Here is a 44,063-nt window from a genome sequence, read left to right as displayed (position 1 = left end):
CAGCAGTCGTCATCCGAAGCCTCCGCGTGGGGACAGACAGGTTCAGATCTCCGCTCATCTCGCCAGGCGCGTGCCCACCTCATTCAGGTTCGGCGAGCCTGTGGTTTACCGCCACTCGGGCGACGGTCTCCGGCCTCCTGCCCTCCGACTGCTATCGCATGCAGGCAACGTCGCAAACGGGGCGCGACGTGCGGATGGTACGAGCCCTGCTCCTGGCTGTCTCTCGGCGCCTGGTCAGTCAGCGCCCACGTCGTGCACGGACACTCGGATGGTGCCGATGGTGCTGTCGGCCGCGTCCGGAATGAACATCCCCGCCTTGGCGCCGGTCCGCAGGTATTCCACTGCGGGCTGGCTGAGCAGTTCGCCGGGAACGGCAGCCGGGATCCCCGGTGGGTAGGGCGTGAGAATTCCGGCGCAGACCCTGCCGACCGCCCGCTCTGCGGGAATCTGCTCGATCGCGCCGAAGAAAGCGTCGCGCGGAAGAGTCTCCTGCCGGAGGCGGAGGGCGTCGGGGGCGGAATACGGATGTCGGAGGCAGGTGGAAGCTCGTCGGCGTGGGCGACCAGGTCACGCGGGCCATGAAGGAGTCGCGCGGTCGTCGTCCCGTCGTCGGCATGGGTGAGCTGGGCGTTGATGCGCCGGTGATCGGAGGTGTGCAGGTTGATGCGGTGGTACCGACGCATCCAGTCGGCGGCGTCGTATCCGCTGAACCCGACCCCGCGCAGATCGATGAAGATCTGGAGGGGGTCCATCTCGAAGGCGCGCCCCGGCCCGCAGAAATCGTCGCGGTCGTTGACGTGCAGGCCCTCGATGTTCTCGATGTCCGCCCGAACACGGCAAGCCCTCGAAAGGGGGGCCTTGTCAAGCAGCTCGCGGCCGTGCTCCACCATCTGGCGGCGCCATCCGTCGAGGGCCGCGTAGATAAGCACCGAGGGGCTGGTGGTGCCCAGCAGGTCGGCTCGCGAGGCAAGGGTCTGCGCGGTGACCAGGTCCCCTTGCAAGTGAAAAACCGACCCCTGCTCAAGTCCGGAACCCATCTTGTGGACCGACGTCACGCACACGTCGGCGCCCGCATCCATGGCCCAGGTCGGCAAGTCGGAGTGGAAGGGCAGGTGGGCTCCCCGTGCTTCGTCCACGATCAGCGGCACGCCCCGCTCGTGGCACAGCGTCGCGATGGCTCTGATGTCGGCGCAGGTGCCGTACGGCGTAGGACTGCTGACCAGTGCCCCCCGCGCATCCGGATGTTCCTCGAACGCCGACCGGTAGGCCTCGGGGGCCGGCGGGTGAGCGAGGCGGAGATCGGAGTCCCGCTGAGGATCAGGGCCCCGGGGAGAGTCGTGTTGGTCCGGTTTGATCAGGTGACGCCGGATCGACACAGGAATCGGAGCAAGCACGGCCCCTTGTGATCATGGAGTTCTCGACGCTTCATGATCTGCAAGGTTGCCGTGCTCGTTGCTCCATCATCTCCCACGTCCGTCGTGCCGGATGCCGCGCCCCCGTCCGTCTCCTCGCCACCGGCGGCGGTGTTGCCGGGCCTGCTCGAGGCACTCGCCCAGGTGCCCGATCCGCGCAACCCGCGCGGCGTCCGCTACCGGCTGTCCACGCTGCTCGCGGTGGGGATGTGCGCGATGTCCAGCGCCGGTCACAATTCCCTGACTGCGATTGCCGAGTGGGTCCAGCGCTGCGACCAGGCGGTACTTGCCCGCCTGGGCTGCCCATCCGACCCGTTCACCGGCCGTTTCAAGGCACCGGGTGAGCGGACCTTGCGGGACGCTCTCGGCAAGGTGGACGCCGCCGCGCTCACCCGGGCCGGCTTCGCCCGCCTGGCGGCCCTGGCACCAGCATCCTCCGGCGAGCAGGCCCCGAACGGCGTCCGGGCGGGAGCAGCGGCGCGCGCACCGTGCCGCCCGCCGCGCGGAGGGCACGGCCAGGCCACCGCGCCGCCGGGCGTTCGCGGTGGACGGCAAGTGCCTGCGCGGAGCGGTCCGTGCCGACGGAAGCCGCGTGTTCGTCATGACGGCAGTACGCCACGACGACACCCTCACCGCCGCGCTGCGCGAGATCGGCGCCAAGACCAACGAGATCCTCGAATTCGCCCCGCTGCTCGACCAGATAGACGCCGCAGACCTCACTTACGCCGTGATCACCCTGGACGCGCTGCACGCCCAGAAGGACCATGCCCGCTACCTCGTCGAGCAACGCAACGCCCACTACCTACTGTCCGTGAAGAACAACCAGCCCACGCTAGCGATCCAGTTGAGGACGCTGCCATGGAAGGAGGTTCCCGTCCTGGACCGCGCCCGCGCCCGCGGACACGGCCGCGAAGAGGTCCGCGAGGTCAAGGTCGTCACCGTCGACGGGCTGGTGTTCCCCCACGCCCGTCAGGTCGTGCGCATCCACCGCAAGCGCCGCCGTATCGGCGCCAGGAAGTGGCAGGCCGAGACGGTCTACGCCATCACCGACCTGGCCGCCCATCAGGCCGACGCGGCCGAGATCGCGGCCTGGGCACGCGGCCACTGGATCATCGAGAACACCGTCCACTGGACCAAGGACGTCACGTTCGCCGAAGACGCCAGCCAGGTCCGCCGCCACCACGCCCCCGCCGTCATGACTACCCTGCGCGACCTGGCACGCGCCTCTCCACCGGGCCGGCTGGACCAACATCGCCAGCGGCAGACGCGCCCACACTCAACCCGGAACTGCCCTCGTCCTCCACGGAATTCACTGATCAAACCTACTCTCGCGGAGCCCTGGGGTCATACCCTCCGGATATGACATCTGGTGAAGTGCATCTGCTGAAAAAAACGGGATGAACCTTCGTAAAGGCCGAATTACTGCATCCGCGGCCGCACGCTTCAGCGGTGTGCGACGGAACTCAATCAGGGTGGTTCTGGCCCTCCCGGGGGCGCATCGTCATCCGTTCGAGGCCGGGACCGTGGCAGATATGGTGCGGAGAGTCACCGTGCTGGGCGAGGTCATGTCGCCCACGTCGGTTGTGGACACGTGGATCTACACGTCACAGGCGCACCGTCTGCCGAGTCTTCGGCTGTCGGATGCCGAACGGTGGATCGCGGACTGGGGGGTGCTGCCACGAGCGCCCCTGCTCTCCCGGGATGCCGCACCGGGAAACCTGCTCACCCAGCACGCGGAGCGCTATGCACTCTTCGATTCGGAGGACCCGGGCGAGGCGGTAAAGGAGATTGCGCAGAACCTTCCGGAGGGCGACACCCCGACCCTCGTCCTGTTCTTCTTCTGGGGACTCCACTCGGAAGGCCCGGCCTTGGCCGATCAACTCGACGCGGCGTCCGGCCAGAATGTGTTCTGGCAGTTCCTCGGTGACCCCGGTCTTAGTACATCTGTGCTCGACCATCTCGATGCTCTGCGGGCCGAGGCTCCACACATCAGGAACGTGAGCCTCTACCGAGGATGGGATTCGATCGAGGAAACTCCCGAGTATCTCTTCTATCGCGGTGTGCTGAAGCCGTTCACCCGTTGGCGAAAGGAGCGTGCCACAGGGGAGAGTTGAGTGGATGTCGAGCAGGGCCCGGGTGGCGGGGGCCAGGTCGCGCAGCGGGCTCGGGGCGCCAGCTCTCGCCCTACATGGTCAAACCGGGCGAACGTGACTCTCCCCGGGGCCCTGCACTGAGGATCGACCCAGACCGGACGGACACCCGCGAGAATCAAGCTCGAGATCACCGATTTATGAGCGTCGCGTCCGATCACCAGCTTTTCGTGCGGCCCGGCAACGGAAAGCATGGCGGCCTTCACCGACAGCGAACTGCCACAGGTGGAGAAGAACGTCTGCTCGGCACCCACAGCGTCGGCCATCAGCTCTTCAGCCCGCTCCAGGATTCCCTGAGACGTGGTCCTGTCGTCCAGACCGGACACCGCGAGCATGTCGGCGCTGAAGAGAGCATCACCCAGTACCGCCCGCACCCTCGGGTCGGCCCCCCGGCCCGGCTTATGGCCAGGAGGTGTGAAAGGCAGTTGCTGCTGTGCCTGGTACGCCATCAGAGCGTCGAGTACAGGAGCTGTCGAATGGTCCATGCTGTGCGGCTTTCCGGTGAAGGGGGAAGGAAACACTTCGAGCGAAAGTCCGCAGGCGGGCCTGCCAGCTGCCGTATGCCGCCCAGACAAGTCTCGGCTCCCCCGTCGTCAGAGGCGTCCGCGGGGAACTCATTCCATCGGCGCCGCGCCGATGATGAGCGCGTACTGCGCTTTCAAAGCGGGCGTGGAGTCCTTCTCCCACTCCCTGCGCGCCGAACTCGCCCCCCGCGGGGGCGGTGTGGGAATCGCGTACCTGTACTGGATCGACACCGACATGATCCGCGAAGCCGACCAGCACCCCGCGCTGCGGGAGCTTCGGGCCCACATGCCTCCGCCTGCCCGGGTCATCGCGGTCGAGCAGCGGGCACCTTCGGTGTACGTGCCCGGGTGGCTCCGGAGCGTCCAGGCGGTGCGCGCCGGTCTCCCTGGGCTGGTCTCGCTGCCGGCACGCCGGGAACTGACGCGCTCGCAATTCTCGGCAACGGGGCTGCTCGGGGCGGGCGGGCGCGCCGCGGAGGCAGCCGGTCGAACGCGGGCCTGACGCCCAGGCCTCGCCCCGCGCGGTTCGCCTACGACACGCCAGGCACGTGCAGGCGGGAACCACTCCTGCCGCGCAACGCGGCACGCGCGGCGTTGGCACCGGGGGCTCCGGGGTGTGCGGAGGCGGAGCCGAGGTAAAGGCCCTTCACCGGTGACCTCTCTCAGCCCCTGGCTGCTCGCGTCGCGAAATCGGCACCCGATGGCGGCGCATCACCCCGGGCTGCCAGGCCCTACTGGTCCTGGCCCACCTGCGTTGCGGCGACACCTACGCCCAGCTCGCCGCCGGGTTCGGCATCGGGATCGCTACGGTCTTCCGCTACATCCCCGAGGCGATAGAGGTCCTGTCCGCCGCTCGCGCCAAGCTTGACGGAGGTCATGCGGACCGCGAGTCGGCTGGCCTTCGTGATCCTGGACGGAACACTCCTGCCGGTCAACCGGATTGCCGCCGACACCCCCTACTACTCTGGCAATCAAAAACGTCACAGCATGAACGTCCAGGTCCTGACCGACCCCTTCGGGCGGCTGCTGTGGGTCTCGCCCGCGTTTCCAGGCTCCACACACGACCTCACCGCCGCTCGTACTCACGGCATCGGCCAGGCACTCGCCGATGCGGGGCTCAAGTGCTGGGCGGACAAGGCGTACCAAGGAGCCGGCGGAACCCATTCGAGTCCCGTTCCGGGGCTGCCGCATGAAGACATGGAAGCGCCGCCGCAACACCACTCACGCCATGGCCAATCTCAAGGGCTGGCGCCTCCTGAGGAAGCTCTGCTGCAGCACCAACCGAATCACCGGCATTGTGAAGGCCAGCCTTGTCCTTCACCACACATTAACGTGAAGTTGGAAAAGGCCCATTGTATTCCGCCGACAGGTAAGGCCGGACAGTAGATTACAGGAACTGGGCCGCGAGGACGGCAGCCGCGGCCCAACCATGTGTCACCCCACGGGTCCCGCGGGAGCCTGAATCGAATCGCCAACTCCTGCGACAGGGATACACACCCCAATGCGCTCGCCCAGGGGCCGCGCCCGCTCGTACATCACCGCGAAGATAATTTGCCGCCATGTAGATGTGTGAGGTCTCGGATGCAGGGAACGCGAACTTCCGAGAGCGCGTCACCGCATATTCCGGAGACGCCAGCCGTCTCACAGTTTCGACTGTTGAGCAGCGAAGTATCTCGATGAGGGAGCAATTTATGAGCGACAAGATCTGGGGCTACCAGCCGACCGCGGGCCACACAGCGGGCACTGACCTGATCGGCTACAAGGTCGAGGCCACCGACGGAAGCATCGGCAAGGTCGACAAGCACTCGGACGACGTCAACTCCTCTTATCTCGTGGTCGATACCGGAGTCTGGATCTTCGGCAAGCACGTCCTGGTGCCGGCCGGAACCGTTCGCACCGTCGACCAGGCCGAGCGCAAGATCTTCCTCGACCTCACCAAGGACCAGATCAAGGGCTCCCCTGAGTTCGACAAGGACAAGCACGTCGGTGACGCCGGATACCACGAGCAGGTCGGCGGCTACTACGACAGTCACCGCCGCCCCTGACCCACGGCACTCGCCACGAGCAAGGGCCGACCAGTAGTTCATGGTCGGCCCTTGCTCGCGCCCACCGACGATGGCGCCGGTCGGTCAGGATGAGAGACCGACGTGTCCCCCCATGATCTACACGCGGCTGCCCGGGCCGGCCTCGGGGCAACGCGTCGGTAGTACCAGGTAGCGGCTTTACCTGAGGAGGCAGCGATTGCAGCGGATGCCCGACATCGCGCCATGTACGGGCGATGTCACTCGTCCCCAGTGCAGTTCCGCTCATATTGTCGTTCGTCGCCATGAGTTCCTCGCACATGTAGTTCTGCGAGAGGGCGGACCGGACCCTCGGGGGCGTCGGCCTTCAGACGCTGCCGCACGCAATCACGACGGCCGCGCATCCAGGTCTCGCAGCTCGTCATTCCGGAGCAGTGGCCCACAGGCAGCTTCGACCTGGTGGTGCTCGAAAGTCGCGGCGCGTCTCGTGGTCATCCCGGGTGTCCTGGCGCTTCACAGTTCCCGCAGGGCCGGCAGCAGCTTCTGCTCCACCCACTCCAGATACGGTTCCTGGTGGCGCCCGCCGATCTGGATGAGGGCGACCTCGGTGAACCCGGCATCGCCGTAGGGTCGAACCGCCTCGACGACTGCTTCGACGTCTTCACCGCAGGAGATGGACTCTGCAACATCCTCAGGCCGTACGAACTGTGTGGCGCCTGCGAACGCTGTCGGGCCTGGCAGTTCCGAGTTGACGGGCCGGCCTCCGCCGAACCAGCGGAACTGGTCGTGGGCGCGGGCGATCGCCGCGGCGCGGTTGGTGTCGTAGCAGATGGGCAACTGACCGACCTTGGGTTTGCCCCCACCACCATGGCGCTCGAACGTGGAGACCAGCTCCTGCTTGGGTTCGGTCGCGATCAGCAGGTCTGCGTGGTGTCCGGCGACCTCCCAGGACCGGTCGTTCTCGACGTCGAAGCGAGTGCCGTGGTGGTTCAGCCGCTCCCCCGACAGCAGCGCCCGCCCACAACATGTTCGTTGAGGTTGTCCCCAGAGCTGAGTCCGAGGCGGAACCGTCCCTGGGATGGAAGTTGCATCGTGGCGGCCTTCTGTGCGACGACTGCCGGGTGATACCGCCTGGTAGGACAGGTCACCTACGTCATCATCGGGATGCGATCGGTGGCCTGCGCGGCAGCCCCGAGCACGCTCCAGGCGTACGACCCGATCTGCACCGTGTCGCGCTTCTCCTCAGTGGGCGGGCGGCGTTCAGGGGTGTCAGAAGCAGAGGCGAAGTTCTCTTGAAGGCCGTCCTCCTGCGCCTTACTCCGTGGTCCGGTACTCCTTGGTCTGGAGCCGGAGATCGACTTCCTTCTCCTGATCCCCCGACGCCGTGCCGTGCTCCTCCACAACGAACGCGGTGCCAAGGGCCTCGCAGCTCTGGTCCACAGCGAGATAGCCGCCCTGCAAAGTGGCGGTGACTGGGGCAGTCAGCGTCGTCGGCTCAGTTCGCGCCCGCTGCTGCGTCGGCTCGATTTCGGCTGTCCACACGACAGGCTGATCACCTGGCTGTTCCTGAGGCACCGGGTCGGGCCCGCCGGTGGGGAACGCCGTCCGCAGGGCCCGGAGGACGCCGGCAGCGTCCTCCTTCGACGATCCTGAGAGGGTTACGGTGACCATCGCGGCCACGCTCCTTTCTACCGAGTTGTAGCGGTGAGGGATGCTCTACGCCGAAGCGGGTGAAACGATCGCGCAGGCTTGAGCCGACTGCTGGGCGCGTGCGCGTCGCTGAGCTCTCACCAGCCTTGACTCCTGACATCCGTCACGTACGTCTGTGGCAGCTTGACCTTCCCCGGCTCTCACGTCGCGCGGAACATCAGGCCGACGGCCGGTCGGGCCTGCAACGCCCCAGTGTGGAGTCGTACTGGGTCTGTGGTCCCGACAGCTGGCAACGGGCAGCTGTCAGGGCCGCATCGACATCCAGTGTCTCCGTCGACAGACACAGCGCGTACACCAGATCGTCCATGCCCTTACGCGCCTCCGCGCCTCCACCTCCGCCATGCAGGACATTCAGCGCCTCGTATTCCCTGACCAGACCCCACAACACCACGGGATGCGCTAGCAGCACGACGGTTCTCCTCAGCTCACGGGACACACTTCTACGTGCATCGGCTGCCCGACAATCAGCCCCGCATACGCTTCCGCATGAGCGCCCGCAGCGACATGCCAGTCCTGGCATCACGGCGGATCGCCGCGTACAGATCGACCTTGGACTTCGGCAACACCAGGCCCCCTCGTCGTGCAGAGCACAACCAGGGTCCCGAATCAAGCGTCGGGGCGTTCTCGAACTCAGGTTCTGGCCCAACTTCTGTGGTCTGCCTACTCACTGTGATCGTTGGCCTTGCTGATAGGTCTCGCGAGATCGTCTAGAAACTGCCGGTGCCGATCGCGTTCGGCCTGATGGTTCTGACTGTGCGCGAGGTACTACTCAGGCTGGAAGAGCTGCTCTTCCTGGCGGATCCGGGGATCAGGGTGGAGTCGGTGGAGGACGATGGCGAGGTAATCCGAGTCGGTGCCAGATGCCGGATGGCCGGGGCTCAGTGCCCAGGCTGCGGAAGCTGGTCGAGGCGGGTGCACGGCTCTTACCTGCGGTTTCCCGCTGACCTCCCCGTGGCAGGACGGCGGGTGGTTCTGCGGCTTCGTGTCCGGCGCTTCACGTGCGAAGACATCTCCTGCGGACGGCAAACGTTCGTCGAGCAGGTTGCCGGCCTGACCCGGCGGTACAGCCAGCGGACGGAACGAATGCGGTCGGTGCTGGCCGAGGTCGGCCTCGCCCTGGCCGGTCGCGCCGGTGCCCGGCTGGCCGATGTCTTCGGGGCGAGGGTCAGCCGGAACACGGTCCTGCGGCTGGTCAGCGCTCTCCCGGAGCCTCAGCCACAGGTCCCGCGTGTGGTCGGCGTCGACGAGTACGCGATGCGAAAGGGCCGTGTCTACGGGACCGTGCTGGTCGACGTCGAGGCCCGCAGGCCGGTTGACCTACTGCCGGATCGCGAGGCAGGCACTGTCTCGGCCTGGCTGGCCGATCACCCGGGGATCGAGGTCGTCTGCCGCGACCGCGCCCCGTACTTCGCCGAGGGTGCCAGGATCGGGGCACCCACCGCGGTCCAGGTCGCCGACCGATTCCACCTCTGGCGCAACCTCGGCGAAGCGGCCGAGCGGTGCGTCTCCCGCCACCGCCAGTGCCTCCGTGCGACCTCCGCCGAGTCGGCGCCGGAGAAGACTCCGGCTCCGGAACAGGCCGAGAGCGGGTCGCCATGGCCCACCGGGCACCGGTTCGCCGACCGCACCCGCGCCAAGCACGCCACCATCCACGCGCTGCTGACCGCCGGCCACAGCCGACGCTCGATCCAGCGACAGCTCGGCATGACCTACCGCACCGTCCAACGGCTGGCCGACGCCGCCAGGCCGGAAGACCTGTTCCAAGGACAGTGGCAGAACCGCAGGACCAAGCTCGACGACTTCAAGCCCTACCTGAACGAGCGATGGGCCGAGGGCTGCACGAACGCCTGGACCCTCTGGGAAGAGATCAAGACGCACGGCTACACCGGCGGCTACGGAGCAGTCCGCGCCCACCTCCAGCCGTTCCGCACATCCCCGACCGCACCTGCAGCCCGTCCGCCGTCCCCACGCACGGTCACCGGCTGGATCCTGACTCACCCTGACACCCTGCCGGAGAGCGAGCGCCTGAAGCTCAAATCCGTCCTCACCGGCTGCCCCGAACTCGATGCCCTCACCGGGCACGTCCGCGCGTTCGGGAAGATGCTCACCCAGCTCCAGGGCGACCAGCTCCCGCAATGGATCAAGGCGGTCCGCGCCGACGACCTGCCCAGCCTCCACACCTTCGTCAACGGCCTCGAACGCGATCTCGCAGCTGTCACCGCCGGCCTGACACTGCCGTGGAGCTCCGGCATCGTTGAAGGCCACGTCAACCGGATCAAAATGATCAAACGCCAGATGTACGGCCGGGCGGGCTTCAGCCTGCTGCGGAAGCGAGTCCTCCTTGCCTGACTGCAGCTCTGTCATTCGACGAGCGGGTCCACTCAGTTGATCGCAAACGGCACGGGATCCAGGCTCAGCTTGCTCCGGCATGAGTCGACGGCCCGCGTGACCCAGGCGGTCACTGCGTCGCGATCTGCCGAAATCGCGTGAAGCTCACGCGCCTTCTCCTGGGCATCGACCTCCCACGGGACCAGGGCGTCCTCTCGAAGGACTCGTTCGAAGTAGTCGCGGGCCGTGTCCGGATCCCCAACCAGGGCGGCTGCGATCCCAGAGTCGAAGCTGTCCCAGAGAAATCCCCGACGCACCGGCCTGGACGTCAGGTATCGAGCGGCATCCGGCAGACCCGCAAACTTCTCCCTCAGCGCGGTCACGTTCGCAGCCGCCTGCCGACTGAGTTCAAGCGCCAGCGACGTGAACTGGTCCTCGTTGCGAAAAAGCTCGGGGCCGACCTGGACTGCATCCACGTGGAAGGCCAGGTGGTCCACGTCGTGCCACAGCCACATCGCACCGACGCACAGACCACTGCCGGCAATCCGCGACGGAGTGAACTCCACAACCCCGAGCCACCACCCGTGATCATCAATCCATAGCCGCGACCGCCCGCGGCGGGCCAGGCCGAGCGGCTTCAAGGACTCCCGCGCCGCCGAGGTGATGATCCGGAGCACCGGACTGCGATCTGCCATGACGGCATTATCAGCTGTCCCACCGACACACCATCGGTGGTGGCGGCACATCACCCGCTCAGAGTTGTTCAACAACACTGAGTGTCACTGCTCCACAGAAGTTGGACCAGAACCGAAACTCAGTGACATCACTCTTCAGTGGAAGAGACTTTCCCGTGGCTGAACTACAGGCGTTCTCGTGACTCGCCAACAAAGCCAGCGGCGAGACCGGTGACAGCACCGAAAAGTTCGCCCGCACCGCATGGCACCCGGGCCCGGGAGGGGCGCCGGTGCTGGACGAGGCGCCCGCCTGGTTCGTCGGCCGCGTCGAGAACCGGCTCGCCGGCGGCGACCACGTCGGGTACCTGCTCGCCCCGGACGCTGCACAGCACCCCGCGGGCAACGGCCTCAGTCTGCTGTCCTTGGCCGACGGGCGCGGCATCACGCCGGGCCATCCAGTGAACTGACTGGAATCGGCCGGCCCCCGGGGCGGCATCCTGCGAGTCAGACGTTCGCTCTCGGAACGCTCTCGTTCCAGGTCCGCGAGAACACCCTGCGGCCACCTTCGTAGCCGTCCAGCGTGGCATCGACGTGGAACTCGTTCTCGTCCGACGTCAGGATGGTGCGAGTCTCCACTCGGACGTCCCATGCGGGGCGCCTGAACCGCATAGTCCAGGCGGACTCGCCGCTCACCGATCCGAAGTCGTCCGCGATGGAGGTGTACTTCTCGACGGCTCGCAAGCCGACCTCGATCCCGTTGTCCTCGTACCGCTGAAGTCCGCGGTCCTTGACGATGTCGAGCGAGGAGTGGTAGTCGACCAGGTTCCTCGAGACGGTCCAGGCCTGTTCGGACTCCGTCAGCTGGGTCACGTCCGCCGGAGTGCAGCCTTCGGGCTCACCAAAGGGCGTCGATGACGCATCGTGCGGGGTGTCGGTGGGCCGGATCGGCAGAGTGAGTGAACTGCCCGTCTCGTGGACGCTCAGGAGGGCGGGTGCGGGTGCCGGCCAGACCAGCGGCCAGTACGAAGTGGAGAGCGAGAGCCGGATGCGATGCCCGGCCGGGAAGACCTGCGCGACTCCGTTGAGGGGGATACGGAGGCGGTATTTCTTTCCCGGCTCCAGTGGTTCGGGTCGGTCGTCGCCTGCTCGGTGTGCGAGGTTGAGGACACCGTAGGTCACCCTGGTCGCCCGGCCATCGGCCGCCACATCGGACAGCCGGACGGTGATCTGTGCTGTGTCCTTGGATGAGGACACCAGGAGTTCGACTGCGGGCGCGCCGAGGATCTCCACGCGTTCCGTCAGCGGCTGGGTATCGAAAACGAGTGAGCCGCCGTCCTCCTCGCGTTGGTCGTACGGCAAATCCGGTGGGGCGTTGTACGAAGCCCACTTTCCCGCGAACTGCCCGACCGAAAGAGGTGATTGCACCGTGTGGACACAGCCTGCGGATTCACCTTCCTCACCTGAGGAAGGCGCCTCATCGACGCGCACGATGGCGCGGTCGCGCAGTGGGTGCGGCACCTGCTGGACGTGCGGCGAGGGCCAGCTCGCCTCCCCCACCCAGCGGCCCGGGCGCTCCTCGTAGGACGTGGATGGCGGCACGCTTTCCTGCATCCAGGCGCGGATCATGGGTCCGTCCATTGCGCCGTTGTCCGCTCCCTTGAGCCAGTGGTCCCACCATCGGACCACCTCCTGGAGATATCCGATGGCCGGCCCCGGCTCGCCGAGGTGCGGCAGCTTGTGCGACCAAGGTCCGATCAGTCCCTTGCGAGGTACATGAACACTGCCCAGTAGCCGGGTGACGGCATTGGAGTAGCCGTCTGCCCAGCCGCTGGAGGCAAGCACGGGGCAACGCAGGGCCTGATAGTTCTCACTGAGCGACGCATGGCGCCAGTAGTCGTCGCGGTGCTGGTGGCGCAGCCATTCGAGAACCCAGGGGCGCGCGGAGTCCAGCCGTTCGTGCCACATGTCCCGCCAGCGTTCGCCGATCACATCCGGATCGGGAGGGCAGGTGGCGTAGGCGAACATGGTTCCGGCCTCGGCCAGATTGTCGGACAGCATGGCACCGCCGACGTAGTGCATGTCGTCCGCGTACCTGTCATCGGTGAAGGACGCGATGACGATGGCGCCCAGACTCGGGGGTTGTCGAGCGGCGACCTGGAGTGCGGCGAACGCGCCCCAGGAGATGCCCGTCATTCCTGTGGTCCCGTCGCACCAGGGCTGCTCGGCGAGCCAGGAGAGCACCTCTTCGGCGTCGCACTGTTCTCGTTCCAGGTATTCGTCCAGCAGGACGCCCTCTGATTCACCTGTGCCCCGCAGGTCAACGCGTACGCAGGCGTAGCCGTGCCCGGCGATGTAGGGATGATGGATCGCGTCGCGAGTGGAGGTCAGGTCGTTCTTGCGGTACGGAATCGCTTCCAGGATCGCGGGGACCGGCTCACGGTCGGAGGTGGTGGGGCGCCAGATCCGCGCTGACAGCCGGATGCCGTCCGACATCGTGATGGTGACGTGGTCCTCTCTCTTGACCGCGTGGGGAAGTTGGTCGACGTATCGCATTCCGATGGCGTGCTCCTTCCTGGTCCGGGGCCTGTTCACGACGCGTTCTGGTCGCGCCCACCCGGAGCGGTGTCGTCGAATGTGAGGCCCAGAGCTGCGATGCACTGGTCGAACTTGCGTCGCAGGCCGCCCTCGTCGTCAGCACCGGTGGAAATGTGGGCGATCTCGTAGCTGTAACTGTCCTGCTGGGACACGGAGGAGAGCTTCTGCCCTTCGGCAGGCACGACGTCGATGCGCGTCCCGGGTATAGCCCGTTCGATGGCTGCGAGCTCGTCGCGCGTGGGCACCTGGTGCACCGTCCCTTCGCCGAACCACCGGTAGTCCCACTTGGCGGCCATGCGATACGGGCCCTGCCCGCTCGGCAACGTGGGGTCGCGCCCCAGCGCCAGACTGATCATCCGGTGGTGGTTGGGGGCACCGTCGACGTAGTCGAACAGCTCCGCGTGTGACTGCGAGTGCCGTGGGTTGATCTCCAGCAGGCAGATGTCACCGGTCTTCGCGTCGTAAAAGTACTCAATGCTGAATGTGGCCGAGTCCATGCCTATCTGTCGGATGGTCCGCTCGCTCACCTCGTGCAGCTTCTGGATCACCGAGGGCGGGAGAGCGCTCGGATACTGGTGACGCAGGAAGCAGGGGGAGCCGGGGTAGTTGATCGAGTCCAGTACTCCGTAGACGGTGACCTCCCCGTCGTACACAAAACCCTCGACGGCCACCTGAATGCCGGTCATCGCTTCCTCGGCCAGACAGACCTGACCGCCCACCCCCGCCATTTCCGGCGGAAGTTCCAGGAGCTCGAGCACCGAGTCGAAGGGCCTTCCGACCCGGCCGATCCCCTCCCGTATCTTGTCCACGGCCATGCGGAACTCCGCCATGTCCGAGACGCCGTATGCCAGTTCCGAAGAGTAGGCGAGAGCAGGCTTCAGCCACATGGGGAAGCTCACGCCATCGGGCGGCTGAGGATCCGCGCTGTGCAGGTCCACCCGCCCGAAATCCGGGTACTCGTCGATCGCCTTCTGCTGTTCCAGCCGACTCCAGTACTTGTGCTCACACTTGACGACGGACTCAAGGCTCGTGGTGCGCGTGCCGTAGTCGCTGCCAAGCATCGGCACGAGCGTGCTCACGGGGAAGTCCCAATAGCCGACAATCGCGTCGATGCTGCCCTCGTGCACGTCGAGGATCTCCCGGGCCCGGCTCATCAGGTCGGCCACCGAAACCTCCCCCTCCTGCAGCTCGCCGATGTTCAGCAGAGGATGGAACCGGTACGTGTCGGATTCCGGGACGGCTTCCAGTGTCGGCAGATTCGCCTCGTCCAGGCCGAGTACGAAGATGTTCTTCCGCTGTACGGGCACGGCGTGGTCCTTTCGTGGGATTCACGGCGCGTACCCGCCACACAGGCCTCAAACCGACTGGCTGGACACCTGCCCTCGCTCACATCGTCTGTCCTGCGGCGATGCCATCGCATCGGACCCTCCTACAAGGGCGCGCTCACAGGAACGCAAGCAATCGCCCGCCGGCCGACAGTGAGCACCACGCCCGCAGCCCGGACATCGCGTTCACGGAGAAGCGGTTGGTGCTCGGCCTCTTGGCGGACCTGCCGCGTAAGAACTGCTGGACGATCGCCGAGTGGGCAGGGGAGGCCACTCCACACGGAATGCAGCACCTGTTGTGCCGGGCTTCCTGGGACGCGGACGCGGTCCGTGACGATGTCCCCGACTACGTGGTCGAGCACCTCCACGACGATGTGGCGGTGCTCGTCGTCGACGAGACCGGCGACGTGAAGAAGGGCACGCACACGGTCGGCGTGCAGCGGCAGTACACCGGTACCGCAGGCCGGATCGAAAATTCCCAGGTCGCCGTCTACCTCGTCTACGCCGGCAGTCGCGGGCACGCCGCGGTGGACCGGGAGCTGTACGTTCCACGGTCGTGGACCACCGATCCCGACCGCTGCCGGGCCGCGGGCATCCCTGCCGAGCGGGACTTCGCGACCAAGCCGGAGATGGCCACCGCGATGATCGAACGGTTCCTGGACACCGGGCATCACGCCTCCTAGGCGGCCGGGGACGAGGGTTCCGAGTAAGCGGTGACCCACAGTTACGGAACCACGTGAACAAAGCCAGGACGCATTCCTCGCGGCGCTCGCCTACTGCAACCTGCACTGGGAAATGGAGCTTGCCGACCAGCTCGTCAAGCGCCTGAAGGTCTACAGCACCGGAGTGCACATCACCAATGCGATATCCAAGACCGACCAAGCCGGAAAGGGCGCTGGCCGATTCAGCAACGACCGCGAAGACCTTCCGCTCGTACGCCGAGCTCGTGCGTGGCTCGCAGTCCTGCACCAGCTCGGTGCGGATGGTCCCGACGATCCCTTGTTCAGGGCACTGACGGCGAAGGGCGGCCTCCGGGCATACCGGCGCCCCGGAAGCGCGGGAACCCGTATGCGGCCGGGCTCGCTCAACGAACGCCTCCAGCTCCTCACCGATCAGGCAGGCCTGTCGTACATCGACGGCACGAAGGTCACCTCCCACTCTTGGCGGGCCGGTGCGAACCGACATGTCCGAGAGGGGCGTTCCGCTCGCTGACCGCAACAGGGCCGGCCGGGGGCTGACGGCTCCCATACCGCCGACACAATCTACGACCGCCGCCACGACCTCGGAGGCCGCGTCCCGCTCGCCACCATCCCGCAGTACGGCGGCAGCCCCGCCCGAGCAGCGGTCGCGGAGGCCTGAGCCACAGCACCGTCGCATCCAGACGCCCCTGCGCGAGCAGAGAACTGAACAGGCCGCGGTGGGGCGCCGGCCACACCCTGCTCAGAGAATTCCCTTCCACCACCACGGCCGTGGACCGGATCGACCGCGCAGGCAGTCGATCCGGTATTGCGCTTGGCCGATCCATTTTTCGTTGCTGGCCGCATGCTGGGCGGCGAACGTCGCCATCCGCAGCTCTCGGGCCCCCGCGAGGATGGGATAGCCCTCCCACGCCGTCACGTCGTGCCCGTACGCCGCACAGAACTGGTCGTACTCTCGCGCGGTTACCGCGCCCGTTGTCCTCGCGCGTACTGCGGTGGATACGAGGTCCCACTCCGGGGGCCCTACGGAGAATCGCTCCAGATCCATCATCAGGACACCGTCGGCCGTGCGGACGAAGTTGCCGGGCCAGGCGTCGCCGTGCACAACCCGGTCGGGGAGGCCAGCCGGCCTTTCGTCCCACGCCGCTTCGAGGTCGCGGTGAAGTCTGTGCAGCCACTCTCTGTCGTCGCTGAGGATCGTGGTGGCCCCTTCAAGTCGTTCATCGACTCGAACGAAGGGGTCCAGGTACCCCAACTCAATGTCTGGCGTAGGCAACGAGTGAAGCTGCGACAGGAGTTGGGCGACTTCGTGAACGGAGCCGTGCTCTTGCGGCGGGAGTTCCACCCAGAAGGTCACGGGCCTGCCGCCCACCTCTACCGGCTGCTCCACGTCAACCAGGCGCACAGCCGCGACGTTCTGCTGCGCGAGCCAACGTGCGACGCGCACCTCACGGGCCGCCGCAGCTCTCTGGCCTGCCCGTGAGATCCGTACTATTATCCGCTGGCCAGGGAGCCGCCATATCTGGTTCTCGGCCAGCCGTAGCGATTCCGCCCCCTCGCAGTCCAATCCGACCGCGGAGCATGCCTGTTCCAGGACATGGCGCGCGGGCTCGGCTGCCGAAGCTGTCATGCGGAGACCGTAGCGGCGATGCGGTCCCGCAGACCCGAAGCCTCCTGGACCGTCTGATGCTTGGAGGCGAAACGGCCGAGCTGTCGTAGGTCGTCGGCGGCTCGCCGGGAGGTGAGCCGGCCCACCTCGTCCAGGGCGTCGTGGCCGACTGCCGCCGCCTGGCGAGGATCGCCTTTGGCCATGATCAGGGAGGCCAGCTTGGTACGCGAGATAGCACGGGACCGCTTGTAGGCGTCGGTGTGTCCCTGCACCGCGGTGCCGAATCGGCGGGCCGCCCTGCCCGGGTCTTGCCCAGCAAGGATGGCGAGATCGAACAAGGCGTGGGCTGTGTCCCCGTTGTGCTGTGCCGCGTCGTAGTAGGCCATCCACGGCAAGTCCTCGCCCGGACACGCCCGAGCGAACGCTTCATCTGCGGCGCCGACGGCCGCCATGGTGTCCCGGACGTTCCCCATCTTCCCGAAAGCTCTGGCGCGTGCCGTGTGGAGCATCGCCTGCTCTGTCGCGGCCAACCGGTCGGAGCGCACCAGGCCCTTCTCGGCGTAGGTCAGGCCGTCGTCTGGGGCACCAATCCATACGGCCTGCCGCGCGAGGAAGGAGTACGTCTTGGCTCGTAGATGCCAGTCGCCCGCTTCTTCGGCGCAGTCGGCTGCGAACTTGAACGTCTGAGTGGCTTCGTCGTGGTGGTAGGCATCGAACGCGGAAGCGCCCACCACGATGCCGAGTCGCGATACGGAGGCGAACAGCTCGGTCCGCAGACGCTCGGGGCATTGGGCTTGCAGCAGACCGGCCGACCACTGCATCGCTCGACTGGCTACGTTGCGCACCATGCCGCCACCGCCCAGCTCGTTGTCCATACCGCTGATCGCAGTGGCCGCGGCCAAGACCTGGTCAATGTGGCTGGCGCTGACGTTCGCCGGAAGAGACAGCCCGGCCGGGGCGAAAGCCTCGGTGAGGTCGAGGGGGGAAATGGCGGCGAGTCCACCGACTTTGATGAGTAAGGAGCGTCGATCCACGGGCTCATGGCTCCCAGCGCGAGGAGTTGGTTCGTCTCCGCTCAGGATGCGGCCTGTCCGCACCTGAGTGGGCACCTCCCCCCTACCGGTAGAAGTTTTATCGGCATCAGCCCGTTTTTTATCGGCATCGCGGTTACCGAAGGCCATCGGCCAAGCTCGGTCGAACAGTCCTCCTGTGCCGAGGACATCGTCGAGCCTCTGAGCCACATCGCGGCGACAGCTGGGGTACTTACCCTTCTCAATCGCCAAGATCATGTCATCGCTGACCTGCACTAACCGACCCAGCTCCTTAGCAGACAGTTTCTCCGCCAGGCGCAACTTGCGCAGCTCGTTTCCGAACCACTCCTGGGGAGAGGCCCCCGGGTCAAGCTCCTTCATTGGCTGCGGCATGGTCTGCCCCCGAAGTCGTTGATGCCGAACTCTTCACCTGTCGGCATCAGGCTCTGCACGTTCTCGGTGCGCTCTGCCTGAATGGTTGCTGATCGGTTCGGCACCAGTACACACCGCAACCCAACCCTGCTGAATGGGTTCTCTCAGAACGGAGGAAGCAGCGATGGAACTACTCCTCGACACCCGTGATCGGGACGCTTCTGTTCGCGCCACGTCAAGGAGCGTGCGCAGCCAGCTCGACATGAATTTCGAAGTCCGGGCCGAAGACCTGGGCACCGTCAGGGACATCATTCAGGCACACCTGCGCTGGTGGCGCATCGACGACGGCACAGCCCACCGGATGCTGACGGTGGTCAACGAACTCCTCACCAACGTCTTACAGCACACCCCCGCAGACGCCGACGGCTGCCGTATGGCCAGCCTCCTCCTCCAGAAGATCCCGGATGGTGTCACCGCCATCGTCCGTGACCAGGACCCTTGCCCTCCTGTGTACGCGGCGCCGGACGGCCTTGCCGAAGAGGGCCGCGGCCTAATGCTGCTGTGCGCCTTGGCAGACGACACATCTGTGTCCGTGACTCCAGCAGGTAAGGACGTGTGGGCCTACATAGAGGCCCCGGACGCGCCCGAGCACTTCTAGCCACCCACGGCCGGCACTCGGCCCCTCTCCAGGAGTTCCGATGTCCCTCACCGCTCTGGTTCCGGAGAACGACGTGATTCCTCCGCCAGCCGACGACGAGCCCAGCGCCCCGCAGTGGACGCCTCCATTCGACGCGGACGGCTTGAGGCTGATCCTGGAGCGGATCACCGCGTGGAAGCCTCTCGACGTCGAGGAGATCTTCGACGACCTCGACACGGCGATCGGCAACCAGCTTCCGCCCGTGGCAATGACCGCGACGTTGGTTGAACGCCTCCGCGGCCACCTGAAGCAGCTCGGTGACATCGCTGTCGCCGACACGAAGTACCCGCCCACCGACGAGATGGTTCTGCTCATCGAGCGAGGACTCCCCGTGCGGGATGAACGCACGCCAACAGACCACCAGCAAGCCGTCGGCCTCGCCCGCCGCCTGGCCTTCGTGACCTCCGATCTCATCGAAGAGCTGATCGAGGCCCGTTACATCAAGGGGGCCGAGCAATGCACGGCCCCCACGCCGTCAATCACCCGACGGTGGCCGCCCAGGTGATGCCCGCCCCGCAAGACGCGCACGACTACGAGTACTTCGAGCAGCGGATCGCGAACAGCTGGCTCTTGGAGAAGAGCGTTGCCGTGCGGACCCTTCGCATGGCGTTCCTCGCAGTCCCCGTCAGTGGCTCGCGGCGCGGCGGGTACTTCCCCGTGGCGTGTCTCTGCTTCGGGCTCAAGGTCCGTGACGTCCTCCTTGAGCAGCCCGGCTTCCCGAACCCCCGTCTGCGTTGGTTGCCCTACCCCGACTCCTGCGACGTCGTCGAGTGGGGGAGACACCGCCGACGCTCTGGGGGCCGAGGTGTGACGACATCACCCTCGGACTTTTTTCGGCTACAGCGCGACCGCGATTGCCCAGTTCACAAACTGCCGGGCCAGCACCCTGCGCGGCCCCCAGACGCCCTCTTTGGCCGGCCTTCTCCGCTCCCCCGCGGCTCCGTAGGCACCCTCCGAAGAGGGCACCCACGTCCCCCTCCGCACGACCGACAGGAAGAGCACGAGGATGTGCCAGCACAGGCCCCCCTGCCCCACGGCTGCACAGCCGGATCGCGAGGCGGCCAAGACCATCACTCGCGACTGCGTTCTGGGCTGGACGCTTCTGTGCAACGGCGTTCTGCTCTTCGACGACACCGGCGAGCTGTTGCCCGACGGGCAGATCATTGCCCCGCACCGACACGTTGCCGCGACGGAGGCAGCGGCGTGAACACCAAGCCCGGAAGCTGCCTGGTTCCCTACATCACCGCTCGCGAAGGGGAGGAAGCCGACTCCTTCCTCTCCCTACGCGCCACCTTCGACCGGACCGGCACTGCGCGTCTGGGCTACTGGGACGAGGGCAGGGAAGACCGCGACCTACGCGGCGTCCTCTGGTCCCGGGTTTCACAGTCCATCGGAGACGACCGGCTACCGACAGGTGAGCCGCAGTGGCGCCTGGTCCACCCCTCGAGACAGCGCGAGACGATGCTCCAGCTCAGGTGTCAGGTGTGCGTCGGCAATGCCCGGACGCCAGACGGAACCCTGTTCCTGGAGAGCAAGAAGGACGGCGTGCCCCCATCGAGTACGACGGTCCGGACCGCGCAGCCCCCGGTCTGTCGACGGCACGCCCTCATCGCCTCGAAGCGGTGCCCCTACCTGGCGAAACACGGGAGTGTCGCGCTCCTTGCGCAGAGCGCACCCCTGTACGGGGTCATCGGCACGCCCCACGCGTACTCCGACCACGGCCTTCAGGTGCTGGCGGCGGACGACGTTCCCGTTCCGTACGGAGACCCCTCCCTGCGATGGCTCCTCGCTTCCCAACTCGTGCGAACGCTGCGGGCGTTCACCGTCATGGACCTGGAAGACCTCGGGTCGGCCGACTAGACCACCGCCCGGCTGTCCGAGTCACAAGCCGGACCGTCGCGTGGCTCAAGCGCAGAGCACAGACCACCTTCCGCAGCCGCCCCTCACCACGACCGTCGTGACGGTGTGTCCTCAACAGACCACCACCCCGCCACCGCTGCCGATGGGCGCGGCGAGAGGGCGGGCCTCAAGACCCACCCGGCGTGAATCCACAGAAAGGGACAGCACAATGCCCGAGATAGTGACTGCTGACTTGGACGGCTTTATCAATCTACCAAAAGAGCTGGAAGGCGATCTGATCGAGATCGGAAGCGCACTTCCTCCCTGGAGCGTGGAAGGCACCTTCCTGGCGGATTCCACCATCGAGTGGTACCGGACCAAACTGGACTCGGCTCCTCTATTCAATGAAACCAGAGGTCATCTTCTTGCCGCCCTAACCGGGGCGGCTGGCGGATACGCCGTGGTGCGCCTGGGAAACCTCGCCCAGGCGCTGGGGGTCGGGGACCAGTTACTACGCCTGACAACGGCTATTCTCGCCGAAGTGGCGATCCCCTTTCAGCCCTTCCAGCGATGGCCGCTATGGAAGGAGATCGGGACCAATCTCAATGCCAATCCCAGCCTGTCCACCGGCACGGGTTACAACGCCTTCCACATGGACCTGGTCAACGCGACCCAGCCACCGGACTACACCACGCTTCTGTGCGTCCGGCCCGACCCGCTCGGGGCTGGCGCGAGCATCCTCTCCAACGCACGCGAGGCCGTGTCGCGCCTGACGCCATCGAGTCGCGCCCGCCTGACCGAGGTGGCATACAGGTACGGAGGCTTCTTCAATCTGTCCGACGTCGGCGAGGAGTACACGCCGTTCCCTGTCCTGGATGGAGAACCCGAGGAGCGCGGGTTCGTACGGTTCACCGCGAAGATGCTCGCCGAGTCCTGCCTGGACAAGGAGCACGCCCATGCGGCGAAGGAACTTGCGGACCAGATGGTCGCCGGCCAGGTCTCCTTCACGCTCCAGCGTGGTGACGTCTTGATCGTGAACCAGCACCGCTGGGTCCACGGCCGCGAACCGCTCGGCGACGGCCAGCACGATCTCGCACCCGAGAACCGCCGCCTGCTGCTCCAGCTGTTCCTGCGCAGTGCAGGCGCCACCAGGCCGGCCACCTCGTAGATGGTGCAGGCGGGCGTCTGGCCGAGTCTCCTAAGAGTCCTAGATCCGCGAATTACGCAGCGACTGCCACACAGCGCCAGCCAGCGCCCGCGTCGCCCGGGGAACCGACAGCCCCTCGTGCTCGCGGTACAGCTCCCAGTTGTACGGGACCAGCGACAGCTTGTTGGAAGACAGCGATCCCGCCTGGTGGGACCTGTACACCGCGAGCGGCTCGGGAAGTCCCCGGGCGTCAGCACCGTCGCGCATGATCGACAGCCACAGGGCGTAGTCCTGTCGCTTCCGCATCTCCGGCATCAGCCTCGTGCCCAGGACGTTGCGGTCGTACATGGCGGTCAGAGCGCCGATGTGGTCCTGGACCAGCATCGCGCGGTAGTCCACGTGTTCCCGCGCGCGGACCACGCGCCCGTTCGGGATGAATTCGGTGCTCTCGCCGTCGTAGTCGGCGTCCATCTTGAAGTAGGAGGTGAACGTCAGAGGCGCACCACCCGCCGCAGCGAATTCGATTTGCCGCTCAGCCTTCTCCGGCAGCCACATGTCGTCACTGTCGAGAAAGGCGACGTAATCCCCCCGGGCCCGCTCGATAGCAAGGTTGCGCGCCCGGCCGGCGCCGCCCCGTTCGGGTGCCGAATCCGGCAAGACGCGCTTGTCCTGCCGGGCGAATTCCATGAGCAGGTCCATGGAGCCATCGGAAGATTTGTCGTCGGTGACCAGCAGCTCCAGGTCGCTGTGGGTCTGCGTGAGAACCGACCGGATCGCTGCACCGAGAGTAGCTGCCGAGTTGTACACGGGCATCACTACAGACACCAGGGGCACAGCGCTTCTCCTTGCTAGGTCAGGGACGACAGTCCATTCAAGCACTGCGATCGTAGTAGGAGCTGCCATGAAGGTTGTTGTCGCTGGTCAGGGCTATGTGGGGATGCCGCTCGCAGTACGTGCCGCAGAGGTGGGCCACCGGGTCGTCGGCTACGACGTGGACCCGCATCGCGTCCAGCAGATCGCCACTGGCGAGTCGTACGTGGAGGACGTGGCGTCCGCGCGACTCCGCGCAGTGCTGGACTCCGGGGCCTATTCCGTGACCGCCGAAGCCGCCGCGCTGCCCCCGTACGACATCGCGGTGATCACCGTGCCGACCCCGCTGCGGGACGGGGTGCCCGACCTGACCTACGTCGAATCCTGTGCCCACACGCTGGGCGAGCACCTGCGCCCCGGCGCGACCGTGGTCCTGGAGTCCACGACCTACCCCGGTACCACCGAGGAGCTGGTGCTACCGATCTTGGAGAAGGCCTCCGGCCTGACCGCGGGGACGGACTTCCACCTCGGCTTCAGCCCCGAGCGCATCGACCCGGGAAACAGGACGTGGCCGTTCGAGAAGACGCCCAAAGTAGTGTCCGGCATCGACGCCGCATCGCTTGACGCGGTCAAGGCCTTCTACGAGGGCCTGGTGGAGACCACGGTTCCGGTCTCCGGAACGAAAGTGGCCGAGCTGACCAAGCTGATCGAGAACACGTTCCGGCACGTCAACATCGCGCTGGTCAACGAGATGGCCATGCTTGCTAGGCCACTCGGCGTGAACGTCTGGGAGGCGATCGACGCCGCCGCGTCCAAGCCCTTCGGCTACATGCGGTTCACCCCCGGCCCTGGTGTCGGAGGACATTGCCTGCCGATCGACCCGTCATTCCTGTCGTGGAAGGTGGAACGCGCGGTCGGCGTCCCGTTCCGGTTTGTGGAACTCGCCAACGACGTGAACAACCACATGCCTGACTACGTGGTCCGGCGGCTCATGGAGGGGTTCAATACGCGGCGCATGGCCGTCAGCGGATCTCGTGTCCTGCTGCTCGGTCTGGCCTACAAGGCCAACACCTCCGACGCCCGCGAATCGCCGTCTGCGCGGGTCGCTGAGCTACTGCTCGGCCTCGGTGCCGAGGTGCGTGGCGCGGACCCGCACGTCATGGATGACATCCGCGCCGACGCACGTCTGATCCGAGTGGAAGCGACTGCGGAGGAGATCGCGGCATCCGACGCCGTGGTGCTGCTGACGGACCATGCGGAATTCGACTACGAGACGGTCCTTGAGTGCGCGCCGTATGTGCTCGACTGTCGGAACCGGCTCTCTGGCGTCAACATCGAGGTGCTGTAGGCAACGGCGCTCGAGTCTTGGCTTGCCGATTGACCGGCTGGGAGGCGGAGACCTGACACCCGACCTCATGAACTTCGCCTTCCGGCCCGCGCTGCTCGGAGTCGATGACGAAGGCAAGCACCGAGCCGCCCGGCCCTGCGCCCCCGCCCGTCGTCACGCACAGCTCATGATCGCCATGGCAGCCCACTACGACTCTTGGGACCAACACCCTCCACGCGCTGCAGGACAAAGGGAAGATCGGGCACATCGCCCTGTTGTCCAAGGCACTCCCGAGGACATCCGCAGGGCTGAGAAGAAGGTGGACATCTCGGCAGTACAGAACGTGCTCAGTACAACCGATCGGTACGACCCGGCTCTCGAACTCTGCCGCGACCTCGGCATCCCGTACGTGCCCTACTGGCCACTCAACGCCGGCACTCTGGCGAAGGCACAGAGTCTTCCGCCCTGCATTGACTGTGGGCATGGCTGCCCTCCGGTATCTGGGCCACAGACCCTCTTGTCATTGGCACCACGTTGGCTAAACCCCGCTCGACAGCAATCGATCAGGTCGTGTGCTGCCCGGGAGGCCGTTCTCGGAAACCGACGTGACTCTGCAGCTCAGGTTGGCGCGGTGAAGGCGTTCGAACCATTCGCGGGTGTGCGTTAGTGAGTCGAACCGTTCGGGGTAGTCGCACATGTGCATGAGGGTGCGGTGGTGGTCAAGTTTACCGACCGCAGGTGGTGGCGCCCGTGATGTCCATCTGGGCCTGTGATTTGGGCGTCGCGGGCTCGTTTACCGCCCGTGCCCGGAGCGCCCGTCATGTACCGGAGTCGGTACGGAGGACGATTGGCACGACAAGTGGTGGTCGGGGACCTGAGGGCCCAGCAGATCGACCGGAAGGCTGGGCGGCGGTCGTAGGCGATCGTGTGGCCCGAGGACAGTCCTCCCGCAGAGGCGGACCGGTTCCTGCGCGTGCACGAGGGGTCGGGAACGCAGAAGACCTACGCGTACTACCAGGCGGACCATCTTCGGTGGCTGGAGCGTGAGTGCCTGACCTTCAAGAAGATCGCGCTGCGGGATCTTGAGCGCTACGGTGGTCCGGGCGTCGACCTTGCGGCCGATCAGTTTCCAGGGCACGGAATACCTGTTCGGCAGCCATGTGGGTCGGAACACTACGCGATCCGCGCGAGCAGCGGGTGCGCGAGCGGGCGAACCGCAGGAACCTGGACACATGACGGATCCGCTTGTACCACCCGAGGAAACGCCTCCGGTCGAGGGTTCCACGGCCGAAGCTCACGAGGAGCGCGCGGACGGCGGCATGTGGGAGCACCCAGGGCTCTGGATTTGGCTGATCGTCGCCGGCGGCGCCGTGCTCTTCGCTGCGTTCTTCCTCGCCCGCCTGATCGCTCTATAGCCGCAGCACAAGCCGATGCACACCAGCGTCGGCGCACGGCAGCCCTCAACCCGAACACTGGTCTGGGCGTGAGAGCAGTGCCTCGGGCGGGCCACTCCCCCTGTGAAGGCTGTTGTGGGGGCCGTGCCATTCCATGAACAGGACGGTCGCGTCGTCCTGGAGCTGGCCCTTTTGATAGTCCAGCACGCTGTGCACCAAGCGACGCAGGGTTTCAGGGACGGGCAAGCCCTCGGCGTTGTGGCTCAGGATGAACTGCACGAACCGCTCCAGTCCGAACTCCTCGCCGCTTGGGTCTTTCGCTTCGGTGATGCCGTCGGTGTAGAGGATCAGGCGGTCACCGGGGTGCAATTGCTCACGGCACAGGGTTGCTTTGATGCTCAGGTCGGTGCCCATGGGAGGGCCGGTGGGCAGGGCAGCATGCCGGTCCAGTTGCCGTTGTTCTGGATGACCACGGGAGAGTGGTGGCCGTGGCTGATCCAGGTGATCTGACCGGTGTTGCTGTTCAGGTCGAGCAGCACAGCGGTACAGGAGCGTTCTGGCCCGAGTTGTTCGATCAGGGTGCGTTCGATGAATTCGCCGGTGTCGATCAGGTTCGCGTTCTGCCGACGGGCGTTACGGCAGGCAGCCACGGCCAGATTGGCCGTGATGCCGGCGGCGACGTCGTGTCCCATTGCATCGAAGAGGCCAAGGTGCACCACGCCGTCGGACAGCGCATAGTCGAAGGCGTCGCCGCCGACCTCGTAAGCGGGTTCCAAAGCGCACTGATGGTGACCTGGCCATTCGCGAACGCTCGGGGTGGCATCAGGTTCCACCGCAGTTCCGCGGCCTCCGTCATCGGCTGCTTACGCACCAGCCGAGAATAGGAGTCACTCTGGTCACGCACAGAAATGATCAGCAATGTGACCAGCGACGCCAGACGCCGGAGCACTGTCGTCTGCTCCACAGACCCATCGGTGTCGGCCCGTAGGACGCCCAGCCGCTCTGCTCCGTTCAGGAGCGGCGTTCACCACTGCCCCGACTTGCCCCCGTCCGCGCCCAGGGACTCCAGGCTTGTGAAGCAGTGTCCCGCAAGCGTGCCGTCGATCTGCAGTTCGCCGATCTCCTCGCCAGTGTCCGCTACAGCGTTCAGGCCGTGGCAGGTCACCAACCGCAGGACATCCTCCTGCCGGTCTGCCACGTACATCAGGGGGTCGCCGATTCCCGCGTGGGCAGCCTGATCACGCAACAGGCTCGGCAACTGTTCCAGGGAGAGGCCATGGCTGGCATCAAGCAACCCGGCGAGCATCCGGTCGGTGTCGGTCACAGCATCACCACCCGCTCTGGCTCCGTGATCGCCCGCAACCCTCATACGGAGGAGCGGCCCGCCACCAGGGCGGCATGCACTCACACGTAGCCGCTGCTTTGCACCTCCAGGTAGGCGTCAAACGGCCGCCTGCGGGATGAAACCCCTCGAAGCCGCCTAGCCAATTTGAACAGTCACTACGCTGAGTGATTGGGATCGGTCCGGCGGCCGAGCTGCCGAGCCGCAGTACATCGGTGTCGTCGAATGCCGACCCCGGTGCCCGCACCAGCGTCGCGTCCGCCTCCGCACGCCACACCGCTCGGCTAGGACTTGCCCGGTTGGAGATGTAAGCCGACACCTCTGGACCACTGGCCCAGTGGAGTGAGCGTCATCCCGGAGAGCCCGTTCGCGGGGTAGGGATCAGCGCATCCACATCAGGGCACTTGGCGAAAGCACTGGTGTGCAGGTGCCCGAGAGTTGAGAAGGGGTTGTGCATGCGGGGACTACGTCCCACCGTGGCTGAACGATCGGCCCCGTCGACACTCCACTGACGGCATTCGACGCCATCCAGGCTCTCGAGAGGGAACTCGGGCGCGTCCTCGAAGAAAGCCTGGGCCGGGTTCGTGAGGTGGATCCGGTCTTCGTTCGTGCCCTTGTCGGCCCGGTCACCGCGTTCGTTCGGTGTGGCGGGAAGCTGCTGCGCACCGCATTCGCGTGGTGCGGGTGGCGGGCTGCTGACGGATCGGGAGAGCCACCGCGGTCCTATGTACGGGTGCCGCTCTCGAACTCGTCCAGGCGTGCGCTCTCATACACGACGACGTAACGGACGGATCACCCCTGCGGAGAGCTTGACGCCTTCATGGACGCCCTCGCCAGTCGCGGAGAAGGAACGAGCTACGTGGATGGGATACGCAGACTCCAGGCGTTCAGAGCCGCCCATGAAAGTGCGAATCCGACGACCTTGGCGCGTGCCGTGCGGCTTTCGAGCATGGTGCCGAACACCAGGGCATCCGAGACGTCCGCCGCGACCCTGCACAGTGTGGCCGCACGTCGTGTCCGGTCGTCCTTGGCGGCGATCATGGCGGCGCCGATGGCGGCGTCCCGCGCGGCGAGCACCCGGATCAGCAGACTCGTGTCACGGGGAACGCTGCCGTCGCGTTCCGGCGTGAGACCACCGGGTTCGGCGAGCAGCCGCGGCCGTACGGCGATGGCGGCGCTGTAGAGAACCGTGGCTGCGCCAAGCGCACGGTTGAGGTTGGTGTCCATCGTGGAACTGCCCTCCGCTATATCTTGGTGTCAGTGGTCGTGCCGCCGCCGGCCGCCTGGAAGCATCTCCTGGACCTTGGCCTTGAACCCTTGGCGGATCATGCCCGTACGGTCGCTGTCTCCTTTGAGGACCGCTGAGGCCGCAGCCTCGATCTGATCGAGATCGGCATGGGGTGGAATCGGCGGTACGGCCGGGTCGGTTCGGAAATCGATCACGAAGGGCCGGTCCGCGGCCAGGGCGTTGCGCCAGGCGCTCTCCACGTGCTGCGGCTCCGTCACCCGTACGCCGTCCAGGCCGATGGATCGGGCGAAGTCGGCGTAGGGAACGTCGGGGATCGACTGCGAGGCGAGGAACTGCGGGGCGCCGGACATCGCGCGCATCTCCCAGGTGACCTGGTTGAGGTCCTGGTTGTTCAGCACCGCGACCACCAGGCGCGGATCCGCCCACTCGGGCCAGTACTTGGCGGCGGTGATGAGCTCGGCCATGCCGTTCATCTGCATCGCGCCGTCGCCGACGATGGCCACGGCGGGGCGGTCCGGATGGGCGAACTTGGCGCCGATGGCGTACGGCACGCCCGGTCCCATCGTGGCCAGGGTGCCCGACAGCGAACCGCGCATGGAGCCGCGCATACGCACGTGGCGCGCGTACCAGTTGGCGGCGGAGCCGGAGTCGGCCGCGATGATCACGTCATCGGGCAGCATGGCGTCCAGGGTGTGCACGACGTACTCCGGGTTGATCGGTTCGGCGTCGACGGCGGCGCGCCTTTCCATCACCTCCCACCAACGGGCCGTGTCCTTCTCGATCTTCTTACGCCACGCCCCGTGCTTCTTGCGCTTCAGCAGCGGCAGGAGTGCCTTGAGCGTTTCCTGGGAGTCGCCCACCAAGTTGGCCTCGAAGGGGTAGCGCAGCCCGACCATGAACGGGTCGATGTCGATCTGCACCGCGCGGGCCTGGTCGTACTCGGGCAGGAACTGCGAGTAGGGGAAGCTGGAGCCGATGACGAGCAGGGTGTCGCAGTCGCGCATCATCTCGTAGGACGGCCGGGTCCCGAGGAGACCGATGGAGCCGGTGACGTACGGCAGGTCGTCCGGCAGTGCGTCCTTGCCGAGCAGGGCCTTCGCCACGCCCGCTCCCAGACGCTCGGCGAGTTCCTCGACCTCATAGCGCGCTCCCCGCGCGCCCTGGCCGATCAGCACGGCCACCTTCTCGCCGGCGTTGAGCACCTCGGCCGCCCGCGCGATGTCGGCGGAGCCCGGGACGGCCGTTGAGGAGGACACTCCGAGGCTGGAGGGGACCATCTTGAACGCGTGCGCGGGCGGCGAGTAGTCCAGCTCCTGTACGTCGGCCGGAATGATCACGGCGGTCACGGTCCGCCGGGCGTACGCGGTGCGCATGGCCCGGTCGATGACGTTCGGCAGCTGCTCGGGTACCGTCACCATCTCGCAGAAGTCCGAAGCAACATCCTTGTACAGGCTCAGCAGGTCGACTTCCTGCTGGTACGAGCCGCCCATCGCGCTGCGGCTGGTCTGGCCGACGATAGCGACCACCGGAACATGGTCGAGCTTGGCGTCGTAGAGCCCGTTGAGCAGGTGGATGGCCCCGGGGCCCGACGTAGCCGCGCAGACACCCACCTTTCCGGAGAACTTCGCGTAGCCGACCGCCTCGAAGGCCGACATCTCCTCGTGCCGGGACTGGACGAACCTCGGGTTGTCCTTGGCCCTGCCCCATGCGGCGAGCAGACCGTTGATGCCGTCACCGGCGTACGCGAAGACGTACTCCACGTCCCACTCGCGCAGCCTCTGAAGGACATAGTCGGACACCTTGATCGATTTGTTCGGCACTGAGTTCCCGCCTCCTGGGTGCGTACGCCGTCATCGGTTGACCGTGCGAAGGCCTCCGTCAGCTCGGCGGGTACGGCGCATCGGCCAGCAGGCGTGCGAGGTGTACGGCGTTCACGGCCTGGGTGTGCTTCGTGGCCGCGACGCTTTTGGGGGTCTCGTCCAGGTCCTGGTAGTCGGTACCGTGCTGAGCCTCACCCACCCAGTAGGTCACGGCTCCTGGTGCAAGGCTGAAGCCGAGATCGTTGAGCCCCTGGAAGAGGTCGGCGCTCACCTTGTGGGCGCCGTCCTCGTTGCCGACGACCGCTGCAATCGCCACCTTGCCGTAGGGCAACTGCCGTCCCTGCTCGTCGGTTTCGGAGATGTCCGCGTTCAGCCGCTCCAGTACGCGCTGGCAGACGCTGGAGGGGTGCCCTAGCCAGATGGGGGTGGAGATCAGCACGATGTCGGCGGCCAGCACCTTCTCGCGGAGCTGGGGCCACGCGTCTCCGTCCCCCATGTCGGGGGCGACGCCGGGCCGCACGTCGTGGTCGACGACGCGCACGGTCTCGCCCTCCACGCCGAGGCCGGCCAGTTCGGTCATGATCTGGTCCGCCAGCAGGTGGCTGCTGGACGGCTTGGGCGAAGCCGTAAGGGTGCAGACCAGGGCAATTGCGCGTGTCATGGGTAGCTCCTTGTTGCCGTCGGACGTTCGTACGGCCCGGGGAGGAGGCACCCGGAGCCGGGGGTGAGGGATGCTGGTGCCTGCTCAGGGCGTGAGGATCGTCTTGATCATGCCGTCCTCCTTCGCCTGGAACGTCTTGTACGCCTGCGGGCCCTCTTCCAAAGGCAGGATGTGGGTGGCGAAGTCCTCCACCCCCAGGACGTCTTCGTCGTCCAGGAGCGGAAGGATGTCGCCGACCCACCGTCTGACGTTCGCCTGCCCCATGCGGAGCTGGATCTGCTTGTCGAACATGGTCAGCATCGGAACCGGGTCGATGGCGCCGCCGTACACACCGATGAGAGATACGGTGCCGCCCCGGCGGACCGCGTCAACGGCGGTGTTGAAGGCGACCATGCTGTCCACGCCGGCGCGGCCCATGACCTTCTCGCCGAGCGCGTCGGGCAGCAGGCCAGCGATCCGCTGGGCGGCCTTCGTCACGGGGGCGCCGTGTGCCTCCATGCCGACCGCCTCGATGACGGCGTCGGTGCCGCGGCCGCCGGTCAGACGGCGGATTTCGGCGCCGACCTCCTTGCCGTGTTCGCGCAGATCGACCGCGTGCACACCACGGGCCTGTGCCCTGGCCAGGCGCTCGGGCACCAGATCCACTCCGATGACCTGGCCGGCGCCCCGGTGGAGCGCGATACGGGCAGCCATTTCACCGATCGGACCGAGCCCGATCACGGTGACGCTGCCTCCCTGCGGGATGTCCGCGTACGCCACCGACTGCCAGGCGGTGGGCAGGACGTCGGAGAGGTAGAGGTACCGCTGGTCCGGCGGGCCGTGCTCGATCTTGACCGGCAGGGTGTTGCCGAACGGCACGCGCAGCAGTTCCGCCTGACCGCCCGGCACCTGCCCGTAGAGCTTGGAGAAGCCGAACAGCGCGGCCCCCTTGCCGTGCTCGGTCACCTGCGATGTCTCGCACTGCGAGTGCAGACCCTGGCCGCACATCCAGCACGTACCGCACGAGATGTTGAACGGAACGACCACCCGGTCGCCGACCGAGACGGCCGTGACGTCCGGTCCCACCTCCTCGACGATTCCCATCGGCTCGTGTCCCAGGATGTCGCCCGGATCGAGGTAGGGGCCGAGCACTTCGTAGAGGTGGAGATCCGATCCGCAGATCCCGGTCGACGTGATGCGCACGATGATGTCGGTGGGGTCCACGATCTTGGGATCGGGGACCGTGTCCACCCGCACATCGCGCCTTCCATGCCAGGTCAAAGCCCTCACGACCACTCCTAACGCGCGTTTTCTCCCACCCTGGGGTCTCTGGGGCTCGGGTGCCACCGCAGTTCTGCGGCACGCCCGCTCCACGACCCGCCTGCCCGGCCCGGCCCGCTCCAACCGCTGACCCGTCCGACTCCTCCGTATCGCGGGCGCCCCGACTTCGGCGTGAAGTAGGGGGCAGCCGCGTTGAACGAGCGGTGTCCGCCGGTCCGGCGGCCACCCGCCCCACGGCGGTGCACAGAGCGCACCGCGACGATGAGGAGAGCACCATGACCGCAGGATCCAGCCCCAAGCGTGCGCGGCAGTAGGAACACATCAAGGAGGGTGTTGAGAAGCGCGGCACCTCGGAGAAGCGGGCCAAGAGATCGTCTCGCGCACCGTCAACAAGGAACGGGCCCGCTCGGGTGAGTCGAAGACCGCAAGCCGGACCTCCACCGACGGCCCCAAGTCCGCCTCGGAGCGCGGCGGCCAGCGGTCTCACAGCGATGCGCAGGGCCCCACCAGGGACCACCTGGACGAGGAGGCCAGAAAGAAGAAGATCGAAGGCCGCTCATCGATGAACAAGCAGCAGCTCAGCAAGGCTCTCGGCCGCTGACCGGCGGGACACCCGTGCTCAGCGCCCGGGGCACGGCCCAACGGACCCTGACGAACACGAAGGAGCGCGATGAACAAACGCACCGGGTTGCGGGTCGTAGTCACCGGGGCCATCGGCAACGTGGGCACCAGCGTGGTCAGGGCCCTGGCTTTGGATCCGGCGGTGGGTTCGGTACTCGGCCTCGCCCGCCGCACTCCGGGGCTGACGGTGCCCGGGGTCGCCTGGGAAACCGTCGACATCGGCCGGGCCGACAGCGTGGGCACCCTGCTGAGCCGCTTCGCCGGGGTGGACGCGGTCGTCCATCTCGCCTGGCGCTTCCAGCCGTCGCACGACCCCGTCGTCACCTGGCGGAGCAACGTGGACGGTTCGATGCGGGTATTCAACGCGGTCGCCGCCGCCGGAGTCCCCACGCTGGTGCACGCCTCGTCAGTGGGCGCCTATTCACCTGGCCCGAAGGACCCACCCGGCGTCGACGAACAGTGGCCGACCCACGGATGGCCCGACGCCGCCTACTGCCGGGAGAAGGCGTACCTGGAACGCGTCCTCGACACGTTCGAGCTGCGCCATCCGGACATCAGGGTGGTGCGCATGCGGCCCGGCTTCCTGTTCAAGGAGACATCCGCCAGCGAGCAGCGCCGCATCTTCGCCGGCCACTACCTGCCCGGATTCCTGCTACGGCCCGACCTGCTGCCGTTCGTCCCCGACCTCAAAGGGCTGCGCTTGCAGGTCCTGCACACGGACGACGCCGCCGAGGCGTACCGGCTGGCTGTACTCGGCGACGTACGAGGAGCATTCAACCTGGCCGCAGAACCGGTGATCGGCGCACGGGAACTGGGCGAACAACTTGGTGCCCGCACCGTACGCGTGCCACGGACACTGGTGCGCACCGCACTGGCATCGGCGTGGCACGCCCACGCCGTGCCGGCCTCGCCACACCTGTTCGACGCCGTCCTGCGCCTGCCGGTCCTCGACTGCGGCCGGGCCCGTGACGTGCTGGGCTGGCGGCCCGAGCGGACGGCCCAGGAAGCACTTGGCGCGTTCCTGAGCGGCGTACGACGCGGCAAGGGCGAGGACACCGCTCCGCTGGCGGGCAAGCAGGTGGGATAAGGGGGCGTTTCGTCCCGATGTTTCATCGCGGATTGCCCGGTTGCATATGGTTCATGCGCCGCGCGATGTCGGGGTGGATTCGGTGGTGAGTCTGCGGGTCATGAGGTTGATCATTGCGAGGTGGATCATGGCTTCGGAGCGGTGCGAGTGGGCTTCGTAGTCGCGGGCCAGGCGGCGGTGGTTCATGAGCCAGCCCAACGTTCTATCGAACGGTCCAGCGACGGGGCAGGACACTGAACCCCCTGGTGGTGGGGTCGCGGCGGACGATGTGCATGTCGATTCCGAGGGTGGCGGCATGCTCGACGAGGTGCTGGCGGTAGCCGCCGTCGACCCAGGTCTTGCGGACAGTGGGATGGTCGGCGGCGACCCGTTCGATCAGGGTCCGGCCGACGATCAAGTCCTGCACACTCGCGGCGGTGACCAGCACGGTCAGGAGCAGGCCGACGGTGTCGATGACGATGCTCCGCTTGCGGCCCAAGCCCCGCGAGCGCGCTGACGTTCGTCGACCAGCCCTAGAGCCGGTAGTTGGTCGAACTACCGCGTTCGCACGCCACTCCGGGGCTGGGATCCGAGTCCGGCATGCTCTGCCATTTCAGGGTCGATACAGCGAGTACATCGTCGGTGCACAGCTGGAACGGCCCGCCGGTCTCGTCCGTGGCCGAGCGGCCAGCGGCGATCCACACCTGGCCGACGGCGGTCCGCAGATGGATGGCCTCGGGCACCGAAGTCGGGGCGCCGTGTTCCTCGCCGCCCACTGGATGCGGCAGGACTCGATCGGGGAGGAGACGATCCCGGCCCACAGGCGTTGCTCCGCGAACGCGACGCGCGCCGCACCTCCTGGCGTACCAACCAGGGAACGAAAGTCGCTCATGGGCGCCGGGTGGAGCTCGACCCCATAGTGGTCGAACGTGCTGCCCCACACCGCCGAGTAGCTTCCGCCGTCGCCCGTGGTCAGCTCGATACCCATCGTCGGCTCGTGCCACAAGCCGTGGCCCCACTCGTCAAGCTCGGTATCGTCGTCACCGCTCACGAGCACGAGGTAGTCGCCGGCGACGACGGTTCGTCCACGCAGGCCGACGACGAGTCGTTCGGAGCTGTCGGGTGTCAGGGTCGGCACGGTGCTCATGAGGGCATCGTGGCAATGGCGCTTCGCCCTGGGCGAGCGGAATTGGTGCAGCTCGACCGGCACTCCCCCTCGTTGGGACCGTCTTCGGCCGGTAGTCCCGCGTCCAGCCGCGCCTTGTGGCAGTCGGCCGTCTCGAGTCGCCACACACAGGTCATGGCTTCGCCGTGGTGCATGCTCGGATTCGCCTGGTAGAGCGGCTGTTGGACACTCCTGCCAGCGGTGACCACACGTCCGGCGAACCGGGCTTGCCTGCGTACGCGGTGGCGGTATTCGCCAGCGGCGGGCCGGAGATGTGTTCGCCGGTATCCAAGAGGCGCGGAAAACGGCTGAGTTCGCCAGGGCCCAGGCGCAACGATGCTGGGCGGGACTTCGCTCGACGCCTGGGCAAAGCATGTGAACGTCATCGAACTAGAAATATGAGAACCCGCCTATCACAAAATCACGGTACGTCCAAACCGTGCCTCGTCAGGGACTCTTGCAGTCGGTCGATTCGACAGGCAGGTGCGCACCATGGACGAGAGCAAGACCCGCATGCCCGAAGTTGCATTCCTCACGTTGCACAAGGCGGCGGTCTATCTCGGCATTTCTCCCAACACCCTTTACGTGTGGCGCCATCGCCGGCAAGGGCCGCCCAGCTTTCAGATGGGCCGACGCGTGATGTACAGGATTTCCGCGCTTGACGAGTGGGTGGACCGGCAAGAAAGGGCAGACTCTCGATCGAATCCTGCTTTGAATCCACTGAACCGCAAGCCGCTGCGTCGCACATCGTGACGTCCACGGCAGCACAGAGCATCGACATCAACCCGACATCAATTTCGACTGCCACAGCGGGATATGACCCGTCGCGAAGAAGCGTTCCCAACACCGTCAAGCACCCGGAACGCATCATTCGCACAGGCAGGAGGCCCCCCATGGCGGGCTACATCGAGGATCGTTGGCTCAAGAAGAGGCCGGACAAGACGACCGGCAAGCGAGAGCGTACTTCCATATGGGGGAAGGGGAAGCGGTACCGCGTCAAGGGAATTCCTGGCATCCAGGACAGGTCCTTCGACACCAGCGAGGACGCCAAGCGCTGGCTCGCTGAGGCCCAGACTGACTCCAACAGGGGCGACTTCGTCGACCCGAGGAATGGGGCCATCTTGCTCGCCGATTACATCGCCGACCACTGGTGGCCCAGTCGAACGGATGAGCCGTCAACTGCGGGTCCCATGCGGAGCCGGATCCGGAACCACCTGATTCCCCTGCTCGGCTCGTATCCTCTGCGCGAGATCGACGCCTCGGCCCTCCGCCGGTTCAAGGCCGACTTGCTCTCTCGAGTCGAGGAGTCCTCCGCCGAGACCATATGGGTACACCTCACCACCATCCTGAATGCCGCAGTTGATGACAAGCGCCTACTGAAGAGCCCCGTCGCTGCCCACCGATCGATCAAGCGGCCCAAACCGGTCGGCAAGAAGGCGAAGGCGTGGTCTCGAACCACAGTCGACGCGGTGCGGGAGGGCCTACAGGAGCGGTACCGAATCGCCGTGGACCTCGGGCTCGCACTCGGAGTTCGTCAAGGCGAGGCACTCGGCCTCGCAGAAGAGGACTTCGATCTCGGGGCGGATGTGGTCCACATACGCCGCCAGCTCCGCTGGGACGGGAAAGGACAGCCCTACTTCTGCCTACCCAAGGGCCGCAAGACCCGTGATGTTCCCCTCCCGCCGAACCTTGCCCGCCGCGTTCGGCTGCACTTCCAGCGCTTTCCAGCGGTCGAGTGCACCCTGCCGTGGCGGAACCCTGAGAAGCCGACGACCGAGCTGGAGGAGCGCCAACGCAAGCCGATCACCGTGCGGCTTGCGCTGAGCACGTCCCACGGGCTTCGGATCAACCCCCGGACTTGGAACGAGCGCAGCTGGAAGCCCGCGCTCGTAGCCGCAGGGGTACTGCGCCAGGTTGGCGAGAGGGCGGAGAGTTACGGTTCGCGCGTTCGCCTCCACCCCATCTACGAGCGCTCACGGCCGGACATGTTCCACGTCCTGCGCCACACCTTCGCGAGTGTGCAGTTGGAGGCCGGCGAGTCCATCGTGAGCGTGGCGACCTGGCTGGGGCACTCCTCCCCGAAGGTCACGCTCGACTACTACGCTCACTTCATGCCTGGCGCAGGCAAGCGCGGGCTGGCCGCGATGGATACATGGCTCGTGTGATGCAGGATCGAAAGTCCCTGAGAAGTCCCTGGCGCTGGCAAAGCCGCCGCACAACTAACGAAAGTGCAGTTCACAGGGCTATACGCAGCGCCGACCAGTTGTACTCCTCGTACATCGACTCGGCGATCGACTGCGCCGTGTCCAGGCCGATGAGGTCGAGCAGACGGAGCGGCCCCATGGGGTGGGCGCAGCCCAGCACCATGCCCGCGTCGATGTCCTCGGCCGAAGCGACGCCGGACTCCAGCATCCGTACGGCGGATACGAGGTACGGGACGAGCAGTGCGTTGACGACGAATCCCGCACGGTCCCGGGCCAGCACGACGGTCTTGCCGAGCGTCCGCTCCACGAAGGCCGTCACGTCATCGGTGACCTCCGGCGAGGTGAGCTGGGTGGGGATGACCTCGACCAGCCGCTGCACCGGTACGGGGTTGAAGAAGTGGACGCCGACGACGCGCTCCGGGTGCTCGGTCACGGCGGCCAGGTCGATGATCGGGATCGACGACGTGTTGGAGGCGATGACCGCGTTACGGCCGGACAGGACCCGGTCGAGATGTTCGAACACGGCCACCTTCGCGTCCCGCTGCTCGGCGACCGCCTCGATCACGAGATCACGGTCGGCGAAGGCATCGAGGTCGGAGGTGAACGAGAGCCGGCCGAGCGTGGCCTCCCGCTCCTCCTCGGTCAGCTTGCCGCCGCGCAGCCCCCGGTCGATCGAGGCGATCAGCCGGGACCGGCCGGCCGCCAGAGCCTCCGCGCCGCGCTCGGCGACCATCACGTCGAGGCCGGCACGTGCGCAGACCTGGGCTATCCCGGAGCCCATGAGGCCGCAGCCCACGACCCCGACTCGGCTGAAATCGCGCATACGTCGACTGCCCTTTCTCGTTTCAGTGACATAGGAGCAGGAGAGCGCAGCATCACCGTGACACCTCCTCGACCCAGCTCCAGCATGCAGAAAGATGCACTGTAAATCTAGACATCGAGGTTATCGGAGATTAACTTAGCGCCGTTCGACGAAACTGCCGGACAGGCGAGGAAGGAACCGTGACCATGCGCCGTAGCGTGTTCACCCAGGACCACGAGGCATTCCGGGCAACCCTGCGTGACTTCATCGCGCAGGAGGTCGCCCCGCACTACGCCGACTGGGAGCAGCAGGGCCATGTCCCCCGCTCCCTGTACCGCAGACTCGGCGAGCTGGGCGTCTTCGGAATCAACGTGCCCGAGGAGTACGGCGGGGCAGGAGTCACCGATTTCACGTACCAGGCCGTGCTCCGCGAGGAGTGCGGGCGGGCGGGCGTCACGTTCGGCGCGGAGTCGGTGCACACGTGCCTCGTCCTGCCGTACCTGCTGGAGTTCGGCAGCGAGGAACAGAAGCGGCGCTGGCTCCCGGGCTTCCTGTCCGGCGAGATCATGACCGCCATCGCCATGACCGAGCCGGGCGCCGGCTCGGACCTCGCGGGCATCGCCACCCGCGCACAGCTCTCCGACGACGGCACGCACTACGTCCTGAACGGCGCCAAGACCTTCATCACCGGTGGTACGCAGGCGGACCTGATCCTGGTCGTCTGCCGGACCACGCCGTACGACCCCGCGAACCGGCGGGACGGGCTGTCGATCCTGTGTGTGGACACGACGTCCGAGGGTTTCGCGGTGGGCCGCAAGCTGGACAAGATCGGGCTGCGCGCACAGGACACCGCCGAGCTGTCGTTCACCGATGTCCGCGTCCCGGCCGCGAACCTGCTGGGCGAGGAGGGCGCCGCCTTCTCGTACCTCACCCACAATCTCGTGGTCGAGCGGCTCGGCGCCGCACTCAGCGCCTACGCCGGCGCGGCGGGGGCGATCGGCTTCGCCAAGGACTACGTCCTGGACCGCCAGGTGTTCGGCAGGCCGGTGGCCGCCTTCCAGAACACCAAGTTCGTGCTCGCCGAGTGCGCCACCGAGGTCGCCGCCGCCCAGGCTCTCGTTGACCGCGCCCTGGAACTGCACGCGGCGGGCGAGCTGACGCCCGCCGACGCCGCCAAGGCAAAGCTCTTCTGTACCGAGACCGCGGGGCGCGTCATCGACAAGTGCCTCCAGCTGCACGGCGGTTACGGCTACATGCTCGAATACCCGATCGCTCGCCTCTACGCGGACACCCGTGTGAACCGGATCTACGCCGGGACCAGTGAGGTCATGAAGACGATCATCGCCAAGGACCTCGGGCTCTGAGCCCGGCTCCCCCTCGTACCCCCAGGAGGACCTCATGCGCGACGCAGTGATCGTCGACGCCGTACGTACCGCTGTCGGCAGGCGGGGCGGCTCGCTCTCGCGGCTGCACTCCGCCTCGCTCTCGGCGCACGTCCTCAAGGCGCTCGCCGAGCGCAACGGGCTCGACCCGGCGCTCGTCGACGACGTCATCTGGGGCTGCGCCTCGGCCGTCGGCATGCAGGCAGGCTGCGTCGGCCGCGCCTCCGTGCTCGCCGCCGGCTGGCCCGAGACCGTCCCCGGCGTGACCGTCGACCGCCAGTGCGGCTCCTCGCAGCAGGCCGTGCACCAGGCCGCGGCCGGAGTCGTATCCGGCCAGTACGACGTCGCCGTGGCCGGCGGTGTCGAGATCATGAGCCGGCTCCCGCTCGGCACCACGCGCGGCGACGGCAGCTTCGGCGAGCCCTTCGGACCCGATGTCTTCGCCCGCTACGACGGCATCCGTTTCAACCAGGGCATGGGTGCCCAGATGATCGCCGACGAGTACGGCATCACCCGCACCGAGATGGACCAGCACGGCCTGGACTCCCACGCTCGCGCCGCCGCCGCCATCGACGAGGGCCGCTTCAAGGGCCAGATCGCGCCGATCACCGTCACCGACGACGACGGCACCACCCGCGTCTTCGACACCGACGAGGGCATACGCCGCGGGTCGTCCATCGAGAAGCTGGCCGGGATCAGGCCCGCCTTCAAGGAGGACGGGACCATCACCGCGGGCAACGCCTCGCAGGTCTCCGACGGTACGGGCGCACTCCTGATCACCAGCAGTGAGTTCGCCGAGTCGCAGGGCTGGACCCCGATGGCCCGCGTCCACACCGCGGTCGTGGTCGGCACGGACCCGGTCACCATGCTCAAGGGCCCCATCCCGGCGACCGCGAAGGCACTCAAGAAGGCCGGACTGGCCATCGACGACATCGGCGCCTTCGAGATCAACGAGGCGTTCGCCTCCGTATCGCTGGCCTGGTTGCGCGAGACCGGAGCCGACTACGAACGGATGAACCCGCTCGGCGGCGCGATGGCCATCGGCCACCCCATCGGCGGCTCAGGCGCCCGCCTCATGACTACCCTCGTCCACCACATGCGCGACAACGGCATCCGCTACGGCCTGCAGTCCATGTGCGAGGGCGGCGGCATGGCCAACGCCACCATCCTCGAACTCCTCTGAGGAGGAACCGCATGCCTGTACTGCCCGACGCGGGAACCGAACACGCGGGAACCGAACACGCGGGAACCGAACACGCGGGAACCGAACACGCGGGAACCGAACGGGAGCCGGGCAAGGGGCTCGTCGGCTTCCTGGACCTGGAGCACGTGGCGCGCGACCTGTTCCACGGCTGGTGCCACGACGGCCTGCCCTCCCGCGCCTTCGGCGGTCAGGTGGCCGCCCAGGCACTCGCCGCCGCCGGACGGACCGTCCCCGAGGGCAGGCAGGTGCACTCCGTCCACGGCCACTTCCTGCGCACGGGCGACACGGCGCACCCGTTCGTCTACGAGGTGGAAAGGATCCGCGACGGATCCTCCTACCTCACGCGCCGGGCCACCGCCCGCCAGGGTGGGGACGTCGTCTTCACTTTGACCGCGTCCTTCAAACGGCCGGAGAGCGCCGAGGACCGCCAGCCGCCCATGCCGCGGACGCCCGATCCGGGCACGTTCCCCGACCTGTACGAGATCTGGGCGAAGAACAACCCGGAGGACTTCGAGCGGGCGCAATTCCGTCACGTACTCGACATGCGGTACGTCCCCGGCCCCGCCGAGCCGAACACGCCCGGGATGACGGAGCAGAAGCTGTGGATGCGCGCGACCGAACGGCTGCCCGACGACCCCATGCTGCACGCCTCCGCCCTGGCGTACGCCTCCGATCTGTTCCTCGCCCCGACCGCCTCGCTCGCCTCCGAGCCGCCCCGGATGCTGCGCACCGGGCCCGCGTCGGTCTTCCTCACATCCCTGGACCACGCCATCTGGTTCCACCGGCCGTTCCGTGCCGACGAATGGCTGCTCTTCTGCCAGCGCAGTCCCTCCGCCTCGGACGGTCGCGGGCTCGCCTTCGCCGAGGTGTGGAACCGCGACGGCAGACTGATCGCACATGTGGTCCAGGAGGCCGTGGTGCGGCCCTTGCGCAGCCGCTCCAGCTGAACCCGGGGGTGTTTCCACCCCGCGCCCCTTCCCTACGCCTCATCGGAGAAACCCCATGTCCGACCTGGTCCTCACCTCGTTCGAGGACGGCGTCGCCGTCATCACGATCAACCGCCCCGAGGCCCGCAACGCGGTCAACCGGGCGGTGGCGGACGCCGTCGCCGCGGCCGTCGACGAACTCGAAGCCCGTGACGACCTCGTCGTCGGGGTGATCACGGGCGCCGGCGGTACGTTCTGCGCCGGCGCCGACCTCAAGGCCCTGGCCGCCGGCGAACGCTCCGGCATCCCCGGCCGCGGCTTCTGCGGCATCACCGAGACGCCGCCCGCGAAGCCCCTGATCGCCGCGGTCGAGGGGTACGCGCTCGGCGGCGGCACCGAACTGGCACTCGCCTGCGACCTGATCGTCGCGGCCGACAGTGCCAAGTTCGGCCTCCCCGAGACCAAGCGCGGCCTGATCGCCGCGGGCGGCGGCCTCGTGCGGCTCCCCCGCCGCATCCCCTACGCCGTGGCGATGCAGTACTCCCTGACCGGTGCGTTCCTCGGCGCCGGGCGGGCGTACGAACTCGGCATGGTCAACGAGCTGACGGCGCAGGGCGAAGCCCTGGAAGGCGCGCTCGCCCTCGCCAGGGAGATCGCGGCCAACGGGCCCCTCGCCGTCCGCGCCAGCAAGCAGATCGTGGCGGAGTCCGGCGACTGGCCGGCCGACGAGGTCTGGGCGCGCAATCGTGCCGCCTGCGCCCCGGTCTTCGCATCGGCCGACGCCAAGGAGGGCGCACGCGCCTTCGCCGAGAAGAGGGCCCCTCGCTGGGGCGGTCAGTGATCTGCGCGCCACGCGCCGCCCCGTCACCCCGCTCCGCCGCCCCGCGCCTCAGCCCGCCACCGCCCCGACCTCGCGATCGGGCATGCTGAACAAAGGAGTTCCGCCATGACCACCACCTGGCCCCACGGGCTGCCACGCTCCCTGGACTACCCCGCCGGCACGATCGCGGATCTGCTCGCCGGCGCCGCCCACGCCTATCCGGACCGTGCGGCGCTGATCGACGGCGACGTACAGCTGACCTTCGCCGAACTGCACGAGCAGGCCCTTCGGGTCGCCCAGGGTCTGCGTGAACGGGGCATCGCCCCGGGCGATGCTGTTGCCGTCCACATGCCCAACTCAACCTGGTTCACGGTCGCCTACTACGGCATCCTGCTCGCGGGCGGCGCCGTGGTGCCGGTCAATCCCACCCAGCCGCCGCTCGCGGTGCGCCGTCAGCTCGACGACTCGGGAACGGTCGCGGTCTTCACCCACCCGACGGTCGCCGCGCAGTTGTCGAAGGCCCTCGACGACGGCTCGGCGGTCCGTCTCGTCTCCGTCGCCCCGGCTACGGCGGCGGCCCCGGCCCCCGCCGGGAACCCGGTCCCGTTCCCGGTCGCCACGGTCGCGTTCGAGGAGTTGCTGAAAGCCGAGGCGGCACCGGCGACCCACGTGGACGGGGACGCGGTCGCGCACCTGGCCTTCACCGGCGGCACGACGGGCGTACCGAAGGCGGTGCGCGTCCTGCATCGCAACCTCTTCAAGAACGTGCTGCAGGTTGCGTGCTGGCGCAGTGCCGCCCTCCCGCACACGGACGAGCAGGGCCACATCACCCTGCGCCATGTGACCGGGGCCCGCACACCGCACCACATCCCGCTCGGCTCCGCGACCGGAATCTCCATCGCCCCGCTCTTCCACGGCATGGGCATGGTCAGCCAGACGATCTTCGTCGTCGCGGGACTCACCGTCGTGGTGTTCGGCCGCTTCGACGCGGTCCGGTACCTGGACACCATCGAGCGGCTGGGCGTCCACGCCGTCACCGGCTCCCCCGCCCTGTGCCACGCCGTCCTCGCCGTACCGGACGTGCGGGAGCGCGACCTGTCGTGCGTGCGCCTGGTCAGCAGCGGTTCCGCGCCCATCAATCCGGCAGCCTCGGCGGAGCTCGCCGAGGTCTTCCCGAACGCAGTCGTGAGCGACGGTTACGGACTGACGGAGGCCACCATGGGTGTCTCGATCAGCCCGCTGGACCCTTCGATGCCGCGCCCGGAGGGCAGCATCGGCCTGGCGCTCTTCGACACCGAGATCGAGATCCGGGAGATGGACGGCGTCACCCCGGTGCCCGCCGGTGAGAAGGGTGAGGTCTGGGTCCGCGGCCCGCAGATCACGGACGGCTACCTCGGCCACCCCGAACTCACCGCCGGGCAGTACGTCGACGGCTGGCTGCGCACGGGTGACCTGGGCACGCTCGACGAGCAGGGCTGGCTCTCCCTGGTGGGCCGGGCGAAGGACATGCTCATCTACAAGGGGTACAACGTGTATCCCGGCCCCCTGGAGAACATCCTGCGCGAGCACCCGTCGGTCGCCCAGGCGTCCGTCGTGGGCCGGCCGCACCCCGAGCACGGCGAGATCCCGGTGGCCTTCGTCTCCGTGAAGGCCGAGGCGCGGACGCCGGACGGGACGGACATGGCGGCAGAGGTGCTGGCGTATGTCGCCGCGCGCGTCGCCCCGTACCAGCGCGTCCGGGACGTGGTGATCGTGGACGAGCTGCCGCTCTCGGCGACGGGGAAGATCCTCAAGACGGAGCTGCGGAAGCGGGCGGCCGGCTCCTGACGGAGCCATGAGGGGCAGGAATGCGGCGGGGCGGGCGGAGTGAACACACTC

The 44,063-nt window shown here is 67.1% G+C and carries 38 protein-coding genes and 11 pseudogenes; 28 read left to right on the top strand and 21 right to left on the bottom strand.

Annotated elements, in window-relative coordinates; all coding sequences use genetic code 11:
• Positions 1–234: 234 nt before the first annotated feature.
• A pseudogene (locus ACWGO0_RS31885) lies at positions 235–1,319 on the bottom strand (aminotransferase class I/II-fold pyridoxal phosphate-dependent enzyme); the annotation flags it as partial.
• A gap of 126 nt (positions 1,320–1,445) precedes the next feature.
• Here ACWGO0_RS31885 and ACWGO0_RS31880 point away from each other — a divergent pair.
• Positions 1,446–2,728 (top strand): annotated as a pseudogene (locus ACWGO0_RS31880) (ISAs1 family transposase).
• 81 nt (positions 2,729–2,809) lie between these two features.
• Positions 2,810–3,526 (top strand): VWA domain-containing protein, encoded by a 717-nt coding sequence (locus tag ACWGO0_RS31875; protein ID WP_453542931.1) that lies wholly within the window; start codon positions 2,810–2,812, stop codon positions 3,524–3,526.
• A 116-nt stretch (positions 3,527–3,642) separates the two neighbouring features.
• Here the strand turns inward: ACWGO0_RS31875 and ACWGO0_RS31870 are convergent.
• Positions 3,643–4,047 (bottom strand): annotated as a pseudogene (locus ACWGO0_RS31870) (ornithine decarboxylase); the annotation flags it as partial.
• Positions 4,048–4,180: 133 nt separating this feature from the next.
• On the opposite strand from ACWGO0_RS31870, the pseudogene ACWGO0_RS31865 reads away from it, so the two are divergent.
• The 3 genes and pseudogenes from ACWGO0_RS31865 to ACWGO0_RS31855 form a co-directional block, all read left to right on the top strand.
• Positions 4,181–4,588, top strand: a pseudogene (locus ACWGO0_RS31865) (SDR family NAD(P)-dependent oxidoreductase); the annotation flags it as partial.
• A 178-nt stretch (positions 4,589–4,766) separates the two neighbouring features.
• Positions 4,767–5,422 (top strand): annotated as a pseudogene (locus ACWGO0_RS31860) (transposase family protein); the annotation flags it as partial.
• A 355-nt stretch (positions 5,423–5,777) separates the two neighbouring features.
• A complete protein-coding gene (locus tag ACWGO0_RS31855) occupies positions 5,778–6,131 on the top strand; it encodes a PRC-barrel domain-containing protein (RefSeq protein WP_453542928.1) in 354 nt (117 codons plus the stop codon).
• Positions 6,132–6,620: 489 nt separating this feature from the next.
• On the opposite strand, the pseudogene ACWGO0_RS31850 reads toward ACWGO0_RS31855, so the two are convergent.
• From ACWGO0_RS31850 to ACWGO0_RS31840, 3 genes and pseudogenes are all read right to left on the bottom strand, one after another.
• Positions 6,621–7,462 (bottom strand): annotated as a pseudogene (locus tag ACWGO0_RS31850) (LLM class flavin-dependent oxidoreductase).
• Positions 7,422–7,778 (bottom strand): hypothetical protein, encoded by a 357-nt coding sequence (locus ACWGO0_RS31845; RefSeq protein ID WP_453542922.1) that lies wholly within the window; start codon positions 7,776–7,778, stop codon positions 7,422–7,424. Before ACWGO0_RS31845 ends, ACWGO0_RS31850 begins: the two are co-directional and overlap by 41 nt.
• Positions 7,779–7,974: 196 nt before the next feature.
• The gene (locus ACWGO0_RS31840; RefSeq protein ID WP_453542919.1) at positions 7,975–8,226 is read right to left on the bottom strand and encodes a DUF5133 domain-containing protein; all 252 of its coding nucleotides are present in this window, start codon (positions 8,224–8,226) and stop codon (positions 7,975–7,977) included.
• 344 nt (positions 8,227–8,570) lie between these two features.
• On the opposite strand from ACWGO0_RS31840, the gene ACWGO0_RS31835 reads away from it, so the two are divergent.
• A complete protein-coding gene (locus ACWGO0_RS31835; RefSeq protein WP_453542943.1) occupies positions 8,571–10,166 on the top strand; it encodes an ISL3 family transposase in 1,596 nt (531 codons plus the stop codon).
• A gap of 32 nt (positions 10,167–10,198) precedes the next feature.
• Here the strand turns inward: ACWGO0_RS31835 and ACWGO0_RS31830 are convergent, their stop codons facing one another.
• Positions 10,199–10,840, bottom strand: a complete 642-nt coding sequence (locus ACWGO0_RS31830) for a hypothetical protein (protein WP_453542916.1) — start codon at positions 10,838–10,840, stop codon at positions 10,199–10,201.
• Between the two features lie 194 nt (positions 10,841–11,034).
• On the opposite strand from ACWGO0_RS31830, the pseudogene ACWGO0_RS31825 reads away from it, so the two are divergent.
• A pseudogene (locus ACWGO0_RS31825) lies at positions 11,035–11,286 on the top strand (flavin reductase); the annotation flags it as partial.
• Positions 11,287–11,323: 37 nt separating this feature from the next.
• Here ACWGO0_RS31825 and ACWGO0_RS31820 read toward each other — a convergent pair.
• Complete coding sequence (locus ACWGO0_RS31820) at positions 11,324–13,372, bottom strand: CocE/NonD family hydrolase (RefSeq protein ID WP_453542913.1); 2,049 nt, start codon at positions 13,370–13,372, stop codon at positions 11,324–11,326.
• A 35-nt stretch (positions 13,373–13,407) separates the two neighbouring features.
• Entirely contained in the window at positions 13,408–14,721 is a 1,314-nt protein-coding gene (locus tag ACWGO0_RS31815) for an ATP-grasp domain-containing protein (RefSeq protein WP_453542910.1), read from the bottom strand.
• Between the two features lie 197 nt (positions 14,722–14,918).
• On the opposite strand from ACWGO0_RS31815, the pseudogene ACWGO0_RS31810 reads away from it, so the two are divergent.
• Both ACWGO0_RS31810 and ACWGO0_RS31805 read left to right on the top strand, forming a co-directional pair.
• Positions 14,919–15,407: pseudogene (locus ACWGO0_RS31810) on the top strand (IS701 family transposase); the annotation flags it as partial.
• Positions 15,408–15,534: 127 nt separating this feature from the next.
• Positions 15,535–15,951: a hypothetical protein gene (locus ACWGO0_RS31805; protein ID WP_453542907.1), complete on the top strand. Its 417-nt coding sequence runs from the start codon at positions 15,535–15,537 to the stop codon at positions 15,949–15,951.
• 228 nt (positions 15,952–16,179) lie between these two features.
• Here ACWGO0_RS31805 and ACWGO0_RS31800 read toward each other — a convergent pair whose 3' ends face one another.
• Together ACWGO0_RS31800 and ACWGO0_RS31795 are read right to left on the bottom strand one after the other, a co-directional pair.
• Positions 16,180–17,067 (bottom strand): phosphotransferase family protein, encoded by an 888-nt coding sequence (locus tag ACWGO0_RS31800; protein WP_453542904.1) that lies wholly within the window; start codon positions 17,065–17,067, stop codon positions 16,180–16,182.
• Positions 17,064–18,458 (bottom strand): helix-turn-helix transcriptional regulator, encoded by a 1,395-nt coding sequence (locus ACWGO0_RS31795; protein WP_453542901.1) that lies wholly within the window; start codon positions 18,456–18,458, stop codon positions 17,064–17,066. The genes ACWGO0_RS31800 and ACWGO0_RS31795 overlap by 4 nt, the downstream gene beginning before the upstream one ends.
• Positions 18,459–18,633: 175 nt before the next feature.
• On the opposite strand from ACWGO0_RS31795, the gene ACWGO0_RS31790 reads away from it, so the two are divergent.
• The 6 genes and pseudogenes from ACWGO0_RS31790 (at position 18,634) to ACWGO0_RS31765 (ending at position 22,153) form a co-directional block, all read left to right on the top strand.
• Positions 18,634–19,107 carry an ATP-binding protein gene (locus ACWGO0_RS31790; RefSeq protein WP_453542899.1) on the top strand — a complete coding sequence of 158 codons (474 nt, stop codon included), beginning with the start codon at positions 18,634–18,636 and terminating at the stop codon, positions 19,105–19,107.
• A 40-nt stretch (positions 19,108–19,147) separates the two neighbouring features.
• Positions 19,148–19,651 carry a DUF6415 family natural product biosynthesis protein gene (locus tag ACWGO0_RS31785; protein WP_453542896.1) on the top strand — a complete coding sequence of 168 codons (504 nt, stop codon included), beginning with the start codon at positions 19,148–19,150 and terminating at the stop codon, positions 19,649–19,651.
• Positions 19,603–20,031 (top strand): annotated as a pseudogene (locus tag ACWGO0_RS31780) (DUF6302 family protein); the annotation flags it as partial. The gene ACWGO0_RS31785 and the pseudogene ACWGO0_RS31780, both read left to right, overlap by 49 nt.
• Before the next feature lie 121 nt (positions 20,032–20,152).
• Positions 20,153–20,353, top strand: coding sequence for a DUF5999 family protein (locus ACWGO0_RS31775; RefSeq protein WP_453542893.1), 201 nt, complete (start codon positions 20,153–20,155; stop codon positions 20,351–20,353).
• Complete coding sequence (locus tag ACWGO0_RS31770) at positions 20,350–21,006, top strand: hypothetical protein (protein WP_453542940.1); 657 nt, start codon at positions 20,350–20,352, stop codon at positions 21,004–21,006. Before ACWGO0_RS31775 ends, ACWGO0_RS31770 begins: the two co-directional genes overlap by 4 nt.
• Before the next feature lie 208 nt (positions 21,007–21,214).
• Entirely contained in the window at positions 21,215–22,153 is a 939-nt protein-coding gene (locus ACWGO0_RS31765) for a TauD/TfdA family dioxygenase (protein WP_453542890.1), read from the top strand.
• Positions 22,154–22,192: 39 nt separating this feature from the next.
• Here the strand turns inward: ACWGO0_RS31765 and ACWGO0_RS31760 are convergent, their stop codons facing one another.
• Positions 22,193–22,966, bottom strand: coding sequence for a glycosyltransferase family 2 protein (locus ACWGO0_RS31760; RefSeq protein ID WP_453542887.1), 774 nt, complete (start codon positions 22,964–22,966; stop codon positions 22,193–22,195).
• Between the two features lie 67 nt (positions 22,967–23,033).
• On the opposite strand from ACWGO0_RS31760, the gene ACWGO0_RS31755 reads away from it, so the two are divergent.
• From ACWGO0_RS31755 to ACWGO0_RS31745, 3 genes are all read left to right on the top strand, one after another.
• On the top strand, positions 23,034–24,290 hold the full coding sequence (locus tag ACWGO0_RS31755; protein WP_453542884.1) for a nucleotide sugar dehydrogenase: 1,257 nt from the start codon (positions 23,034–23,036) through the stop codon (positions 24,288–24,290).
• A complete protein-coding gene (locus tag ACWGO0_RS31750) occupies positions 24,196–24,936 on the top strand; it encodes an aldo/keto reductase (RefSeq protein WP_453542881.1) in 741 nt (246 codons plus the stop codon). The genes ACWGO0_RS31755 and ACWGO0_RS31750 overlap by 95 nt, the downstream gene beginning before the upstream one ends.
• A gap of 565 nt (positions 24,937–25,501) precedes the next feature.
• Positions 25,502–25,684 carry a DUF6480 family protein gene (locus ACWGO0_RS31745; protein WP_453542878.1) on the top strand — a complete coding sequence of 61 codons (183 nt, stop codon included), beginning with the start codon at positions 25,502–25,504 and terminating at the stop codon, positions 25,682–25,684.
• A gap of 45 nt (positions 25,685–25,729) precedes the next feature.
• Here the strand turns inward: ACWGO0_RS31745 and ACWGO0_RS31740 are convergent, their stop codons facing one another.
• From ACWGO0_RS31740 to ACWGO0_RS31730, 3 genes are all read right to left on the bottom strand, one after another.
• Positions 25,730–26,077, bottom strand: coding sequence for a PP2C family protein-serine/threonine phosphatase (locus ACWGO0_RS31740; protein ID WP_453542875.1), 348 nt, complete (start codon positions 26,075–26,077; stop codon positions 25,730–25,732).
• Positions 26,062–26,439 carry a PP2C family protein-serine/threonine phosphatase gene (locus tag ACWGO0_RS31735; RefSeq protein WP_453542872.1) on the bottom strand — a complete coding sequence of 126 codons (378 nt, stop codon included), beginning with the start codon at positions 26,437–26,439 and terminating at the stop codon, positions 26,062–26,064. The genes ACWGO0_RS31740 and ACWGO0_RS31735 overlap by 16 nt, the downstream gene beginning before the upstream one ends.
• 248 nt (positions 26,440–26,687) lie before the next feature.
• Entirely contained in the window at positions 26,688–26,987 is a 300-nt protein-coding gene (locus ACWGO0_RS31730; protein ID WP_453542869.1) for a hypothetical protein, read from the bottom strand.
• 720 nt (positions 26,988–27,707) lie between these two features.
• On the opposite strand from ACWGO0_RS31730, the gene ACWGO0_RS31725 reads away from it, so the two are divergent.
• Complete coding sequence (locus tag ACWGO0_RS31725; protein ID WP_453542937.1) at positions 27,708–27,818, top strand: polyprenyl synthetase family protein; 111 nt, start codon at positions 27,708–27,710, stop codon at positions 27,816–27,818.
• Positions 27,819–27,860: 42 nt separating this feature from the next.
• On the opposite strand, the gene ACWGO0_RS31720 is transcribed toward ACWGO0_RS31725, so the two are convergent.
• The 4 genes from ACWGO0_RS31720 to ACWGO0_RS31705 all read right to left on the bottom strand — a co-directional run bounded on the left by ACWGO0_RS31720 (position 27,861) and on the right by ACWGO0_RS31705 (position 32,004).
• The gene (locus ACWGO0_RS31720) at positions 27,861–28,232 is read right to left on the bottom strand and encodes a hypothetical protein (RefSeq protein WP_453542866.1); all 372 of its coding nucleotides are present in this window, start codon (positions 28,230–28,232) and stop codon (positions 27,861–27,863) included.
• Between the two features lie 30 nt (positions 28,233–28,262).
• Complete coding sequence (locus ACWGO0_RS31715) at positions 28,263–30,059, bottom strand: thiamine pyrophosphate-requiring protein (RefSeq protein WP_453542934.1); 1,797 nt, start codon at positions 30,057–30,059, stop codon at positions 28,263–28,265.
• Between the two features lie 73 nt (positions 30,060–30,132).
• Positions 30,133–30,735, bottom strand: coding sequence for a flavodoxin family protein (locus ACWGO0_RS31710; RefSeq protein ID WP_453542863.1), 603 nt, complete (start codon positions 30,733–30,735; stop codon positions 30,133–30,135).
• An 84-nt stretch (positions 30,736–30,819) separates the two neighbouring features.
• The gene (locus tag ACWGO0_RS31705; RefSeq protein ID WP_453542860.1) at positions 30,820–32,004 is read right to left on the bottom strand and encodes a zinc-dependent alcohol dehydrogenase; all 1,185 of its coding nucleotides are present in this window, start codon (positions 32,002–32,004) and stop codon (positions 30,820–30,822) included.
• Positions 32,005–32,315: 311 nt separating this feature from the next.
• Between ACWGO0_RS31705 and ACWGO0_RS31700 the strand changes: the two are divergent.
• Together ACWGO0_RS31700 and ACWGO0_RS31695 are read left to right on the top strand one after the other, a co-directional pair.
• Positions 32,316–32,596, top strand: a pseudogene (locus tag ACWGO0_RS31700) (plasmid stabilization protein).
• A gap of 69 nt (positions 32,597–32,665) precedes the next feature.
• On the top strand, positions 32,666–33,703 hold the full coding sequence (locus ACWGO0_RS31695; RefSeq protein WP_453542857.1) for an SDR family oxidoreductase: 1,038 nt from the start codon (positions 32,666–32,668) through the stop codon (positions 33,701–33,703).
• Positions 33,704–33,754: 51 nt separating this feature from the next.
• On the opposite strand, the pseudogene ACWGO0_RS31690 reads toward ACWGO0_RS31695, so the two are convergent.
• Both ACWGO0_RS31690 and ACWGO0_RS31685 read right to left on the bottom strand, forming a co-directional pair.
• Positions 33,755–34,181: pseudogene (locus tag ACWGO0_RS31690) on the bottom strand (transposase); the annotation flags it as partial.
• 114 nt (positions 34,182–34,295) lie between these two features.
• The gene (locus tag ACWGO0_RS31685; protein ID WP_453542854.1) at positions 34,296–34,829 is read right to left on the bottom strand and encodes a hypothetical protein; all 534 of its coding nucleotides are present in this window, start codon (positions 34,827–34,829) and stop codon (positions 34,296–34,298) included.
• Between the two features lie 510 nt (positions 34,830–35,339).
• Between ACWGO0_RS31685 and ACWGO0_RS31680 the strand changes: the two genes are divergently transcribed.
• Positions 35,340–35,600, top strand: coding sequence for a helix-turn-helix transcriptional regulator (locus tag ACWGO0_RS31680; RefSeq protein WP_453542852.1), 261 nt, complete (start codon positions 35,340–35,342; stop codon positions 35,598–35,600).
• A gap of 140 nt (positions 35,601–35,740) precedes the next feature.
• The gene (locus tag ACWGO0_RS31675) at positions 35,741–37,012 is read left to right on the top strand and encodes a tyrosine-type recombinase/integrase (RefSeq protein WP_453542850.1); all 1,272 of its coding nucleotides are present in this window, start codon (positions 35,741–35,743) and stop codon (positions 37,010–37,012) included.
• Positions 37,013–37,082: 70 nt separating this feature from the next.
• Here ACWGO0_RS31675 and ACWGO0_RS31670 read toward each other — a convergent pair whose 3' ends face one another.
• Complete coding sequence (locus tag ACWGO0_RS31670; protein WP_453542847.1) at positions 37,083–37,874, bottom strand: 3-hydroxybutyryl-CoA dehydrogenase; 792 nt, start codon at positions 37,872–37,874, stop codon at positions 37,083–37,085.
• A gap of 185 nt (positions 37,875–38,059) precedes the next feature.
• Between ACWGO0_RS31670 and ACWGO0_RS31665 the strand changes: the two genes are divergently transcribed.
• From ACWGO0_RS31665 to ACWGO0_RS31645, 5 genes are all read left to right on the top strand, one after another.
• Entirely contained in the window at positions 38,060–39,217 is a 1,158-nt protein-coding gene (locus ACWGO0_RS31665; protein ID WP_453542844.1) for an acyl-CoA dehydrogenase family protein, read from the top strand.
• Positions 39,218–39,251: 34 nt separating this feature from the next.
• Positions 39,252–40,418 (top strand): thiolase family protein, encoded by a 1,167-nt coding sequence (locus tag ACWGO0_RS31660; RefSeq protein WP_453542841.1) that lies wholly within the window; start codon positions 39,252–39,254, stop codon positions 40,416–40,418.
• An 11-nt stretch (positions 40,419–40,429) separates the two neighbouring features.
• Positions 40,430–41,386, top strand: coding sequence for an acyl-CoA thioesterase (locus ACWGO0_RS31655; RefSeq protein ID WP_453542838.1), 957 nt, complete (start codon positions 40,430–40,432; stop codon positions 41,384–41,386).
• A 55-nt stretch (positions 41,387–41,441) separates the two neighbouring features.
• Positions 41,442–42,206 (top strand): crotonase/enoyl-CoA hydratase family protein, encoded by a 765-nt coding sequence (locus ACWGO0_RS31650; RefSeq protein WP_453542835.1) that lies wholly within the window; start codon positions 41,442–41,444, stop codon positions 42,204–42,206.
• A 105-nt stretch (positions 42,207–42,311) separates the two neighbouring features.
• The gene (locus ACWGO0_RS31645; protein ID WP_453542832.1) at positions 42,312–44,012 is read left to right on the top strand and encodes a class I adenylate-forming enzyme family protein; all 1,701 of its coding nucleotides are present in this window, start codon (positions 42,312–42,314) and stop codon (positions 44,010–44,012) included.
• The last annotated feature ends 51 nt before the right edge of the window (positions 44,013–44,063 follow it).

It is taken from the genome of Streptomyces sp. NPDC055749, assembly GCF_053617235.1.
This window is presented reverse-complemented; position numbering and strand designations above follow the sequence as displayed.

Bases quoted from the DNA above. Each gene is read 5' to 3' on its own strand.
- ACWGO0_RS31720 (WP_453542866.1), bottom strand. From the start codon at position 28,232: ATGGACACCAACCTCAACCGTGCGCTTGGCGCAGCCACGGTTCTCTAC.
- ACWGO0_RS31855 (WP_453542928.1), top strand. From the start codon at position 5,778: ATGAGCGACAAGATCTGGGGCTACCAGCCGACCGCGGGCCACACAGCG.
- ACWGO0_RS31680 (WP_453542852.1), top strand. From the start codon at position 35,340: ATGGACGAGAGCAAGACCCGCATGCCCGAAGTTGCATTCCTCACGTTG.
- ACWGO0_RS31775 (WP_453542893.1), top strand. From the start codon at position 20,153: ATGTGCCAGCACAGGCCCCCCTGCCCCACGGCTGCACAGCCGGATCGC.
- ACWGO0_RS31805 (WP_453542907.1), top strand. From the start codon at position 15,535: ATGGAGCTTGCCGACCAGCTCGTCAAGCGCCTGAAGGTCTACAGCACC.
- ACWGO0_RS31645 (WP_453542832.1), top strand. From the start codon at position 42,312: ATGACCACCACCTGGCCCCACGGGCTGCCACGCTCCCTGGACTACCCC.
- ACWGO0_RS31695 (WP_453542857.1), top strand. From the start codon at position 32,666: ATGAACAAACGCACCGGGTTGCGGGTCGTAGTCACCGGGGCCATCGGC.
- ACWGO0_RS31790 (WP_453542899.1), top strand. From the start codon at position 18,634: ATGGAACTACTCCTCGACACCCGTGATCGGGACGCTTCTGTTCGCGCC.
- ACWGO0_RS31795 (WP_453542901.1), bottom strand. From the start codon at position 18,458: ATGAAGGAGCTTGACCCGGGGGCCTCTCCCCAGGAGTGGTTCGGAAAC.
- ACWGO0_RS31755 (WP_453542884.1), top strand. From the start codon at position 23,034: ATGAAGGTTGTTGTCGCTGGTCAGGGCTATGTGGGGATGCCGCTCGCA.
- ACWGO0_RS31785 (WP_453542896.1), top strand. From the start codon at position 19,148: ATGTCCCTCACCGCTCTGGTTCCGGAGAACGACGTGATTCCTCCGCCA.
- ACWGO0_RS31670 (WP_453542847.1), bottom strand. From the start codon at position 37,874: ATGCGCGATTTCAGCCGAGTCGGGGTCGTGGGCTGCGGCCTCATGGGC.
- ACWGO0_RS31875 (WP_453542931.1), top strand. From the start codon at position 2,810: ATGAACCTTCGTAAAGGCCGAATTACTGCATCCGCGGCCGCACGCTTC.
- ACWGO0_RS31745 (WP_453542878.1), top strand. From the start codon at position 25,502: ATGACGGATCCGCTTGTACCACCCGAGGAAACGCCTCCGGTCGAGGGT.
- ACWGO0_RS31765 (WP_453542890.1), top strand. From the start codon at position 21,215: ATGCCCGAGATAGTGACTGCTGACTTGGACGGCTTTATCAATCTACCA.
- ACWGO0_RS31820 (WP_453542913.1), bottom strand. From the start codon at position 13,372: ATGCGATACGTCGACCAACTTCCCCACGCGGTCAAGAGAGAGGACCAC.
- ACWGO0_RS31665 (WP_453542844.1), top strand. From the start codon at position 38,060: ATGCGCCGTAGCGTGTTCACCCAGGACCACGAGGCATTCCGGGCAACC.
- ACWGO0_RS31830 (WP_453542916.1), bottom strand. From the start codon at position 10,840: ATGGCAGATCGCAGTCCGGTGCTCCGGATCATCACCTCGGCGGCGCGG.
- ACWGO0_RS31740 (WP_453542875.1), bottom strand. From the start codon at position 26,077: ATGGGCACCGACCTGAGCATCAAAGCAACCCTGTGCCGTGAGCAATTG.
- ACWGO0_RS31710 (WP_453542863.1), bottom strand. From the start codon at position 30,735: ATGACACGCGCAATTGCCCTGGTCTGCACCCTTACGGCTTCGCCCAAG.
- ACWGO0_RS31750 (WP_453542881.1), top strand. From the start codon at position 24,196: ATGCGGAATTCGACTACGAGACGGTCCTTGAGTGCGCGCCGTATGTGC.
- ACWGO0_RS31800 (WP_453542904.1), bottom strand. From the start codon at position 17,067: ATGACAGCTTCGGCAGCCGAGCCCGCGCGCCATGTCCTGGAACAGGCA.
- ACWGO0_RS31675 (WP_453542850.1), top strand. From the start codon at position 35,741: ATGGCGGGCTACATCGAGGATCGTTGGCTCAAGAAGAGGCCGGACAAG.
- ACWGO0_RS31685 (WP_453542854.1), bottom strand. From the start codon at position 34,829: ATGAGCACCGTGCCGACCCTGACACCCGACAGCTCCGAACGACTCGTC.
- ACWGO0_RS31650 (WP_453542835.1), top strand. From the start codon at position 41,442: ATGTCCGACCTGGTCCTCACCTCGTTCGAGGACGGCGTCGCCGTCATC.
- ACWGO0_RS31660 (WP_453542841.1), top strand. From the start codon at position 39,252: ATGCGCGACGCAGTGATCGTCGACGCCGTACGTACCGCTGTCGGCAGG.
- ACWGO0_RS31655 (WP_453542838.1), top strand. From the start codon at position 40,430: ATGCCTGTACTGCCCGACGCGGGAACCGAACACGCGGGAACCGAACAC.
- ACWGO0_RS31845 (WP_453542922.1), bottom strand. From the start codon at position 7,778: ATGGTCACCGTAACCCTCTCAGGATCGTCGAAGGAGGACGCTGCCGGC.